The sequence below is a fragment of the Azospirillum baldaniorum genome (assembly GCF_003119195.2).
Classification (GTDB): Bacteria; Pseudomonadota; Alphaproteobacteria; order Azospirillales; family Azospirillaceae; genus Azospirillum; species Azospirillum baldaniorum.
Window position 1 is genome coordinate 2300166 of record NZ_CP022253.1, and the last position, 54974, is coordinate 2355139.

The 54974-nt window shown below is 69.7% G+C and carries 55 protein-coding genes, 1 tRNA gene and 2 pseudogenes (2 of these 58 cut by a window edge); 29 read left to right on the forward strand and 29 right to left on the reverse strand.

Features of this window, described 5'->3' with window-relative positions:
• From Sp245p_RS10915 to queG, 5 genes are all read left to right on the forward strand, one after another.
• Positions 1 to 73 carry the final stretch of an ABC1 kinase family protein gene (locus Sp245p_RS10915; RefSeq protein ID WP_109138499.1) on the forward strand. It extends 1274 nt beyond the left edge of the window, so the window shows 73 of its 1347 coding nt (coding positions 1275-1347); the start codon falls outside the window, past its left edge; the stop codon is at positions 71 to 73.
• 57 nt (positions 74 to 130) lie between these two features.
• Positions 131 to 1150, forward strand: a complete 1020-nt coding sequence (gene queA / locus Sp245p_RS10920; RefSeq protein WP_014239938.1) for a tRNA preQ1(34) S-adenosylmethionine ribosyltransferase-isomerase QueA — start codon at positions 131 to 133, stop codon at positions 1148 to 1150.
• Positions 1150 to 2352 (forward strand): tRNA guanosine(34) transglycosylase Tgt, encoded by a 1203-nt coding sequence (gene tgt / locus Sp245p_RS10925; RefSeq protein ID WP_109138500.1) that lies wholly within the window; start codon positions 1150 to 1152, stop codon positions 2350 to 2352. Before queA ends, tgt begins: the two co-directional genes overlap by 1 nt.
• Complete coding sequence (gene queF, locus Sp245p_RS10930) at positions 2345 to 2809, forward strand: preQ(1) synthase (protein ID WP_094306652.1); 465 nt, start codon at positions 2345 to 2347, stop codon at positions 2807 to 2809. The genes tgt and queF overlap by 8 nt, the downstream gene beginning before the upstream one ends.
• A gap of 162 nt (positions 2810 to 2971) precedes the next feature.
• A complete protein-coding gene (queG, locus tag Sp245p_RS10935; RefSeq protein WP_109138501.1) occupies positions 2972 to 4054 on the forward strand; it encodes a tRNA epoxyqueuosine(34) reductase QueG in 1083 nt (360 codons plus the stop codon).
• Here the strand turns inward: queG and Sp245p_RS10940 are convergent.
• The 11 genes from Sp245p_RS10940 to Sp245p_RS10990 form a co-directional block, all read right to left on the reverse strand.
• The gene (locus tag Sp245p_RS10940; protein ID WP_186466854.1) at positions 4017 to 4988 is read right to left on the reverse strand and encodes a lysylphosphatidylglycerol synthase transmembrane domain-containing protein; all 972 of its coding nucleotides are present in this window, start codon (positions 4986 to 4988) and stop codon (positions 4017 to 4019) included. The genes queG and Sp245p_RS10940 overlap by 38 nt on opposite strands.
• A 60-nt stretch (positions 4989 to 5048) precedes the next feature.
• Positions 5049 to 5993 carry a glycosyltransferase family 9 protein gene (locus Sp245p_RS10945; protein ID WP_014239934.1) on the reverse strand — a complete coding sequence of 315 codons (945 nt, stop codon included), beginning with the start codon at positions 5991 to 5993 and terminating at the stop codon, positions 5049 to 5051.
• Entirely contained in the window at positions 5990 to 7225 is a 1236-nt protein-coding gene (locus Sp245p_RS10950; protein WP_014239933.1) for an O-antigen ligase family protein, read from the reverse strand. The genes Sp245p_RS10945 and Sp245p_RS10950 overlap by 4 nt, the downstream gene beginning before the upstream one ends.
• Positions 7226 to 7354: 129 nt before the next feature.
• Complete coding sequence (locus tag Sp245p_RS10955) at positions 7355 to 9757, reverse strand: methyl-accepting chemotaxis protein (RefSeq protein WP_014239932.1); 2403 nt, start codon at positions 9755 to 9757, stop codon at positions 7355 to 7357.
• 121 nt (positions 9758 to 9878) lie between these two features.
• Positions 9879 to 11099 (reverse strand): GNAT family N-acetyltransferase, encoded by a 1221-nt coding sequence (locus tag Sp245p_RS10960; RefSeq protein ID WP_244439374.1) that lies wholly within the window; start codon positions 11097 to 11099, stop codon positions 9879 to 9881.
• Positions 11096 to 12751: an acyl-CoA synthetase gene (locus Sp245p_RS10965; RefSeq protein WP_014239930.1), complete on the reverse strand. Its 1656-nt coding sequence runs from the start codon at positions 12749 to 12751 to the stop codon at positions 11096 to 11098. The genes Sp245p_RS10960 and Sp245p_RS10965 overlap by 4 nt, the downstream gene beginning before the upstream one ends.
• A 151-nt stretch (positions 12752 to 12902) precedes the next feature.
• Positions 12903 to 13385 carry a YbaK/EbsC family protein gene (locus tag Sp245p_RS10970; protein ID WP_014239929.1) on the reverse strand — a complete coding sequence of 161 codons (483 nt, stop codon included), beginning with the start codon at positions 13383 to 13385 and terminating at the stop codon, positions 12903 to 12905.
• Between the two features lie 6 nt (positions 13386 to 13391).
• The gene (proC, locus tag Sp245p_RS10975; RefSeq protein WP_014239928.1) at positions 13392 to 14219 is read right to left on the reverse strand and encodes a pyrroline-5-carboxylate reductase; all 828 of its coding nucleotides are present in this window, start codon (positions 14217 to 14219) and stop codon (positions 13392 to 13394) included.
• A gap of 5 nt (positions 14220 to 14224) precedes the next feature.
• Positions 14225 to 14728, reverse strand: a complete 504-nt coding sequence (locus tag Sp245p_RS10980; RefSeq protein ID WP_014239927.1) for a type III secretion system chaperone family protein — start codon at positions 14726 to 14728, stop codon at positions 14225 to 14227.
• Between the two features lie 203 nt (positions 14729 to 14931).
• Positions 14932 to 15267, reverse strand: coding sequence for an accessory factor UbiK family protein (locus Sp245p_RS10985; protein ID WP_014239926.1), 336 nt, complete (start codon positions 15265 to 15267; stop codon positions 14932 to 14934).
• Positions 15268 to 15408: 141 nt separating this feature from the next.
• A complete protein-coding gene (locus tag Sp245p_RS10990; RefSeq protein WP_109138503.1) occupies positions 15409 to 18849 on the reverse strand; it encodes an AsmA family protein in 3441 nt (1146 codons plus the stop codon).
• A 219-nt stretch (positions 18850 to 19068) separates the two neighbouring features.
• Here Sp245p_RS10990 and Sp245p_RS10995 point away from each other — a divergent pair, with 219 nt between their 5' ends.
• Together Sp245p_RS10995 and Sp245p_RS11000 are read left to right on the forward strand one after the other, a co-directional pair.
• Entirely contained in the window at positions 19069 to 19275 is a 207-nt protein-coding gene (locus tag Sp245p_RS10995; protein ID WP_014239923.1) for a DUF4169 family protein, read from the forward strand.
• A gap of 144 nt (positions 19276 to 19419) precedes the next feature.
• Complete coding sequence (locus Sp245p_RS11000) at positions 19420 to 20259, forward strand: DUF2189 domain-containing protein (RefSeq protein WP_014239922.1); 840 nt, start codon at positions 19420 to 19422, stop codon at positions 20257 to 20259.
• 172 nt (positions 20260 to 20431) lie between these two features.
• Here Sp245p_RS11000 and Sp245p_RS11005 read toward each other — a convergent pair whose 3' ends face one another.
• Complete coding sequence (locus Sp245p_RS11005; protein WP_014239921.1) at positions 20432 to 20620, reverse strand: DUF1192 domain-containing protein; 189 nt, start codon at positions 20618 to 20620, stop codon at positions 20432 to 20434.
• A 185-nt stretch (positions 20621 to 20805) separates the two neighbouring features.
• On the opposite strand from Sp245p_RS11005, the gene Sp245p_RS11010 reads away from it, so the two are divergent.
• The 5 genes from Sp245p_RS11010 (at position 20806) to Sp245p_RS11030 (ending at position 25865) form a co-directional block, all read left to right on the forward strand.
• Positions 20806 to 21813, forward strand: a complete 1008-nt coding sequence (locus tag Sp245p_RS11010) for an NAD(P)H-quinone oxidoreductase (protein WP_014239920.1) — start codon at positions 20806 to 20808, stop codon at positions 21811 to 21813.
• 320 nt (positions 21814 to 22133) lie between these two features.
• On the forward strand, positions 22134 to 22751 hold the full coding sequence (locus Sp245p_RS11015) for a DUF1013 domain-containing protein (protein WP_014239918.1): 618 nt from the start codon (positions 22134 to 22136) through the stop codon (positions 22749 to 22751).
• A 156-nt stretch (positions 22752 to 22907) separates the two neighbouring features.
• Positions 22908 to 23501, forward strand: coding sequence for a UbiX family flavin prenyltransferase (locus Sp245p_RS11020; protein ID WP_041810970.1), 594 nt, complete (start codon positions 22908 to 22910; stop codon positions 23499 to 23501).
• 57 nt (positions 23502 to 23558) lie between these two features.
• A complete protein-coding gene (locus tag Sp245p_RS11025) occupies positions 23559 to 24251 on the forward strand; it encodes a carbonic anhydrase (RefSeq protein ID WP_014239916.1) in 693 nt (230 codons plus the stop codon).
• A gap of 243 nt (positions 24252 to 24494) precedes the next feature.
• Entirely contained in the window at positions 24495 to 25865 is a 1371-nt protein-coding gene (locus Sp245p_RS11030) for a flagellar hook protein FlgE (protein WP_014239915.1), read from the forward strand.
• Here the strand turns inward: Sp245p_RS11030 and Sp245p_RS11035 are convergent.
• The gene (locus Sp245p_RS11035; protein WP_014239914.1) at positions 25849 to 27645 is read right to left on the reverse strand and encodes a tetratricopeptide repeat protein; all 1797 of its coding nucleotides are present in this window, start codon (positions 27643 to 27645) and stop codon (positions 25849 to 25851) included. The two genes, Sp245p_RS11030 and Sp245p_RS11035, sit on opposite strands and share 17 nt — an antisense overlap.
• Before the next feature lie 216 nt (positions 27646 to 27861).
• Between Sp245p_RS11035 and Sp245p_RS11040 the strand changes: the two genes are divergently transcribed.
• Positions 27862 to 28254, forward strand: coding sequence for a hypothetical protein (locus tag Sp245p_RS11040; RefSeq protein WP_014239913.1), 393 nt, complete (start codon positions 27862 to 27864; stop codon positions 28252 to 28254).
• On the opposite strand, the gene Sp245p_RS11045 is transcribed toward Sp245p_RS11040, so the two are convergent.
• Genes Sp245p_RS11045 through Sp245p_RS11055 form a run of 3 tightly spaced genes read right to left on the reverse strand, consistent with a single transcriptional unit; the run spans position 28238 to position 30426 of the window.
• On the reverse strand, positions 28238 to 28825 hold the full coding sequence (locus Sp245p_RS11045; protein ID WP_014239912.1) for a GNAT family N-acetyltransferase: 588 nt from the start codon (positions 28823 to 28825) through the stop codon (positions 28238 to 28240). The genes Sp245p_RS11040 and Sp245p_RS11045 overlap by 17 nt on opposite strands.
• A 13-nt stretch (positions 28826 to 28838) precedes the next feature.
• A complete protein-coding gene (locus tag Sp245p_RS11050) occupies positions 28839 to 29297 on the reverse strand; it encodes a TIGR02444 family protein (RefSeq protein WP_014239911.1) in 459 nt (152 codons plus the stop codon).
• 43 nt (positions 29298 to 29340) lie between these two features.
• Positions 29341 to 30426, reverse strand: coding sequence for an ATP-dependent 6-phosphofructokinase (locus Sp245p_RS11055; protein WP_014239910.1), 1086 nt, complete (start codon positions 30424 to 30426; stop codon positions 29341 to 29343).
• A 217-nt stretch (positions 30427 to 30643) separates the two neighbouring features.
• Here Sp245p_RS11055 and Sp245p_RS11060 point away from each other — a divergent pair, with 217 nt between their 5' ends.
• From Sp245p_RS11060 to Sp245p_RS11075, 4 genes are all read left to right on the forward strand, one after another.
• Complete coding sequence (locus tag Sp245p_RS11060; protein WP_014239909.1) at positions 30644 to 30829, forward strand: YdcH family protein; 186 nt, start codon at positions 30644 to 30646, stop codon at positions 30827 to 30829.
• Between the two features lie 162 nt (positions 30830 to 30991).
• Complete coding sequence (gene purE, locus Sp245p_RS11065; RefSeq protein WP_052584335.1) at positions 30992 to 31459, forward strand: 5-(carboxyamino)imidazole ribonucleotide mutase; 468 nt, start codon at positions 30992 to 30994, stop codon at positions 31457 to 31459.
• Between the two features lie 3 nt (positions 31460 to 31462).
• On the forward strand, positions 31463 to 32545 hold the full coding sequence (locus Sp245p_RS11070; RefSeq protein WP_014239907.1) for a 5-(carboxyamino)imidazole ribonucleotide synthase: 1083 nt from the start codon (positions 31463 to 31465) through the stop codon (positions 32543 to 32545).
• A 274-nt stretch (positions 32546 to 32819) separates the two neighbouring features.
• Entirely contained in the window at positions 32820 to 34535 is a 1716-nt protein-coding gene (locus Sp245p_RS11075; protein WP_052584244.1) for an EAL domain-containing protein, read from the forward strand.
• Between the two features lie 44 nt (positions 34536 to 34579).
• Here Sp245p_RS11075 and Sp245p_RS34870 read toward each other — a convergent pair whose 3' ends face one another.
• From Sp245p_RS34870 to fumC, 4 genes are all read right to left on the reverse strand, one after another.
• Positions 34580 to 34756, reverse strand: a complete 177-nt coding sequence (locus tag Sp245p_RS34870; RefSeq protein ID WP_014239905.1) for a hypothetical protein — start codon at positions 34754 to 34756, stop codon at positions 34580 to 34582.
• Between the two features lie 143 nt (positions 34757 to 34899).
• A complete protein-coding gene (locus Sp245p_RS11080; RefSeq protein WP_014239904.1) occupies positions 34900 to 35613 on the reverse strand; it encodes a DUF599 domain-containing protein in 714 nt (237 codons plus the stop codon).
• A 104-nt stretch (positions 35614 to 35717) separates the two neighbouring features.
• A complete protein-coding gene (locus Sp245p_RS11085) occupies positions 35718 to 35921 on the reverse strand; it encodes a ribbon-helix-helix domain-containing protein (RefSeq protein ID WP_014239903.1) in 204 nt (67 codons plus the stop codon).
• Between the two features lie 19 nt (positions 35922 to 35940).
• A complete protein-coding gene (gene fumC, locus Sp245p_RS11090) occupies positions 35941 to 37341 on the reverse strand; it encodes a class II fumarate hydratase (RefSeq protein WP_014239902.1) in 1401 nt (466 codons plus the stop codon).
• 234 nt (positions 37342 to 37575) lie between these two features.
• Here fumC and Sp245p_RS11095 point away from each other — a divergent pair, with 234 nt between their 5' ends.
• On the forward strand, positions 37576 to 37830 hold the full coding sequence (locus Sp245p_RS11095) for a hypothetical protein (RefSeq protein ID WP_014239901.1): 255 nt from the start codon (positions 37576 to 37578) through the stop codon (positions 37828 to 37830).
• 369 nt (positions 37831 to 38199) lie between these two features.
• Complete coding sequence (locus tag Sp245p_RS11100) at positions 38200 to 38415, forward strand: hypothetical protein (RefSeq protein ID WP_014239900.1); 216 nt, start codon at positions 38200 to 38202, stop codon at positions 38413 to 38415.
• A 107-nt stretch (positions 38416 to 38522) separates the two neighbouring features.
• Here Sp245p_RS11100 and Sp245p_RS11105 read toward each other — a convergent pair whose 3' ends face one another.
• Positions 38523 to 39014, reverse strand: a complete 492-nt coding sequence (locus Sp245p_RS11105; RefSeq protein WP_014239899.1) for a GNAT family N-acetyltransferase — start codon at positions 39012 to 39014, stop codon at positions 38523 to 38525.
• 98 nt (positions 39015 to 39112) lie between these two features.
• On the opposite strand from Sp245p_RS11105, the gene Sp245p_RS11110 reads away from it, so the two are divergent.
• Positions 39113 to 40237, forward strand: coding sequence for a GNAT family N-acetyltransferase (locus Sp245p_RS11110; RefSeq protein WP_014239898.1), 1125 nt, complete (start codon positions 39113 to 39115; stop codon positions 40235 to 40237).
• An 11-nt stretch (positions 40238 to 40248) separates the two neighbouring features.
• On the opposite strand, the gene Sp245p_RS11115 is transcribed toward Sp245p_RS11110, so the two are convergent.
• Complete coding sequence (locus tag Sp245p_RS11115; protein WP_014239897.1) at positions 40249 to 41331, reverse strand: glycosyltransferase; 1083 nt, start codon at positions 41329 to 41331, stop codon at positions 40249 to 40251.
• Positions 41332 to 41732: 401 nt separating this feature from the next.
• Entirely contained in the window at positions 41733 to 42809 is a 1077-nt protein-coding gene (locus Sp245p_RS11120) for a CgeB family protein (protein ID WP_109138504.1), read from the reverse strand.
• 336 nt (positions 42810 to 43145) lie between these two features.
• Here Sp245p_RS11120 and Sp245p_RS11125 point away from each other — a divergent pair, with 336 nt between their 5' ends.
• The 4 genes and pseudogenes from Sp245p_RS11125 to Sp245p_RS36510 all read left to right on the forward strand — a co-directional run.
• Positions 43146 to 43913 (forward strand): phage tail protein, encoded by a 768-nt coding sequence (locus Sp245p_RS11125; protein WP_109138505.1) that lies wholly within the window; start codon positions 43146 to 43148, stop codon positions 43911 to 43913.
• Between the two features lie 47 nt (positions 43914 to 43960).
• A complete protein-coding gene (locus Sp245p_RS11130) occupies positions 43961 to 44728 on the forward strand; it encodes a phage tail protein (RefSeq protein ID WP_014239892.1) in 768 nt (255 codons plus the stop codon).
• A 336-nt stretch (positions 44729 to 45064) separates the two neighbouring features.
• Complete coding sequence (locus tag Sp245p_RS36245; RefSeq protein WP_014239891.1) at positions 45065 to 45199, forward strand: hypothetical protein; 135 nt, start codon at positions 45065 to 45067, stop codon at positions 45197 to 45199.
• A gap of 9 nt (positions 45200 to 45208) precedes the next feature.
• Positions 45209 to 45316 (forward strand): annotated as a pseudogene (locus tag Sp245p_RS36510) (tail fiber protein); the annotation flags it as partial.
• Between the two features lie 363 nt (positions 45317 to 45679).
• Here Sp245p_RS36510 and Sp245p_RS11140 read toward each other — a convergent pair.
• The 4 genes from Sp245p_RS11140 to Sp245p_RS11155 form a co-directional block, all read right to left on the reverse strand.
• Positions 45680 to 46999, reverse strand: coding sequence for a hydroxyacid-oxoacid transhydrogenase (locus Sp245p_RS11140; protein WP_014239890.1), 1320 nt, complete (start codon positions 46997 to 46999; stop codon positions 45680 to 45682).
• An 87-nt stretch (positions 47000 to 47086) separates the two neighbouring features.
• Positions 47087 to 49729 (reverse strand): DUF2339 domain-containing protein, encoded by a 2643-nt coding sequence (locus Sp245p_RS11145; protein WP_014239889.1) that lies wholly within the window; start codon positions 49727 to 49729, stop codon positions 47087 to 47089.
• 44 nt (positions 49730 to 49773) lie between these two features.
• A complete protein-coding gene (locus Sp245p_RS11150) occupies positions 49774 to 50544 on the reverse strand; it encodes a DUF72 domain-containing protein (protein WP_014239888.1) in 771 nt (256 codons plus the stop codon).
• Between the two features lie 34 nt (positions 50545 to 50578).
• On the reverse strand, positions 50579 to 50929 hold the full coding sequence (locus tag Sp245p_RS11155) for a hypothetical protein (protein WP_014239887.1): 351 nt from the start codon (positions 50927 to 50929) through the stop codon (positions 50579 to 50581).
• A 230-nt stretch (positions 50930 to 51159) separates the two neighbouring features.
• On the opposite strand from Sp245p_RS11155, the gene Sp245p_RS11160 reads away from it, so the two are divergent.
• Both Sp245p_RS11160 and Sp245p_RS11165 read left to right on the forward strand, forming a co-directional pair.
• On the forward strand, positions 51160 to 52470 hold the full coding sequence (locus tag Sp245p_RS11160; protein WP_014239884.1) for a lytic murein transglycosylase: 1311 nt from the start codon (positions 51160 to 51162) through the stop codon (positions 52468 to 52470).
• A 15-nt stretch (positions 52471 to 52485) separates the two neighbouring features.
• A pseudogene (locus Sp245p_RS11165) lies at positions 52486 to 52869 on the forward strand (YkvA family protein); the annotation flags it as partial.
• A gap of 19 nt (positions 52870 to 52888) precedes the next feature.
• Here the strand turns inward: Sp245p_RS11165 and Sp245p_RS11170 are convergent.
• Complete coding sequence (locus Sp245p_RS11170) at positions 52889 to 53308, reverse strand: secondary thiamine-phosphate synthase enzyme YjbQ (RefSeq protein WP_014239882.1); 420 nt, start codon at positions 53306 to 53308, stop codon at positions 52889 to 52891.
• A 92-nt stretch (positions 53309 to 53400) separates the two neighbouring features.
• Between Sp245p_RS11170 and Sp245p_RS11175 the strand changes: the two genes are divergently transcribed.
• The 3 genes from Sp245p_RS11175 to Sp245p_RS11185 all read left to right on the forward strand — a co-directional run bounded on the left by Sp245p_RS11175 (position 53401) and on the right by Sp245p_RS11185 (position 54824).
• A complete protein-coding gene (locus Sp245p_RS11175; RefSeq protein ID WP_014239881.1) occupies positions 53401 to 53844 on the forward strand; it encodes an SRPBCC family protein in 444 nt (147 codons plus the stop codon).
• A gap of 119 nt (positions 53845 to 53963) precedes the next feature.
• The gene (locus tag Sp245p_RS11180; RefSeq protein WP_014239880.1) at positions 53964 to 54590 is read left to right on the forward strand and encodes a nitrogen fixation protein NifQ; all 627 of its coding nucleotides are present in this window, start codon (positions 53964 to 53966) and stop codon (positions 54588 to 54590) included.
• Between the two features lie 148 nt (positions 54591 to 54738).
• Positions 54739 to 54824, forward strand: a tRNA-Tyr gene (locus Sp245p_RS11185).
• A 74-nt stretch (positions 54825 to 54898) separates the two neighbouring features.
• On the opposite strand, the gene Sp245p_RS11190 is transcribed toward Sp245p_RS11185, so the two are convergent.
• Positions 54899 to 54974: the end of a hypothetical protein gene (locus Sp245p_RS11190; RefSeq protein ID WP_014239879.1), read on the reverse strand. The gene runs 287 nt beyond the window's last position; only the last 76 of its 363 coding nucleotides appear in the window; the start codon falls outside the window, past its right edge; the stop codon is at positions 54899 to 54901.

Genomic DNA, 54974 nt, shown 5'->3' on the forward strand with positions numbered 1-54974 from the left:
CTTCGACGTGGACGTCCTGCACGCCCGCCAGACCGCCGCCCTGACCGCCCAGTCCCTCCCTTTGCCCGAATAGCCGCCGACTCGTAATGCTTCCCCCGTCCCACCGCTTTGGTCTATACGAGCGGCTCCCATGAAGACCGCCGATTTCGACTTCGACCTTCCGCCGGACCGCATCGCCGAGCATCCGGCCAAGCCGCGTGACGCCGCCCGTCTGCTCGACGTGGCGGAGCGTCTGCACGACCGCACCGTGCGCGACCTGCCCGCCCTGCTGGAGCCGGGCGACCTGATGGTCGTCAACGACACCCGCGTCATCCCCGCCCGCCTCGATGGCCGGCGCGGCGAGGTGCGGGTGGAGATCACGCTCCACAAACGCGAGGGCGAGCGGGAGTGGGCGACCTTCGCCCGCCCCGGCAAGCGGCTGAAGCCCGGCGACGTGATCGCCATCGCCGACGACTTCGCGGCCGAGGTCGTCGCCAAGGACGGGATGGAGGTGCGCCTGCGCTTCTCCAAGGGCGGGCCGGAGCTGATGGAGGCGCTGCACCGCCACGGCCGGATGCCCCTGCCCCCCTACATCCGGCGCGAGGCGGACGAGCAGGACGCGGCGGACTACCAGACCGTCTTCGCCGCACGCGAGGGCGCCGTCGCCGCCCCCACCGCCGGGCTGCACTTCACGCCGGAGCTTCTGGCGGCGCTCGACGCGCGCGGCATCCGCCGCGTGCCAGTGACGCTGCATGTCGGGGCCGGCACCTTCCTGCCGGTCAAGGTGGACGACATCGCCGAGCACCGCATGCACAGCGAGTGGGGCGAAATCTCCGCGGAAACCGCCGAGGCCATCAACGCCACGCGCGCCGCGGGCGGGCGGATCGTCTCTGTCGGCACCACGGCGCTGCGCATCCTGGAGACGGCGGGGCTCGACGACCGCAGCATCCGGGCCTTCAGCGGCGACACCGACATCTTCATCACCCCCGGCTACCGCTTCAAGATCGTGGACCTTTTGGTGACCAACTTCCACCTGCCCCGCTCCACCCTGTTCATGCTGGTCTGCGCCTTCGCGGGCATGGACACGATGAAGGCGGCCTACGCGCACGCCATCGGCCAGAACTATCGTTTCTTCAGCTACGGCGACGCGTCGCTGCTCCGGAGGGTGTGATGACCGGCATCGGGTTCGAGCTTCTGAAGACCGACGGGCGCGCCCGGCGCGGGCGGGTCTCCACCGCGCACGGCGTCATCAACACGCCGGCCTTCATGCCCGTCGGCACCGCCGCCACCGTCAAGGCGATGACCAGCGACGCGGTGAAGTCCACCGGCGCGGAAATCCTGCTGGGCAACACCTATCACCTGATGCTGCGCCCCACGGCGGAGCGCGTCGGGCAGTTGGGCGGCCTGCACCGCTTCATGAACTGGGACAAGCCGATCCTGACGGACAGCGGCGGCTTCCAGGTCATGTCCCTGTCGGACCTGCGCACCATGACCGAGGAGGGGGTGACCTTCAAATCCCACCTCGACGGCAGCAAGCATCACCTGACGCCGGAACGCTCGATCCAGATCCAGCACCTGCTGGACAGCAACATCACCATGTGCCTGGACGAGTGCACCCCCTTCCCGGCGACGGAGGCGCAGGCGGCTTCGTCCATGCGCCTGTCGATGCGCTGGGCCAAGCGCAGCAAGGACGCCTTCGTCGAGCGGCCCGGCTACGGCCTGTTCGGCATCGTGCAGGGCGGCGTCTACGCGGACCTGCGGGCCGAGAGCGTGGCGGCTCTGTCGGACATCGGCTTCGACGGCTACGCCATCGGCGGCCTGGCCGTCGGCGAGGGCCAGGAGACGATGTTCACCGTGCTCGATTTCACCGAGCCGCTGATGGTCAGGGACCGTCCGCGCTACCTGATGGGCGTCGGCCGCCCCAGCGACCTGATCGGCGCGGTGCGGCGCGGCGTCGACATGTTCGACTGCGTGATGCCCACCCGCTCGGGCCGCACCGGTCAGGCCTTCGTGCGGCGCGGCACCATCAACATCCGCAACGCCCGCCACGCCCACGACGAGCGCCCGCTCGACGAGGAGTGCGGCTGCCCGGCGTGCCGGAACCACAGCCGCGCCTATCTGCATCACCTGTTCAAGGCGGGCGAGATGCTGGGGCCGATGCTGTTGACCTGGCACAACCTGCATTACTATCAGGACCTGATGGCCGAGCTTCGGCAAGCCATCGAGGACGGCCGCTTCGACGAGGTCGCGGGCGCGCTGGAGGCCCGCCTGAACGAGGGCGACATTCCGGCCACCGAAGACCCGCTGGCCCACCTGAAGGTGAAGCCGGCCAAGCCGGCGAAAAGCGCGAAAAAGGAATCCGCCGATGTCTGAGACTATCTATTCTGGCCTGACGCAGCTCGGCGGCGCCACCGTCCAGCCGAAGACGCCGGAAGAGGCGGTGCTGGAGCGCGTGCCGAACCCGAACCCCGGTGAAAACTACGTCGTGCGCTTCACCGCGCCGGAGTTCACCTCGCTCTGCCCGATCACCGGCCAGCCGGACTTCGCCCATCTGGTCATCGACTATGTGCCGGGTGAGTGGCTGGTGGAGTCGAAGTCGCTCAAGCTGTTCCTGACCAGCTTCCGCAACCACGGCGCCTTCCACGAGGCCTGCACCGTCGGCATCGGCAAACGTCTGGTGGACGAGCTGAAGCCGGTGTGGCTGCGCATCGGCGGCTACTGGTACCCCCGCGGCGGCATTCCCATCGACGTGTTCTACGCCACCGGCGAGCCGCCGAAGGGCGTGTGGATTCCGTCGCAGGACGTCCAGACCTACCGCGGCCGCGGCTGATCCGGGATTCCATCTCTGAAAGTCCCCTCTCCCCTCCGGGGAGAGGGTTAGGGTGAGGGGGTTGCGCTTGTGCCGAACCTCACGCCATGCGCATCCCCCTCACCGGCCCTCCGGGCCACCCTCTCCCCGGAGGGGAGAGGGCTAACACTTCAAACCGTCACCATGCCCGACCCCATCACCTCCACCCGCGAAGCCATCCGCGACCGCGCCCTGTCGCTGGGCTTCGACGCGGTCGGCTTCGCGCGGGCGGAGTTGGGCGAGGAGGCCAAGGCGCGGCTGGCCGAATTCCTGAGCCAGGGCCGGCACGGCGACATGGGCTGGATGGAGGACAAGGCCGACCGCCGCGTCCATCCCCAGGCGCTGTGGCCGGAGGCCCGCACCGTCATCGCGCTCGGCACCAGCTACGCCCCGGCGGAGGACCCGCGCGCCCTGCTGGCGCATCCCGACCGCGGCATCGTGTCGGTCTATGCGAGGAACCGCGACTACCACGACCTCATCAAGGGGCGCCTGAAAACGCTGGGCCAATGGATCGCCCACCGTTTCAAGGCCGAGCTGAAGGTCTTCGTGGACACCGCCCCGGTGATGGAGAAGCCGCTGGCCGAGAAGGCCGGGCTGGGCTGGCAGGGCAAGCACACCAACCTCGTGTCGCGCACCCACGGCTCCTGGCTGTTCCTGGGCGAGGTCTACACGACGCTGGAGCTGCCGCCCGACCCGCCGGCGGTCGACCGCTGCGGCCAGTGCCGGCGCTGCCTGGACGCCTGCCCGACCGCCGCCTTCCCGGCCCCCAACCAGCTCGACGCGCGGCGCTGCATCTCCTACCTGACCATCGAGCACAAGGGACCGATCCCGGAGGAGCTGCGCCCACTGATGGGCAACCGCATCTACGGCTGCGACGATTGTCTGGCGGTCTGCCCGTGGAACAAGTTCGCCCGGCGCTCGCGCGAGGCGGCCTTCCTGCCGCGGGCGGAGCTGACCGCGCCGCGGCTGGCCGATCTGGCGCAGTTGGACGACGCGGGATTCCGGCAGGTGTTCAGCGGCTCGCCGATCAAGCGGATCGGCCGCGACCGCTTCGTGCGCAACGTGCTGGTGGCTCTGGGCAACAGCGGCGACGCCCGCCACGCCGCGCTAGCCGAACGGGCGGCCGAACGCCTTCTGGAAGACCCGAGCGAGGTGGTGCGCGACACCGCCGGCTGGGCGCTGGCCCGGCTCAGGGCCGCCCAACCCCCTTCGGACCCTTCAGGCTGAGCCAGAGCAGGCCGCCGGGAAGCGACGACAGGGTGACCGACAGCCCGATCATCAACGACAGGGCCAGCGCGTCGGTGGCGCCGAGCCCGTAGAGTGCGAAGCCGGCGACGAAGGCGCCTTCCCGCACACCCCAGCCGTTCAGCGAGATGGGCAGGGCCGCCGCGAAGATGGTCATCGGCACCACGGCCAGCGCGTCCAGGACCCGCACGGGAATGCCCAGCGCGTGGGCGTAGGCGATCACTGCGAAGACGGTGCAGGCATGGACCGCCGCGCTGTGCAGCAGCCCAGCCAGCGCCGCGCGGCTGAGCAAGGCGCCGCGCAATCGCGCGACTTGCGCCTGCATCGCCCGCACTGGCGGGCGCAGCAGAACACCCGGCAGCGGAAGACGGTCCGCCTGGAGCCCCACGACCATGCCAAGGGCGAGCAGCACCACCGCCACCGGTCCGGCCCAGGCGACCGAGGGCGGGGCCGTCGCCACGAGGTGCGGCAGTCCGAGGAACAGGAGCAGGACGCAGCCGACCAGGGCCAGCAGCCGGTCCAGCACCAGGGCCAGCACCACGGCGGTGGAGGACGCCCCGCCCCGGTAGGTCAGCCAGCCGCGCACCACGTCGCCGCCCAGCGCCCCCGGCAGCACCTGCCCGAAGAACAAGCCGGTGAACATCAGCCGCATCGCCAGCGCGTGCGAGACCCGTTCGCCCGCGGCGCGCAGGGCGTCGCGCCAGCGTTCCCCGGCGCAGACCACGGCGAGCAGCTTCGCCATGAAGCCGGCCGCCAGCCAGACGGGGTCCGCTCCGGTGACGCGCGCCAGCAGGGCCGGCCAGTCGGCGTTGACGCCCAGCACGCCGAGAACCGCCAGAGTCACCGCCAGCTTGGCGAGCAGCATCAAACGCCCGCCCGGCTTTCCGGCGGGCAGGGTGACCGCTTCGGCGGGCATTGCGCTGGCGTCCTGGCTGCTCAAATCCTTCATGACTCCTGCAAAACGATCGGCGGCACTCTACCGGCTCGGCGGAAGAGCGTCCATCGCCGCCAGCACACCCCCAACGTTCATGTCGGCGAAGGACGGCCGATGGTGCACGACCATGCGCGGCCCGTTGGCCTGGATCGGGACGGAGGCGTCGCAATAGAGACCCAGCGTCGGGCACCCGACGGCGGCGACCAGATGGGTGGGGCCGGTGTCGTTGCCCACCGTTGCCCAGGCCCGGCGGGCCAACCCGGCGATCTCCGGCACGCTGGTGCGGCTGGTCAGGTCCACCGCCTGCGGACAGACGGCGGTGATGGCCCGCGCGAGGTCCGCCTCGATGGCCGTGCCCAGCACGACCGGGGTGATGCCGCGCGCGGCCAGAGCGCGCGCCAGTTCGCCGTAGCGCTCCACCGGCCAGCGCTTGTCGGGCCGCCCGGGGGAGGAACCGGGAATCAACAGGGCGTAGGGTACGGCGATGCCGAACCCGCCGGTGTCGGCGTCGAGCCAGGACAAGTCCGGCACCGCGTCGGGCACGATGCCGAAAGGCGCCAACTGCCGGGTGTAGCGCTCGATCACCGGCACCTTGCGGCGCCCCGGATACTGGTCGCGGTGCGAGGCGCCCCACGCCGTCCCCGACCATTCCGGCCAGGGACCGGGGGCGAGCAGCCAGAAGTAGCGGTCGGTGCGCGGTTGCCCCTGAAGGTCGTAGACCCGGTCGAAGCGGCCGGAGCGCAGCAGCCGGCGGACCCGCCGATAGGCGCCGAGGGAGCGGCCGCGCGGGTCCTCCAGCACCTCGTCGAACAGGCCGCTGAGGCGGGCGAGCGGGGCCAGGGACGGCAGGGTCAGCAACGCCAGATGGCCGCCGTCATGATGCCGGCGGATGGCGGAAAAGGCGGTCTGGGCGAGGAAGAAATCGCCGAAGGCGCCCAGCTTGATGACCAGGACGCGGCGGGGTCCGTTGCCATGCGCCCCCGTCATTCGCCCCCCGCCGGGGTGCGCGCGGCCAGCCGGAGCATCAGGCCGGCGGCCAGCATCCCGCCCATCCACCACGCCTGCCAGATCCCGTAGGCCGTGCTCGCCATGGCGAGGCCGGACGCGAACAGGGCCAGCGCGAAGGGTTGCAGCCGCCGCTCCATCCGTTCCGTGCCGAACAGCAGGAGCAGCGACGCCGCCAGAGCCAGCGCAGCGCCGACGCCGCCAAGCTCCAGCCAGACCTGCAGGAAGGCATTGTGGGGATGAAGCGGCAGCAGGCTGTCGGTGAGCGTGCCGAAGCGCGACACCGCGCCCTCCGGGTCAAGCGCGCGGGAAGCGTCGATGCCTTGTCCGAAGACGGGCGTCTCCAGCGCCCGGCTGGCGGCCATGCCCCAGATCTCCACCCGGTGCTGCGCCGACCGGAACAGCCAGTCGGCTCCGTCCAGATTCAGCACGCGGTCGAACAGCAGCACCAGCGGCAGCACGAAGGCGAAGGCCACCCCCAGCACCGCCGCCAGCGCTCCGCGGACGAGCCGCGGCGACCAAACGGCCAGCGCGAAGGCCACCCCACCGACGGCGATGCCCAACATGGCCGACCGGCTGGTCAGCAGCAGGCAGGCCGCCGCGAAGACCGCGGGAAGCGCGACGGCCAGCCCCCGCCGTCCGGCCCGGTCGAGCGCCATCGCCGCCGGCCAGACCAGCAGGCAGAGCAGAACCGCCGTGCGCTTGGGCACGTTGGTCTCGGCGATCTCGACGCCCGCGGGCACATGGTTCCACCAGCGGTGCAGCGGGAAATCCAGCGCGGCCTCCACGGCGAACAGCAGGACGCCGGCGAACACGCCCACCAGGAACAGTCCGGTCAGCCGCCGCGCCTCCACCCCCGGCAGGGAGGACAACCACGCCCCGCCGGCCAGCGCGCCGAGGCCGATGTAGCCGATCTCCACCACCGTCAGGCCGGCGCGCGGCGATGGGCTCCACAGGATCGAAAGGGAGGCCAGGACCAGGAAGGCGAGAACCACCGCCGTGCCGGGCATCGCCCGCTGCAGCCGTCCCAGGGCGCCGCGGCGGGCCAAGCCGGCCAGCCCGACCAGCGCGATCAGGATGGCCCAGACCGGCAAACCGCGCGGCGCCATGGCGGCCAATGGGCCGAGCGCCGCCACCGCCACGCCGGCCAGACCCGCCAGAATCGCGTCGGGTATTCCCCGGGCGGAGTCGCGCTGTGACAAGGGGAAAGCCATGAGTTCTCGCGTCCGTGAGGCACGGCGCGGCTTAACAGATGCCCCGTGCGAAAGCAACGGGAACGGGCCGGGGGATTTTTCGGCCCCGGCCCGCGGTCCCACGATGAAGGGCAACCCCCGCCAGACGGCTCAGGCGGTCCGCACCTTGTTGAGGAAGCCCTGCACCTCGGAGCGCAGATGCTCGGCCTGGCGGGCCAGAGTGCGGCTGGCGCTCAGCACCGCGTCGGCGGCGCCGCCGGTCTTGGTGGCGGCGTTGGTCACCTCGGCGATGTGGTGCATCACCTCCTGCGTGCCTTCGGCGGCCTGATTGACGTTCTGGGCGATCTCGCGGGTGGCGAGCCCCTGCTGCTCCATGGCGCGGGCGATCTCGGTCACCGTGCTGCTGATGGTGCCGACCGCGTCGGAGATGGTGCGGATGGCGCCCACCGCCCCGCCCGTCGCCGCCTGCATCTGCGCCACCTGGCTGGAGATCTCCTCGGTCGCCTTGGCGGTCTGGCCGGCGAGGTTCTTGACCTCCGTCGCCACCACGGCAAAACCCTTTCCGGCCTCCCCGGCCCGCGCCGCCTCGATGGTCGCGTTCAGGGCCAGCAGATTGGTCTGCTCGGCGATCTCGCCGATCAGGTCCACCACCTGCCCGATGCGCTGCGCCGCCTCGGCCAGACCTTCGACGATGCCGTTCGTCTCCGTCGCCTTGGCCGCGGCCCCCACCGCCACCTGGGAGCTGCTGTTGAGCTGGCGGGAAATCTCGGCGATGGAGGAGGACAGCTCCTCCGCCGCCGCGGCGACGGTCTGCACGTTGCTCGACGCCTGCTCCGACGCCGCGGCGACCGCGCTCGACTTGGCGGTGGTCAGGGCAGCGTCCGACGACATCTCCTGCGCGTCGCGGCCCAGATTGCCGGCGGACTCGGTCAGCGACAGGACGACGCCCGACACCGCCTGTTCGAAGCCGTTGGCAAACTCGTTCATGGTGCGGCGGCGGTCGGCGTCGATCTGCCGGCGCATTTCCTCCCGCTCGCCCTCCATGCGCTGCATCTCCAGGGCGTTCTCCTTGAAGACGCTGAGAGCGTCGGCCATGGCGCGCAGCTCGTCCTTGCGGTCGCCGCCGGGGATGTCCACCGTCAGGTCGCCCTCGGCCAGCCGGCCCATCGCCTTGGTCATGGCGTGCATCGGGTGGGTGATGGCGCGGTCGATGATCCAGGCCATGACCATGCCGAGCGCCAGAGCCACGGCGGCGCCGATGATGATGATCAGCTCCGCCCCGTTGCGCCCGTTCTCGCGGTCGTCGCGCTGGATGGAGACGAGACGGGCCACCTGCTCGCTGACGTCGCCCGCGGCCTTGGCCATGGTCTTGGAGGCGGTGCGCTGGTTCTCGCTGGTGGTGACGAGGGCGGCGAACTCCCGATCGAAGGCCTGGGCGGCATCGGTGATGGCGGCGATCAGCGCGCGGCCTTCCGAATCGACGAGCACGGCCCCGGCCTGGGTGGCGAGCCCCAGCGTCTCCTTGACCGCGCCATGCACCCGGGCGCGGGCATCCTCCCCGTTCATCAGGATGAAATCGCGCTGCCCCAGCATCGCGGACTGCGCGCCCTGGATCAGGCGCATGGCGATGCCGCGCAGCTGGACGGCCTCGTTCACCTCGCTCTGGGCGAAGTTCGCGGCCTCCTGGAGCGCGCTGGAGACCATCGCCTGGTTCTCCTGCATCTCGTGGGCGAGATTCTGAATCTCAAGGGCATGGCGATCCAGCGCCTGGATGCGGCCGCTGGCCGGTTCGCCGGCGCCTTCGGCGCGGGCCTGATCGAACACCATGCGGTAGGCGCCGGCGATGGTGACGATCCGCTGGGCCAACTCCTCGTCATTGGTGCCGACGAGATCCTTCTCGATGGCCTCGGCGTTGGCCAGCAGCGCCGCGATGGCCTCCCCGGCGGCGGCCATCGTCGCCGGATTGCGGGTGTGCGCGAAGTCCGACTGCAGGCGGCGCGCCTCCAGCACCATCTCGATCAGCCGGTCGGCGCGGTCGGAGGTGTCGCGGCTCTGCCGCACGGCGTGCTCCGCGTCCTTCAGGCTGACCATGTTCTGGTCGTAGCGGTCGGACTGCTGCTTGCCGATCTTCTCCGCGATCTCCCGCAGGGCCTGGGCGCGCGTCTCCATGCTCTGGGTGCGGGCGCGGGCCTCCGCGTCCTGGGCGACGAAGTTGGCGAAGGCGCTGCGATAGCCGGCGATGCCCGCCAGGATCTCGTCGACCAGCCGGATGCTGCCGGCGTCCTCAAGCGCGGACCGCGTGCCCTGCGCTTCGTCGCGCAGCCGGTCCAGCATGCCGGGCACATTGTCGGCGGCCTTGGAGTCGCGCTCGGTGACGAAGCGGGCTTCCTCGATCCGCACGGTTTTCAACCGGGCGTCCAGTTCGGCGGTGTGGGCCGCCAGATCGACACGTCCGGCGTAGGTGCGCAAGCTGTTCCAGCCAACGAACGCCACCGCGACCGTCATCAGAAGGACCGCCGCAAAACCGAGCGCAATCCGCGTTCCAATCGTCATGAAATCGGGCTCCCCCGGATCGTACGGCCTTATGCTGTGGCCGTCGTCATGCCTTTGTCGCTAAGGGATACATCAGAAAGGGTTAATTTCTGGTTTGATAAACGCGACTGGTAACACCGCTTCAGAACCGGTCCGGCATCCACGGCGCCGGTCCCGAGAAAAACCGCGCTGCGAGCGCCATCGCGTCTTCGCCACCACGCAGAAGACCAACCTGGCGGAGAATTTGCGGGCCTTTGTGGCCACTGTAGAGGGCGGCAAGGGCTGCGATGGACAGCGAAAGCCCCGCTCCGGCCGCTTTTCCACCGCCGCCCGTCTTCTCCGGAAGCCGGTCCACGACGCCCTTCCCATCGGACAGGCGCAACCGGAAAGTGCCGGAATTCTCCGGAATCACCGCATCGGATACGTCCAGCGTCAACTCGCCGGCAACCCCAGGTGGATAGCCGCGAGCTTCCAAAGCGCGCCGAAGGTCGAGAATGCGCAACAGCCATTCGTCCCGCGCGTCGGCACGCGGACCGCTGTCAGGCGCCATCAGGACCAACGGGTCGTCGGGTCCGCCGCGCCAGGAGACGCGGTCGACCTGCGCCCTGTAGCCAGCCAGGAAACCCTGCGCCAGCCGCACCGCACGCGGGCTGAGCAGGCACAGATCCGCAACCAACAGCTTTCTATCCGACGGTGGCGCCACCGCCACGTATCCCTCCACCCCTCGCGGACCACCAAAAGTGTAAACATCGGACGGAGCACCATCCGGGCAAAGGGCGAAGCTCCACAGGCCTTCATTGCGCTCCACCAGACCGTTTGCGGTGATGAGCAGGCTGCGGCGTAGCGCCGCAAGCTCGCTGGCGTCGCTCGCGTCGGTTCGGCGAATCCACCCGTCCTCCGGCGGCGGTCCGGCGGACAGGGCGGCCGGCGGGGCGCTCCAGTCGAAGGATACCCCGCCCCGCCCGAAGCCCAGGCGGGTGTAGACCGGCAGGGTCGCCGGGTAGAGCACCGACAGCGCGGCCCCACCGGCCCGCGCCTCCTCCAGCAGACCGCGCATCAGCGCGGTGCCGTAGCCGCGCCCGCGCTCCGCCGGATCGACGGCCACCGCCGCCACGCCGCAGGACGGCACCGGGCGCCCGCCGAACCACTGCTCCATCGGCCAGACGGCGGCGCAGGCAACGAGTTGTCCGGCGCGGCCCGCCTCCGGTCCGGCGCGCAGGCCGCGCATCACGCCCGGCCCGAACAACTCCACCGACCGGTCGAAATACTCACGGGGAATGCCGAAACCCTGGCGGACCAGGGCCGTGGCGTCCGCCCGCTCCTCGGGCAGAAGGGGGCCGAAGCCCCCGGTCACAGCGGTCACACCTTCGCTCCGTTCAGCGCGCGGGCCTGATCGCGCAGCACGTATTTCTGGATCTTGCCGGTGGAGGTCTTCGGCAGGGCGGTGAAGACAACGGTGCGCGGGCACTTGAAGTGGGCCAGATGCTCCCGGCAATAGGCGATCACCTCGGCCTCGGTCAGCTGCTTGCCCTCCTTCACGGTGACGAAGGCGCAAGGCGTCTCGCCCCATTTCTCGTCCGGGCGGGCGACCACGGCGGCCTCGACGATGTCCGGATGCTTGTAGAGGACCGATTCGACCTCGATGGTCGAGATGTTCTCGCCGCCGGAGATGATGATGTCCTTGGAGCGGTCCTTCAGCTCGATGTAGCCGTCCGCATGCCAGACGCCGAGGTCGCCGGTGTGGAACCAGCCGCCGGAGAAGGCCTCCTGCGTGGCCCGCGGGTTTTTCAGATAGCCCTTCATGACGGTGTTGCCGCGCATGAAGATCTCACCCATCGTCACGCCGTCCTTGCGGGTCGGCTGGAGCGTGTTGGGGTCGGCGACCATCAGCCCTTCCAGCGTGGCGTAGTTCACGCCCTGCCGCGCCTTCAGCGCCGCGCGCTCCTCCAGCGGCAGGTCGTTCCAGTGTTCGTGCCAAGCGCAGATGGTGACCGGGCCGTACACCTCGGTCAGGCCGTAGACATGGGTGACGTCGAAGCCCATCCGCTCGATCTTCTCGATCACCGCGGCGGGCGGAGCGGCGCCCGCGGTCATCATCTTCACACCGCGCGGGATCTCACGCTTCTGGTCCTCCGGCGCGTTGACGATCAGGCCCATGATGATGGGGGCGCCGCACATGTGGGTGACGCCAAGGTCCGCCAGAGCGTCGTAGATGCCCTTGGCGGTGATGGTGCGGACGCAGACGTTGGTGCCGGCCATGGCGGTGACCGTCCAGGGGAAGCACCAGCCGTTGCAGTGGAACATCGGCAGAGTCCACAGATAGACGGGATGGTGCGGCATCGCCCAGGTCAGCACGTTGCCCATGGCGTTCAGGTAGGCGCCGCGGTGGTGGTAGACGACGCCCTTGGGGTTGCCGGTGGTGCCGCTGGTGTAGTTCAGCGCGATGGCCTGCCACTCGTCGGCCGGCATCGGCCACTCGTAGGCCGGGTCGCCGGTCTCCAGGAACTGCTCGTAGGTCTGCTCGCCGATCAGTTCGCCGCCCTTGGCCTGCGGGTCGTCGATGTCGATGACGATGGGGCGGCGCTTCGGCTCCAGCATGTGGACGGCCTTGGAGATGACGCCGGAGAACTCCCGGTCGGTCAGCAGCACCTTGGCCTCCCCATGCTCCAGGATGAAGGCCAGCGCCTCGGCGTCCAGGCGGATGTTCAGGGCGTTGAGGACCGCGCCGGTCATCGGCACGCCGAAATGCGCCTCGAAGGATTCCGGCGTGTTGGGGGCCATAACCGCGACCGTGTCGCCCAGCCCGATGCCGCGCTTCGCCAGCGCCGAGGCGAGCCGCACGCAGCGCTCGTAGGTTTCCGCCCAGGTGCGGCGGACCGGGCCGTGGATCACGGCGATGCGCTGCGGATAGACGGCGGCGGTGCGGCGCAGGAACGAGAGCGGCGACAGCGGCACCGTGTTGGCGGCGTTCTGGTCGAGGTCGGTCTCGTAGGGGTTGTGCCGGGCGTCAGTCACGGGGGGCCTCCCTGATGCGTCTCTGTTCAAGAACTCGTTGGGAAGAGTCTTGCCAGAGAATCCAGAGGCTTGGAAGAGGGGTGGCCCGGCGATGCGCGGTCATGCCGCGCTGCGGCATCCTGCCCGGTTGACCGGCTCGGTTGTCGGACGGTCAGCCCTTGCGGATGGCTTCGACCCGCCCGCCGGTGATGGCGACGAGTTCCGCCGGGGTCAGGCGGAAGACCGCGTTGGGGGTCCCGGCAGCGGCCCAGATGGCGTCGAGGCCCATCAGGTCGGCGTCGATCAGGACCAGCGGCGACACGGCGTGTCCGATGGGCGGAATCCCGCCGATGGCGAAGCCGGTGGCCTCGCGGGCGAAGTCCGGATCGGCCCGCTCGATCTTCTCGCCGATCAGCCGGCCGACCGCCTTCTCGTCCACCCGGTTGGCCCCGCTGGCCACCACCAGCACCGGCCGGCCGCTCTCTTTCGCACGGAAGATCAGGGACTTGGCGATCTGCGCCACGGCGCAGCCGACGGCGTTCGCGGCATCCTCCGACGTGCGGGTGCTGCCCTCATGCTCGACCACGCTGTGGCCGTGGCCGAAACCGTCCAGCAAGTCCTGGACCCGTTGGGCGGAGGGGCTGAGGGCCGCCATGACGCCTTACTTCGCCAGTTCGCGGGAACGGTTCGCGGCGGCAGCCACGGCGCGGTCGAACAGCGGCTGCATGCCGTCCCCGGCCATCAGCACGTCGAGCGCCGCCTGGGTGGTGCCATTGGGGCTGGTCACCGCCTTGCGCAGGTCTGCGGCGGCGGTCGGGGACTGGTGGAGCAGTTCGCCCGCCCCCGCAACGGTGGCCCGCGCCAGACGCATGGCAAGCTCGGCGGGCAAACCGGCGGCCTCGCCGGCCTTCGCCATGGCCTCGACCATCAGGAAGACGTAGGCGGGGCCGCTGCCCGAGACGGCGGTCACCGGATCGAGGAGCGACTCGTCCTCCACCCAGGCAACGTCGCCAACCGCGCGCAGCAGCGAATCGCACAGCGACTTCTGCGCCTCAGTCACCACCGGGTTGCCGACGGCGACGGTCATACCGCGGCCGATGGCGGCGGGCGTGTTGGGCATGGAGCGGACGATGGCCGCGCCCTCCCCCAGCGCCGCTTCGAAGGAGGCGATGGTTTTGCCGGCGGCGACGGAGAGGAACACCGTGCCGGGGCGGACCAGCGCCCGGTAGGCCGGAAGGACCGAGTCCATCACCTGCGGCTTCACCGCAAGAACCACCACGTCCGGCGCGAAGCCGGCGGGCAAGGCGTCCACGCCGCTGGCCAACACGACCGCGGGGTTGCCCCGCAGGGACTCCGGCAGGCCGGACGGTTCGATGACGGCGACGCTGGACGCAATGCCGGCCTTCAGCCAGCCGTCGAGCATCGCGCCACCCATCTTGCCGCAGCCGGCCAGCAGCAACGTGCAACCCTGCGCCTTCCCTTGCGCCATGACGGTCACGCCTCCCCGGCGGTGTCGAGGATGGCGGCGGACACCGCCTCAGACGCCGACTTGCCGCCCCAGATCACGAACTGGAAGGCGGGGTAGAAGCGCTCGCACTCCGAGAGGGCGATCTCGACGAGATCCTCAAGCTGCTCCACCGTCGCGCCGCGCGAGCCGCGCAGCAGCATGGTCTGGCGGAACATCGGGGTGTGCTCCTCGGCGCAGACGTCGAAATGGCCGAGCCACATGCGCGCGTTGACCTCCGCCAGCAGATCGTTGACCGAGGAGCGACGCGCCGCCGGAACCTTCATGTCGAACTGGCAGGAGAACTGCATCGCGCTGACGTCGGACTGCCAGACGAAATAGAGACGGTAATCGCACCAGCGCCCGCCGATCTCGACGATCAGCTCGTCCTCGCCGGCCCGCTCGAAGGGCCATTCGTTGGCGGTGACGATCTCCTCGACGATGTCCAGGGGATTGTGCGCGGAAGAGGGGGTGTCGACGGCAACAGCCGACATGTCGGCGTCCTCCTGTAAAGGCGCGGTGGACGGAACCGCCCCGGGACCAATCCGCCTTCGCGCAAGAAGGGGAAGCCCCGAGATGTTGTGGCTGGCAGACGGATGCATACCACTCAATGCACCGTGCCAAAAGGGTCTGGCCGGCGCAACTGGTTTTCGGCGGTGCATCCGTGAAGGTTCGCAGACGTTGGCGGAGGGCCGTATCAGACCGGCCCGGTGCCCCCTCCAGCAATGGGGCCGACCGCCGGAGCGGCGGTGCCCGACGCCGGCTTCGCGTCGCGCCCGGCCTGCAGACCGGCCACCGTGGCCTCCAGCGCGGCGAGCCGCTCGGCCATGGCCTCCTGCTCCTCGCGGGCCTTGGCGGCCATGGCGCGGACAGCCTCGTACTCCTCGCGGCTCACCACGTCCATCCGCGACAGAACGCGCTCGAACTGCTGGCGCATCTGCGCCTCAGCTTCCTCGCGCAGGGACGACAGCGCGCCGAGCGCGCCGCCCGCGACGCGGGCCAGATCGTCCAGAATCTTATTGTCCACCTGCATCGACTCAAAATCCGCTTCTTGTCTGCCGCATTATGGGACCCGCCCCACGGAACTTCAACGGGCTTGGACGCAAAGCGTCACGGGGTTTGGACGCAATGCGTCACGGGGCTTGGACGCGATGAGGCACGTGCGTCCTCACTTTCAACGCCGCAGCCCGTCGATCAGCCCCTTCAACAGCGCGTCCGGCTTCGGAGCGTTGCCGCCGCCGGGAATCGGCAGATCCTTCGGCACCACCCTGTTCAGCAGCCCTTCGGCGGCGCGGCGGGCGAAATACTCCTGCACGTCCTGCATCTCGAAGGAGCGGGTGGGCTTGTCGAGCGCGCCGGTCATGCGGACGGTCAGCGGGGGCAGCGACTGGTCGGACTGCACGGTCAGGCGGACGCGCATGTCGATGGTCTGCGCCGGCAGGTTGACCTGCCCCGCCGCCACCGCCTCGCCCAGGTCGGAGGTCAGCCGCGTGTCCTCGGTGCGGGCCACGCCCTTGTCGATGGCAAAGCTGCCGTCCAGCCGGGCGAAGCGGGTCTCCCCGCCCTGAAGACCACCCATCACCGCGCCCAGCAGCTCCTGCGGGCGTTCCAGCTTGGTCAGCCGGTCGCGCAGAACGCCAAGGTCGAAGCCGCGCAGCAGACCATCACGGGCGCTGATCCGGCCCTGGCCGGCCAGCGCCTTGAGCATGGCGTCGCCGCCGGCCCCGCTGGTCGTCAGGTTGGCCTCGGCGTCGAGCACGCCCCCGGCGATCTCCAGCGCGCCGCCGCCCAGCCCGCCGCCCACCGCCTCGGCCAGCTTGGCCTTGGACAGCGTGATGGTGGCCTCGGCGGTCGGCGTCTGGTTGCCCGGCGCGGCGAGCCGCCCCGTGGCGCCGAGCTGCCCGCCCATCAGGGTGCCGTCGAACCGCTCCACCGTCAGCACGCCGTTGGTCACGGTGGCGCGCAGGGTCGGATTCTCGATCCGCGTGCCGCCCTTGACGAGGGCGGAGGAAGTCAGCACGAAGCGCCCGTCGAAGCGGCGCAGCCCGCTGAAATCCCCCGTCGCGGCGGCGGGCGCGCCCGGCGACGCCTCGGCCGCCGGGGAGGACGCGGCGGCGGGGCGGGCCGCCGCGGCGGGAAGCGCCGCCAGCCGGTCCAGCTCAAGGTCGCCGGTCTGCAGCTCGGCTTCCACCCGCGGCTTGCTGCCGTTCAGATCGGCGCTCGCCTTGCCTTTGACGGTGACGCCGGCCACCGTCCCCTGGATGTTGCCCAGGGTGAAAGCCTTCCGAGTCCCCGCCAGCTCCGTGTAGAGGTCCATCGGACCGTAGGAGCCCGACGCCGCGCCGCCGGAGGACGGGTTATCGGCGAACAGACCGGCCAGCCGGGCCAGCTCCGGATGCTTGGCGCGCAGCTTCAGATCGACGGACGGGTTCTTCTCGACGTTCAGCACCGTGCCGCCCGCCTCCAGCGAGCCTTCGGCCGCCTCAGCCCCCAGTTCGACCGCCAGACGCTCGGCGTCGCCCGACAGGCGGGCCTGCGCCTTCACCGCGCCCAGCCGCTCCGGCGCGGGGGCGCCCTCCGGCCAGGGAACGGCGCGCGCCACCCCTTCCAGGCTGGCGGCCTCGGCGTTCAGCGTCAGATGGGCGCCGCGCAGCGGCTCCAGCCCGGCGATCTGCCCGTCCAGACGGAGCTTCACCCCGGCGGCGTCCTGCACCGTCGCCTCCTTGATCGACAGGGCGCCGCCCGCGGCGGTGGCGTCGAGCCGCAGCCCCTGGACCGGCGTGTTGCGCACGGTCAGCTGCCCGACCGACAATTCCAGATTGGCGTCCACGCCGGCCAGCAGCCGGACCGGGGTCGTCGACGAACTCCCGGACAAACCTCCCGTCGAGTTCCCGTTGCGTGCTTGGGCCGGGGCGGTGGCAGCCCCGTTGGCGGCGGCCTGGGCGCTGTCCGGCGCGGGCAGATAGGCGTCGAGATTCAACCGGTCGAGGTCGAGCCGCGCCCCGAAGGCGGGCCGCCCGCGGTCCACATAGGCGACGGCACCGGTCAGGCGGCTGGCGTCCACCCGCAGATCCAGCCCGCTCACGTCCAACCGCCCCGGCCGCCCCTGCAACTGCGCGGCGATCGACGCCCGGCGCAGGCGGTCCGCCGGCACGGCGCGGACGTCCACCCGCAGCCATTCCAGCAGGGCGCGCAGGTTGTCGGCGTTCGCCTCCATCCGAAGGTTGAGGTTCGGCTGGCCGTTGGCCGCCGCCAGCTCACCCGCCGCCACGATGTCGGACCCGCCGGGCAGGAGGGCACTGACGCGGTCGATGTTCAGCGTGCCGCCGCTCAGGCTGGCCTCCACCCGCCCCTGGCGCATCACGCCGCCGTTGTAGGTGATGCCGTCCACCGCGAGGTCGAGCTTGGCATCCAGCGCGTCCGGAAGGGCGAACCCGCCCGGCTGGCCTGCGCCACCCGATGGCGTGCCGCCGGACGGAGCGCCGCCGGACGGGGAAGTGGATGGCGCGCCCTTGGCCGCGTTTCCGTTGCGGGCGGCGGGCGGGGTGCCGCTCTCCGAGCCGCCGCCCGACCGTGCACGCTCCAACCAAGCGTCGAGGTCCAGGCGGTTCAGGGCCAGGGTCAGCTCCGCCCGCGCCGGCGTGCCGCTGTGCAGGGTCGCCGTGCCGGTGGCGCGCGTGTCGCCGAGCTGCGCTTCCAGATTGGTGAAGCTCGCCGCGGTCGGAGACGCCTCGACCGCCGTGCGGATGCCGAAGGACTGGGCGAGCAGCGCGTTCGCCTTCCTATCCTCGCCGGCCGCCGAGCCGCTGCGGACCAGCGCCAGGACGCGGGACAGGTCGCTGCCCTCGGCGCGCAGGTCGCCCTGGGCGCGCGACCCGCCGCTGCCCGGCGGGTTGGTCACGATCCCGGCGAAGCGCAGCGTGGCGTCGGTGTCGGCCATCGACAGCGTCGCCCGGACCTGGACGGCAGCGCCGTCGATCAGGCGGCTGACGAACATCTCCCCGCGCAGCGGCACGCCACGCGCCCGGAAGCTGCCCTGCCCCTGGAACGGCCCGGTGAAGCTGCCGGCGACGATGCGCGCGTCGACCTGGTCGATCACCTCCGACTGGCCGGTGCGGGCGTCGCGGTACTGGATGGTGCCGTTCTGCACCGTCACCTGATCGAAGCTGACCGCCGAGGCCAGCCCATCGCCGGACCCGCCCCGACCGCCGTCGGCCGGACGCCCGGCACCGGACAGGTCCCAGTTGAAGCGCCCGTCGGGCAGCGTTTCGAACAGGAAGGTGGGATCGATCAGGCGGATGCTCTGCACCTGGATGTGGCCGCTGAGCAGCGGTCCGAGCGCCACGCGGACGTCCAGCTCCTTCAGGCGGGCCATGTCCTGCTCCGACCCGCCGGGCGCGTTGGCCAAGCGGGCGTCGCGCACCGTCAGCGCCGGGGCCGGCAGCAGCGACAGGCCGATGTCGCCCCTCAGCTCCACCTCGCGCCCCGTGGCGGCGGACACCCGCTCCGCGATCTGGGATTTGTAGGCGTTCCAGTCGACCACACTCGGCACGATCAGCACCGCGGCCACCAGCAGCCCCAACAGAATCAGCGCCGCGATCAGGAGTTTCTTCACCGGTTGCCCCGCCTTCCCCACCGTTCGGCTGTTAAGTCGCCGTATTCCTGCCACAAGATGTCCGCCACAAGCCGCGGGAACCGCTGGCGCCCGCTCCGGTCTTCCGGGTGGCACGGGGTTCCGCTAAACTATCGTCCCAAAAGAAAACAAGCAATTTGGGCATTCCAACGGCCGAGTTGTCCAAAAGACGATATGCCCCGCCCTCAGGAGAAGCGCCCCATGGCCGATGTCGTGAACCTGAACCGCTTCCGGAAGATGCGCCAGAAGGAAGAGCGTGAAAAATCCGCTGAGGAGAACCGGGTCCGCTTCGGGCGCACCAAGGCCGAGAAGCAGCGCGATCGTCAGGACGCCGAGCGCCGCAAGGCGGATCTCGACGGCAAGAAGGTCGATGGCGAAAAGGTTGGCGGCGAAAAGGTTGGCGAGTGACGGCCAAGCCCGTGCTTTGGTATCGCTTTTGTGACAATTAGGTATTCAAACAATTCGTCCATAAGACAATCTGGAACGCGGCAGACCGCTTTGCTACACTTCCCCTCACGAGAGGCGCAATGGGCAAAGGGGAGGACCATCATCATGGTCGACATGTCGTCTCACCGCGGTGCGTCCCAATTCCATCGGCCGGTCCGGCGCAAGGCGCCCTCCGAATTCCACAAACCGGCACCCTATCTTCCACGAATCCGCAGCGTCGACGTCGACCGCCCCTGGGTGTGGCTGAGCGCCGGCTGGCGCGACATGTGCGCCAGCCCCATGATCAGCGCCGCCTACGGCCTGCTGGCGGTCCTGTCCAGCCTCGCGCTGGTGGCGGTGCTGTCGATGCAGGACATGCAGTATCTGGTCCTGCCGATGGCGGCGGGCTTCATGCTGCTGGGACCGGTGTTCGCCGTCGGCCTCTACGAAACCAGCCGTCTGCTGGAACGGGGGGAGACGCCGACTCTGATGAAGGTCGCCGGGGCCTACCGCCGCAACGGCGTGCAGATCGCCGGCATCGGGCTGGCCCTGATGCTGGCCATGCTGGCCTGGATCCGCATCGCCTTTCTGATCTTCGCGCTGTTCTTCGCGACCGAGCCGCCGGCTTTCGACCAGCTCGTCGACCGCATCTTCTTCTCGGCCCAGACGATCCCGTTCCTGCTGACCGGCACCATCGTCGGTGGCGTCATCGCCACGGCGGTCTTCGCCATCAGCGTGGTGTCGATCCCGATGCTGCTCGACCGCGAGACCGACAGCTTCACCGCCATGGCGACCAGCGTCGCGGTGCTTCGCGAGAATCTGCGGACCATGGCCGGCTGGGCCTTCCTGATCGTGCTGTTCACCGCGGCGGGGATGGTCACCGGCTTCCTCGGGCTGGCGCTGGCCCTGCCGCTGATCGGCCACGCCTCCTGGCACTGCTACCGCGATCTGGTCGGCGCGGACTGAGATTCAACGGGCCACCCTCTCCCGTCCCGGGAGAGGGTGGCCCGAAGGGCCGGGTGAGGGTAAGGCCAGGATCATATGACAGCCCGTTGCCGGCACCCTCACCCTTCCCGCGCGGTGCGCGGGCCCCTTCCCTCTCCCGGGGCGGGAGAGGGAAAGTCTTCATTCCCCCTTCTCAGGACGGCTTCTTGAAGAAGGCCTCCGCGGCGTTCTTCTGCGCCTCCTTGGCGGTGATGGCGGCGCGGGCGCGGGCGATCTCGGCCTCAAGCCCGGCGATGTAGTCCTTCAGCTCCGCCACGCCCAGCGTGGTCAGGTCCTTGAGCGCCGGCTTGGCCTTGCGCGGTTCCAGATCGTCGATGTCCATAGGGCTTCTCCTCCCGCTTTCACGCATCCCTGCCCCGCGCCGTCCGCTTCCCGCCCGTTGGAAAGGCTGGCGGGGCGTGCTTGTCAGCGCCGATGCGGAATTCTAACTTTGGACGCCTGCGGACACAAACGGCCCGGCCACCCGGAGCGGTGGACGCCGCGTCAACGAGGAATGGGGGAGACACCATGGGCATCGCCCTGCCGGACAGCATGACCTGCGTTGAGATTTCGCAACCCGGTGGCCCGGAGGTCCTGCGCACCGTGCAGCGTCCCGCCCCGGTGCCCGGCCCCGGCGAGGTGCTGGTGGCGGTGGAGGCGGCGGGCGTCAACCGCCCGGACATGCTGCAGCGCCAGGGCCGCTACGACCCACCGCCGGGCGCCTCCGACCTGCCCGGCCTGGAGATCGCCGGGCGCGTCGTCGCCATCGGCGAGGGCGTTACGGAGTGGGCCGCCGACGACGCGGTCTGCGCCCTGATCGCCGGCGGCGGCTATGCCCAGTACTGCGTGGTCCCGGCGCCGCAGCTCCTGCCCGTTCCGAAGGGCTACGGCATGGTCGAGGCCGCCGCCGTTCCGGAGACCTTCTTCACCGTCTGGACCAACGTGTTCGAGCGCGGCGCGCTGAAGCCCGGCGAGACTCTGCTGGTCCACGGCGGTTCCAGCGGCATCGGCACCACGGCCATCCAGCTTGCCAAGGCCTTCGGGGCCAAGGTCTTCACCACCGCCGGCAGCGCCGAGAAGTGTCGCGCCTGCGAGGAGCTGGGCGCCGACCGCGCCATCGACTACAAGACCGAGGATTTCGCCGCCGTCATCCAGAAGGAGACCGGCGGGCGCGGCGTCGACGTGGTGCTGGACATGGTCGGCGGCGACTACATCGCCCGCGACATCGGCATCATGGCCCCCGACGGGCGGCACGTCTCCATCGCCTTCCTTCAGGGGCCGAAGGTCTCCATCAACATGTTCCCGGTGATGACCAAGCGCCTGACCCTCACCGGCTCCACCCTGCGCGCCCGCTCGGTCGAGGAGAAGGGCCGCATCGCCGCCGCCCTGCGCGAGAAGGTCTGGCCGCTTCTGGAAGGCGGCACGGTCAAGCCGGTGATCCACAAGGTCTTCACGCTGGAGCAGGCGGCCGAGGCGCACGCCCTGATGGAATCCAGCGCGCACATCGGCAAGATCGTCATGACGGTTGGCGGCTGACCGCCGCCGCGACCGCTGCTGCACCCGCGAACCATTAAATTGCGAAGGGAATTCCCCGGTTTCACAGCCGGGAATTCCCTTTCAAGCAATTTTTTCGCTTCATTCTTGTTCCCGGACAGCCGGGTGGGCTTGCTAAAGCGCGCCAAGACGGTTAGCAGAGGGATCGGCGTCCGGGTTTTCCCGGCCGCCTGCCCGAGCACGCTTACATCGACCGGTTCCGGCCCTATATGGAGGGCGAAGCTCGGGACCATCCGGTAAAGTATGGCCGATCGCGCCACCCGCCAGCGGGTGCGGTCGGGTTGGAGTTGTCAGGAGGGACGATGGCACTGCCCTTGATGCCGAAAGCGACGGCCGTCTGGCTGGTCGAGAACACATCCTTGACCTTCGAGCAGATCGCCGCCTTCTGCGGCCTGCATTCCCTGGAGGTCCAGGCCATCGCCGATGGCGAGGTGGCGGTCGGCATGGTCGGGCTGGACCCGGTGGCCAACGGTCAGTTGACCAAGGGCGAGATCGAACGCTGCGAGCGCAACCAGGATCTGCGCCTGAAGCTGCTGGTCCCCGACCTGCCGCTGCCGGCGGCTCGGTCCAAGGGGCCGCGCTACACCCCGATCACCAAGCGCGGCGACAAGCCCGACGCCATCGCTTGGCTGCTGAAGCACCATCCGGAGCTGTCGGACGCCCAGCTTTGCCGCCTGATCGGCACGACCAAGCCGACCATCGCGGCGGTCCGCGACCGCACGCACTGGAACGCCCCGAACATCAAGCCGCGCAACCCGGTGCTGCTCGGCCTGTGCACCCAGCGCGAGCTGGAGGAGGCCCTGGCCCTGGCGGTTCGCCGCGGCGGCGTCCCTCTGTCGCAGGAGGAGCGCGAGGCCCAGGACGGCGAGGACGGCTACGGCGACGAGTCGCCCTATTCGGAGCAGGAAGAGGCGCGCTGACGCCGCCTTCCCGGCCCCTCTCCCCCGGCGGGAGGGGGGCTTTTTGCTTTTGTGCGCCGGGTGCGGCCCGTCCCTCCGCCCCCGGCGCCGGGCCCGTGAAGGGGTCCACAAGACCGCGCTCTGGACGCCACCCGGTCCGCGCGCTACTTCTTCGCCATGACTGCACCCTCCCGTCTTGTCGTCGGCATCAGCGGAGCCTCGGGCGTGATCCTCGGCATCCGGCTGCTGTCCGTGCTGCGCCGGATCGGCGTCGAATCGCACCTCGTCGTCAGCCGCTCCGCCGAAGTCACCCTGGCCCATGAGACGGACATGAAGGTGGCGGAGCTGCGCGCTCTCGCCGACGTGTCCTACGCCGCCGCCGACATCGGCGCGGCCATCGCCAGCGGCAGCTTCCGCGCCATGGGCATGATCGTCGCCCCCTGCTCCGTCCGCACGATGAGCGAGATCGCCACGGGCGTGACCTCCACCCTGCTGACCCGCGCCGCCGACGTCACGCTGAAGGAGCGCCGCCCGCTGGTGCTGATGGTGCGCGAGACGCCGCTGCATCTGGGGCACCTGCGCACGATGACCCAGCTGGCCGAGATGGGCGCGGTGATCGCCCCGCCGGTCCCCGCCTTCTACAGCCGCCCGCAGACCATCGACGATCTGGTGGACCACGCCGTCGGGCGGGCGCTGGACCTGTTCGGGCTGGACGCGGGCATCGTCCGCCGCTGGGGCGAGCCGGCGCCTGCGGAGGTTCTGGAAACATGACCCGGCCTGGGCTATACCGCATCCGCTAAATCCCGACCGAAGAGGGGTATCAGAACGATGCCACACACCCGCGACCAGGACGTTCCGATTCGTCAGCTTCTCGCCGGGATGAAAGGCTTCCGCGCCCGCTATTACGAGCGCCGGCCCGACAGCATGCGCCAGCTCGTCGAGGAGGGGCAGAAGCCCAAGATCCTGATGATCGGCTGCTCCGACAGCCGCGTCGATCCGGCGCTGCTCACCCAGGCGGAGCCGGGCGAGATGTTCGTCGTCCGCAACGTCGCCAACCTCGTCCCGCCCTACCAGCCGGACGGCAGCTACCACGGCACCTCGGCGGCCATCGAATACGCGGTGCGGGTGCTCCAGGTCAGCCACGTCATCGTGCTGGGCCACGCCCTGTGCGGCGGCATCCAGGGGCTGATCCGCCTGCGCAAGGGCGAACCGGACCAGAACGATTTCGTGTCGCCCTGGGTGTCCATCGCCAGCGCGGCGCTCGATCCCTACATCCCGCCCGCCCAGGGGGACACCGACGAGGAACGGCGCAAGGCCGAGTTCGAGCGCCTTCAGCAGAAGCCCGACGTGATCGAGCGCGCCGCCGTCCGCACCTCGGTGGACAACCTGATGACCTTCCCCTTCGTCCGCGAGCGGGTCGAGGCCGGGACGCTGGAGTTGCACGGCTGGTGGTTCGACCTGGACAGCGGCGACCTGTGGGCCATCAACTCCCAGACCAAGATGTTCGAGCCGGTCGATTGAGACCACCGAGGGCGCCGGCGGCTGGGCGAAAGCTGCCCAGCGCACGGTGATGAGCCGCTTCCGCCGGGAAATTTCTGCCCATCCCCAGTTTCCCTCAGCCTGAGCAAATCCCTCCCCAACCACGGGGCCCACCACGGGGGGAGGGATGTTTCAGCGGCTCACCGCTTTTTGGCATGATGGTTGCAATTCCTTGCGCGGCGCGTTCCGACGGACGTGCGTCGATGGGAATGAGGCGGCCGGACCATGGGCATCACCACGATCTTCAACAATGGCGTTCTCGGGCTGACGGCGCAAAACCGCGCCCTGGGCACCATTTCGAACAACATCGCGAACGCCTCCACGTCCGGCTTCAAGGCGTCGGAGACGCAGTTCTCCGACTTCGTGCTGAGCGACCGCACCGGCAACAAGGACCCCGGCAACGGTGTGCGCGCCTTCGAGCGGTTGGACCACAGCGGCGGCACCGTCACCCGGACCGACATCACCACCAACGCGGCCATCAACGGCAACGGCTTCTTCATCGTCCAGGATCTGGCTGCCCAGGCCGGCACGACCGCGACCACCGCCCAGACAAGCGACGATTCGGTCTTCCTGACGCGGTCGGGCGATTTTTCCCCCGACAAGGAAGGCCGTCTGGTGAACGGCGCCGGCAAGGCGCTGATGGGCTTCAAGCTCGACCCCGCCAGCGGCACCGGCTCCTTCGGCAGCCTCAGCAGCATGACTCCGGTTTCGCTGAGCGGGTTGCAGGATTACCGCGAAGCCTCGACCCAGGCGTCGCTGAACCTCAACCTGCCCTACGACCAAGCCCCGGTGGCCGGTGAGATCACCACGGCGAACACCACCGGCGTCGTTCTGAACATGGTGGACAAGAACGGCGCCGATGGGGCGATGGCCCTGCGCTTCCTGAAAACCGGACAGGCGGAGGACGGCACCTCGACGTGGCAGGTCTTCAACGCCGGGGTCGTCGGCGCCGACGGCAAGCCGGTTGGCAATGGCAACGTGAACGATCCGACCACCTGGAAATCGCTCGGCACGCTGAACTTCGCCCGCAACGGCACGCTGACCGGCGGCCCCACCGGCAGCCCAGTGACCCTGACCCTGAATCCCGGCGGAGACTTCTCCCAAACGACGCTGGATCTCGGGTCCTACGGGAAGATGACCAACTCCATCACCACCATCGCCGGCATGGATCTGGGGATCGTCCAGGGCAACAACGGCATCCGCGCCGGCACCTATCAGGGGGCGGAGCTGACCGCGGACGGCTTCGTCGCCGCGAACTTCCAAGGCGGGAAGCAGCGCTACATCTACCGCATCCCCGATGCGACGGTCATCAACCCGACCGATCTGGAAAGCGTGTCCGGCACCATGTTCCGGACCAGCGCCAATTCGGGCGCCATCCGCCTGAACTCTTTCGGCAACCTGACCAACGAGACCGGCACCAGCGCACCGAAGACCGTCGGGGCGTCGCTGAACACGGCCAGCGTCGAGGGCTCCAACGTCAAGATCGAGGAGCAGTTCACCACGCTGATCCAGGCGCAGCGCACCTACTCCGCCGCCTCCAAGCTGGTGTCCACCGCCGACGAGATGACCCAGACGACGATCACGCTGAAGTCCTAAGCGCCGCCTTCGCAAGGCTTGCGGCGCGCAGCGCGTCGGCGACGCGCCCGGCCACCTCCGTCCAGTCGCCAACGCGCGTCTGGCGGAACAGGCGGGCGGTGGGGTACCAGGGGCTGTCCTCCCGCCCCAGCAGCCAGCGCCAGTCGGGCGACAGCGGCAGCACCACCCAGACCGGCACCCCCAGCGCCCCGGCCAGATGCGCCGGCCCGGTGCAGGAGGAGATCACAAGGTCGAGGTTGGCCATGATCGCCGCGGTGTCGACGAAATCAGCGATGTCCGGACCGAGGTCGGTGAAGGTCGAGGGCATCGGCACCCGTTCCAGATCCTCCCGCCCCGGCCCCTTCTGCAGCCCGAAGAAGCGCACGCCCGGCACGTCCAGCACCGGCCGCAGCCCGGCCAGCCGGGGCGAGCGCAGCGCATCGCCGGGAAAGCGCGGGTTGCCCGCCCAGACCAGCCCGACCCGCAGCCCATCCGTCAGTTGCCCGTCCGCCAGCCGCTTGCTCCAGGCGGCGGCGCGTTGCGGGTCGGGGCACAGATACGGTACGGCGGCGGGCACATCGTCCAGCTTGGTGCCGAAGGCGCGCGGCAGGCTTATCAGCGGGCATTCCAGATCGAAATCCGGAAGCGGATCGCCGCGGGCGATCAGCCGCTCCACCCCCGGCAGGCCCGACAGGACGCTCACCAAGGGCCGTTGCACCTCCAGAATCACCCGCGCGCCGCGCGCCGCCACCAACGGGACGTAGCGGACGAACTGAAGGGTGTCGCCCAACCCCTGCTCGGCGTAGAGCAGGATGGTGCGTCCGGCGAGGTCGCCGCCGGTCCAGGTGGGCTGGGCGAAGCGGCGCCAAGGCGGTTCGGCCCGTGTGTCGTGGCGGCGCCAGTCGAACTCCGGCCAGCCGCCCTCGCAATCCCCGGCCAGCAGCCGGGCGAAGCCGCGGTTCCAGCGCATCCCGGCGTCCCCGGGGCGGGCTTGCAACACCCGGTCGAAGTCGGCAAGGGCCTCCACCGGTCGGGCCATGGCGAGCAGCGCACCGCCGCGCGCCGCCCACAGGGACGGGCCGGAAAAACCGCATTCCTCCGCCGTGGCGAAGGCCGCCAGCGCTTCGTCGAAGCGGCCCTGCCCAGCCAGCAGCGACCCGAGATTTCCCCACGCCGCGCCATAGCCGCGGGCGAGGTCCAGCGCCCCCCGGTAGGCGGCCTCCGCCTCATCCCAGCGCTTCTGCGCCGCACAGGCGGAGCCGAGCATCATCAGAGCCGCCGGCGATCCCGGCGCCAGCGCGGCGGCGCGGCGGGCCACGCGCTCCGCCTCCATCACCCTCCCTTCGGCCAAGGCCGTTTCGGCGAGGTTCACCAGGGCGTCCGCCGAGGCGGGGAGCAGCGCCAGCGCCCGCTGCGCCGAGCGGGCGGCCTCCGGCACCCGGTTCAGGTCACGCAGGGCACCGGCCCGGCTGGTGTGGGCATCGGCGAGAAACGGGTCCAGCCGCAGGGCGCGGGCGTAGCCGGCCTCCGCCCCCGCCGCGTCGCCCATGGTCTGACGCGCGCCGGCCAAGTTGGAGTGCCCGCCCGCCGAGTCGGGACGCAGCGCCAGCGCCCGGCGCAGCAGGAGCACCCCGTCCGCCGGGCGGCCCGCCTGCGCGTGGAGCACGCCCAGGAACTGCGCGGCGTCGGGCTGCTCCGGATCGGCCTCCAGAATCCGCCCGTAGAGCGTCGCCGCCTCGGCCAGACGGCCCGACTGGTGGTGATCGATGGCGGCCAGAAGGGCCTCGATGATCGTCGCCATGGGATGTGCCCAATGGTGGAAGGGGTACTGGAAGCCGAAGGAATGGACAGGCCCGCCGACGGATTGATCACAAGTCCTGCCGTTACCGCAACCCACCCACGAGAAGCCCCGCGTTGCATTTCACTTTTGCAAAATTTATTCTGCACACCATGCCCTGGAGCATACCGGGGTATTCAGCGCGAGGACCGCGTCCCGCTTATGAAAAGCATTCCGTCGATGACAAGCACCTTGAACGTCTGCGCCCTCGCCCTCACCTGCGCCCTCGTCCCGGCGATCCTGACCGCGGCGCCCGCCGCCGCCAACGAGAAGCCCGCCGGTGGCGGCTGCCCGTGGGCGCAGGACGTCAAGCTGGACCTCAACGGCAAGACCCTCACGTTGAACCAGGAGGCCTTCTCCGCGAAGGGGGAGCCGCTGGACCTCGAGGGCTATCAGATATTCCCGCTGCTCGACCAGTTGAAACTGCGCATCCTCGGCCCGCGCGGCCAGGAGTGGGAGGCCGGGCTGACCCGCCTGTCCGGCGGCAAGCGCTGCCAGGCCTTCTACGTCGGCAAGCCCTTCCAGGTCTCCGACGAGACCGGCGACCGCAACAGCCTCATCCTGGTCCGTTGACTCCCGCCTTCATCCTCGCCTGGAAGCGGTCGCGCCCGATCCGGTAGAGGATATGCCGCTTCAGGCGGTGACCGTCGGGAACGCGGGGGTGGTCGAAGTCGGCCGCCGCGTCGCGTTCCATCCCCAGCCGCTCCATGACCCTCTGCGACCGCCGGTTCTCCGGCACGGTGAAGGCGACGATCTCGTCGAGCCCGACCGCGCCGAACCCGTGGGCCAGCGCCAGCCCGGCGGCCTCGGTCGCCAGCCCCTGCCCCCAATGGGCGGGGTCGAGCCGCCAGCCCACCTCTACGGCGGGGGCGAAAGGCGCTTCCCACGTCACACGGGCCAGGCCGACGAAGCCGATGAAGGGGCTTTGGCCGGGCCGTTCCACCGCCCAGAAGCCGAAGCCGTGCCGGTCGAAATGCTCGCCGATGCGCCGAATCACCGCGTCGCTGGCCTCCCGGTCGGGAAGCGGCAGCAGATGCTCCATCACCGCGGGATTCTGTGACAGCGCGTGAAAGGCGTCGCCATCCCCGTCCCGCCAAGGACGCAGGATCAGCCGGGGCGAGGTGAGGATGGCGGGAGTCGTCATCGCACCGGTTCCGTCAGGGCTCGGGCGGCGTGTCGAGCGCCGCCAGCAGAGCCATCAGCGCCGGATCCCCCTCCGGCACCAGCCGGTAAAGATTGGCCGCGGCCAGCGCGACGCCGCCGCCCTGCGTGGGGGTGAGCCCGGACAGGGCGAAGAGACGGTCCTGCTGAACGCGCTCCGCCTCCAGCTCCGCCGCCTTCAGGCGTTTGTAGAGGGCGTCGTCCTCCCCCTTCGCCCGGCGGCGGACGGCGCGCAGCGGCCGGACCACCTCGTCCCGCCAGGGGGCGACCGCGGAATCGATCCGCGCCAACTCCTCCGCCGGCAGGTCGGCGTTGCAGGCCATGCCCGCCCAGGCGGTGAACAGCAGAAGGTTCACGTCCTGGCCGAGCCGGTCCTGAAGGTCGAGGCAGGCGGCGGGCACGCCGGGCCGTCCGTAGACGGCGAGCGAGAAGTCCCAGAGCGGGTTTTCCGACATCGCCGCGCCTGCCTCCCCATATGGCCTCCCCACAGGCCTCCGCTCAGTCGCCCAGGCTGATGCCCAGGCCGCGGGCGGTCTTGACCATGGCGCCGTCCAGTTCCACGCAAGCGTACTTGGCGATGGCCTCGGTGATCGGCACGTCGATGACGCCGCGGTCCGACCAGGCGACCATGCGGTCGAACTTGCCCTCGGCGATCAGGTCCACGGCGTGCACGCCGAAGGCCGAGGCGACCAGACGGTCGCGCGGGCTGGGCATGCTGCCGCGCTGGACGTGGCCCAGAACGGTGACGCGGGTCTCCGCCCCCGTCGCCTCGGCGATCTTCTCGCCGATGTAGTCGCCGATGCCGCCGTAGCGCTTCTGGCCGCCCTGGAACAGCTTCTGCACGCCGGTGCCGTCCACGGTCTTCACCGCCTCCGACACCACGACCAGCGCGAAGTTGCGGCCGGTCGAGCGCACCTGCTTGATCTTCTGGGCGATCTTCTCGATGGAATAGGCGATCTCGGGGATCAGCACCACGTCGGCGCCGCCGGCGATGCCCGCGGCCAGCGCGATGTGGCCGGCGTCGCGGCCCATCACCTCCAGCACCATGACGCGGGCGTGGCTGGCCGCGGTCGGCTGGAGCCGGTCGAGCGCCTCGACCGCCACGCCGACGGCGGTGTCGTAGCCGACCGACACCTCGGTCAGGCCGAGATCGTTGTCGATGGTCTTGGGGATGCCGACCATCTGGAAGCCGCCCTTGTCGGCCAGCTTCTTCAGGATGGCGAAGCTGCCGTCGCCGCCGATGCCGATCAGCGCGTCCAGCCCCAGCTCACGGTAGCCGCCGATGATCTCGTCCGACCGGTCCTTCTGGGTGCCGTCGGCCATCGGGTAGGCGAAGGGGTCGCCGCGGTTGGTCGTGCCGAGGATGGTGCCGCCCATGCGCATCATGTTGCCGTCGACCTGCGGCAGGTCGAGCACCTGATACTGCACCGGACGCTGCAGCAACCCCTGGGTGCCTTCCTTGATGCCCAGGACCTGCCAGCCGTAGGTCAGGACGGCCCGGTGGACCACCGCGCGGATGACCGCGTTCAGCCCGGCGCAGTCGCCGCCGCTGGTGAGAATGCCGATGCGCTTGCCTGCTGTCATGGATGACTGTCCCGTGTCGTCTGGAACCGCTGCGAAAGGTAGTCATACCAGAACGTTGCTCCACCGCAATGGTTCTGGTCCTCCGAGTATATTACATTCCGGCGACCGGATTATAACCCTGCGAAGAATGCGTGGTTTCGCACTGCCGTTGCGCCGGAAATCTGGTATAGTCCCCGCCGCTCAGCCAGCGGGCCCCGCGCGTATGAACGAACAAGAGATGCTGAAGGAAAAACTGGCCACGCTTCGCAGCGAGCATCGCGACCTCGACGACGTGATCGCCCGACTGCACGAACGTGCGCCGTTCGACCAGCTTCAGATGCAACGTCTGAAGAAGCGCAAACTCGCGCTCAAGGACCAGATCATGGTTCTGGAAAGCCGTATGCTGCCCGACATCATCGCCTGACGCGGCTTTTCGGCGGAGAACATGGCCCGGCGCATCGCGTCGCGCTGGACTCCGTGTGCGCGCTTTCTATAATGCGCCGCTTTCCGGACCTAGAGGAAAGCGCGCGCCGTGTCCGCATCCATCGCCGCCACCACCGACCGCAAGCCGCTGGTCGGCATCATCATGGGCAGCCAGTCGGACTGGACCACCATGAAGCACGCCGCCGAGACGCTGACCGCGCTCGGCGTCCCGCACGAGGTCCGGATCGTCTCCGCCCACCGCACCCCGCAGCGTCTGGTCGAGTACGCGACCACCGCCCGCGAGCGCGGCCTGAAGGTGGTCATCGCCGGTGCCGGCGGCGCGGCCCACCTGCCGGGCATGGCCGCCTCCATGACCCCCCTGCCCGTCTTTGGCGTCCCGGTGGAAAGCCACGCGCTGAAGGGCATGGACAGCCTGCTGTCGATCGTCCAGATGCCCGGCGGCGTTCCAGTGGGCACGCTGGCCATCGGCAAGGCCGGCGCCATCAACGCAGCATTGCTCGCCGGTTCGGTCATCGCCCTGATGGACCCGGCGGTCGCGGAAGCGCTGGACACTTGGCGCGCCCGCCAGACCGCTGCCGTCGCCGAAGCCCCCGTCGACGAGCCCGCCTGAACCATGGCCCACCGCATCCTTCCGCCCGGCTCGACCATCGGCATGCTCGGCGACGGGCAGCTCGGCCGCATGACCGCGCTCGCCGCCGCCCGTCTGGGCTACAAGACGCACGTCTACGCGCCGGGATCGGAGAGCAGCCCCGGCGCCCAGGTCGCGGCGGCCGTCACCTCCGCCGGCTGGGACGACCTCGACGCGCTGGAGGCCTTCGCACGCTCCGTCGATGTGGTGACGCTGGAGTGGGAGAACGTCCCGGTCGGCGTGGTCGAGCATCTCGGCCGCTTCACCCCCGTCCATCCCGGCGGCAAAGTGCTGTCGGTCGCCCAGGACCGGGTGGAGGAGAAGTCCTTCGTCAACGCGCTGGGCATCGGCACCGCCCCCTGGCGCGCCGCCCGAAGCGCCGACGAGGTGGCGAAGGCCGTGGCCGAGATCGGCCCGCGCTGCATCCTGAAATCCACCCGCCTCGGCTATGACGGCAAGGGGCAGGCGCGGATCGAACCGGGCAGCGACCCGGCGGAGGCCTGGGCGGCCATCGGTTCCGACGCTGGCATCGTGGAGGGCTTCGTCTCCTTCACCTGCGAGGTGTCGGTGATCGTCGCCCGCGGGCTGGATGGCAGCATGGCCGCCTACCCCGCCGTGGAGAACCGGCACAAGGACGGTATCCTCGACACCACCATCGCCCCGGCCCGCGTTCCGGCGGAGACGGCGGCGGAGGCCGAGCGGGTCGCCCGCCGCATCGCCGAGGCGCTGGACCTCGTCGGCGTGCTGGCGGTGGAGATGTTCGTGACTCCGGACGGCGGCGTGCTGGTCAACGAGATGGCGCCGCGCCCGCACAACTCCGGCCACTGGACCATGGACGCCTGCCATTCCTGCCAGTTCGAGCAGCTCGTCCGCGCCGTCTGCGGCCTGCCGCTCGGCTCGGTGGAACGGGTGGCCGACGCCGAGATGGAGAATCTGATCGGCGCCGACGCGGACCGCTGGCCGGCGCTGATGGCCGAGCCCGGCGCCCGCCTGCACCTCTACGGCAAGGCCGAGTCCCGTCCGGGCCGCAAGATGGGCCATGTGACCCGGCTCCATCCCCGCTCCTGACCCTTCCGGTCGATTCTCCGCTTTCGATCATCGCTGCGGGCCGTTTCCTGTTCAGAAACGGCCCGTCGTCGTTTTTTTCTCGCGGCGGGTGCGATAATCCGGCGCGGCTCAAAACCATATTTCTCTTTAAATCATTGAAAATTCTAGGTTCCGAATTTTTCTTCGGAATGGCGGGGCAAATCTTGCCGCTTTTTTCAGAGCGGGAACACGGCTAGTCTCCATTCAATGAATGACGCAATTCGATAAACTTTTTCTCAATTTCGGGCTATTGCCGATGCAGCTTGCGCATGACTCGATCAGACGCCCGGTGCCGCAGACCAGCACGCAGGTCCGACGCCCGTCGCACCGCGAGCGCGACCGCTTCGTCGGCTTCGCCTTCGCCGCCGCGGATCTGCTGATCGAGACCGACGCGCGGGGCACCATCCTGTTCAGCGCGGGGGCGCGCTGCCGCCTGACCGAAGGCGACGTGGCGGGCTTGGTCGGCAGCAACCTGCTCGACGTCGTGGCGCCCAACGACCGCAAGTACGTCACCGTCCTGTTCAAGCGCATCCAGGACAAGGGCCGCATCAAGCCGGCGCGCGTGGTCTTCCAGGGCTGCGACGGCAACCGCTTTCCGGCGCTGCTCGGCGGCTGCCGGCTCGACTCCTGCCCCGGCTCGCTGTTCCTGACCGTGCTGCTGGCCTCCGGCCCGCGCAACACGAACGAGGCGTTGGCCGCCGCCGGCCAGCTTCTCGACGGCAACGCCTTCAGCCACATCCTGGAGGACCGCATCCTCAAGGCGCGGGAGAAGGGGCTGGACAACGCCCTGACCCTGCTGCTGATCGACGGCCTGCAATCGATGGTCGACGCCCTGCCCGAAGGGGCGGCGAGCGAGGTGATGCAGGGGATCGAGGCCTATCTGCGGGCGATCTCCGCCAACGGCGACAGCGCCGGGCAACTGGCCACCGACCGCTACGGCATCGTCCACGCCTCCGACATCGACGGGCAGGAGGTGCAGGACCACATCACCCAGATCATCCAGAGCGTCGGCGGCGAGCTGCCCGGCGGCATCCGCACCTGGTCGCTGGACGTGTCGGACGAGCGGCTGGACCCCGCCGACGCGGCGCGCGCGCTGGTCTACACGGTGCAGGCCTTCGCGTCGGCCCAGGGCGGCGAGTTCACCATCTCCAGCCTGGAGGACGGCGCCAAGCGCATGCTCTCCGACGCGGTGGACCGCATCGGCCGGCTGCGCGCGACCATCGAGAAGCGCGACTTCTTCGTCGTCTACCAGCCCATCGTCGACATCGGAACGCGGACCGTCCATCATCTCGAGGCGCTGACGCGGGTGGAGGGCATGCCGTCCCCGGCGGACTTCATCACCTTCGCCGAAGATGTCGGGCTGATCTACGATTTCGACCTTCTGCTGACGCAGTCGGTGCTGGACACCATGCACGCCCACCGCAAGGAACCGACCCTGCCGGACGTGGCGATCAACCTGTCCGCCAAGACGCTGATGAGTCCGATCTTCCTGCGCCAGTTCCTGGCGGTGACCGAGCCCTACGGCGAGCTGGCCCGCAAGCTGCTGGTCGAAGTGACGGAGACCGTCGTCGTCACCGACATCGCCAAGCTGAACGAGGTTCTGCAGAAGCTGCGCGCCGCCGGGTTCCGCATCTGCCTGGACGACGTCGGGGCCGGTTCGACCTCCTTCCAGTCGCTCTACGGCATCCAGGCCGACTTCGCCAAGATCGACGGGCATTTCGTTCGCGGCGCCGTGAACAACGGCCGCGACATGGCGATGCTGCGCTCCATCGTCGACGTGTGCGGCCAGCTCGGCCTCGGGCTGATCGGGGAGCAGGTGGAGGGGCCGGAGCACGCGCAGCTTCTGACGGAGCTGGGGGTACCGCTGGCGCAGGGCTATCTCTACAGCCGCCCATCCCGCGACTTCGCCTATTTCGCCAAGGATTGGGCGAAGATGGCCGGCACGGGCGGCAAGGTCCTCAGGAAGGGCTGACGCGCGGCGGGAAGCGGCCGGCCCTGTCCGGCGTCGGGCCGGCGTCAGGCCAGCTCGTGCGCGGCGTCGATGAAGTGGCGCGCCTGATCGAGCAGCTCGCGGTTGCGGTCCATGAATTCCTTGGCGGCGCCGCAGGCCCCCGGACGCAGCCGCACTTCCGAGAGAAGCCGCTCCGCCTCGTCCAGCGAATTCAAGACCGATACCGCCGTGTCGATGTCCATGGCCAACCCCCTCAAGCGTGGCGTGCTGCACCGCACGCGTTCATCAGGCGGCTATGACAAAAGCATTAATTTGCGCTGCAGCGTATTGGCCATAACGTCGCAGATTTAGAACATTTTAACATATTTATCGCCAAAAACGTGCATCATGGCCGTTTGCGTTTCTCCAGCGCATCCGCCTGTACGCGGATGACCTTCTCCGTCGCGGAGAAGCCCTGCCGGCGGGTCAGGACGACGATCACCGCCGCGGTGGACACCATGAAGAACCAGGGGCCGAGCATCCAGGCCAGCGCCGCCATGGCGAAGTAATAGGCGCGCATGCCGCCGTTCAGCGCCTTGACGGCCAGCGTCATGGCGGCGGCGATGCTGTCCGCCATCGCCGTCTTCTCCTCCGCCGGGACCGGTGGCAACGGGGCGGAGCCGATCAGGGCGCAGCAGTAATTGTACTGGCGCAACGCCCAAGTGAATTTGAAGAAGCCGAAGGTGAAGATCGCCACGAGCAGCAGCATCTTCAGCTCGAAGAACTCACGCGTGGTCTGCACCGTGAAGGACAGCGTGCCGACCAGCTTGTGGGCGTTCTCCACCGCGCCGAAGGCGCCGACCAGACCGGCCAGCACCAGCATGTTCGTGCTGGCGAAGAAGGTGCAGCTCTGCATCGTGTGGCCGACGAGCTGTGAATCCATGATGCGGTTGTCGCGCTCCAGCATCCGCTCCATCCAGTGGCGGCGCACCTTCTTCAGATGCTGGTTGACGACCATGCGCCCGCCCAGCATGTGGTCCTGGATCAGCGTGAAGCCCGCCCAGCAGGCGAGGAACCACAGGAAGGCAACGGTGTCGAGGACGGTGATGTCGGGCGTCACGGGCGGACACTCTGGCACGGGGGGAAGGGGTCGGTCCGGCGCAAGGGTGTAGCCGTCCTCCCGCCGGCTGTCCAGGGGCGCCCCGGCGAGGGTTTCGGGTGCCCCTACCCCCGCCCCTGCACCGCGTTCAGCACATGGACCCGGATCGCGCTCGACAGGTTGCCGCTGCGGGTCGAATCGATCTCCTCGATCAGCGCGTTGACCGACATGCCCCGCGCCTGCGCAAGGCCCTTCAGCGCCTCCCAGAATTCCTCTTCCAGGGAGACGCTGGTCGGGTGCCCGGCGATGAGGACGGAGCGCTTCTTCATGGACGGCGCGTGGCCCCGGTCACCGGGGCTTCACCATGGTTTCCGGCTTGACCCACTGATCGAACTGCTCCTCGGTCAGCAGACCCAGCGCCACGCCGGCCTGTTTCAGCGTCGTTCCCTCCTTGTGGGCCTTCTTGGCGATCTTCGCCGCGTTGTCGTAGCCGATGTGCGGGTTCAGCGCGGTGACCAGCATCAGGCTCTCGTTCAGCAGCTGGCCGATCCGCTCGCGGTTCGCCTCGATGCCGACCACCGCGTTGTCGGTGAAGCTGTTGCAGGCGTCGGCCAGCAGCCGGATCGACTGGAGGACGTTGTAGGCGATCACCGGCTTGAAGACGTTCAGCTCGAAATGCCCGGTGGCGCCGGCGATGCTGACGGTGGTCTGGTTGCCCATCACCTGGGCGCAGACCATGGTCATCGCCTCCGACTGGGTGGGGTTGACCTTGCCGGGCATGATGGAGGAACCGGGCTCGTTCTCCGGCAGAGCGATCTCCCCGATGCCGCAGCGCGGGCCGGAGCCGAGGAGACGGATGTCGTTGGCGATCTTCATCAGCGACACCGCCAGCGTGTTCAGGCTGCCGTGGGCGTCCACCAGCGCGTCGTGGGTCGCCAGCGCCTCGAACTTGTTCTCGGCCGTGACGAAGGGCAGCCCGGTGATCGACGCCACCTCCGCGGCGAAGGCTTCGGCGAAGCCGGTCTTGGCGTTCAGCCCGGTGCCCACCGCCGTGCCGCCCTGGGCCAGCCGGTAGAGTTGCGGCAGCGACGCCTTCACCCGCTCGATCCCATAGGCGATCTGGGCGGCATAGCCGGAGAACTCCTGCCCCAGGGTCAGCGGCGTGGCGTCCTGGAGATGGGTGCGCCCGATCTTCACGATGTCGGCGAACTCCGCCGCCTTCGCCGCCAGCGCCGCGTGCAGATGCTCCAGCGCCGGCAGGAGTTCGTGGTGGATCTGCTCGGCCGCGGCGATGTGCATGGCGGTGGGGAAGCTGTCGTTGGACGACTGCCCCATGTTGACGTGGTCGTTGGGGTGGACCGGCTTCTTCGACCCCATCTCGCCACCCAGCGCCTCGATGGCGCGGTTGGAGATGACCTCGTTCGCGTTCATGTTGGTCTGGGTGCCGGAGCCGGTTTGCCAGACCACCAACGGGAAATGATCGGCCAGCGTGCCGTCGATCACCTCCTCCGCCGCCTCGACGATGGCGCGGCCCAGCCGGGGGTCGAGCACCTCCAACGCCATGTTGGCGAGCGCCGACGCCTTCTTCTGGATGCCGAGCGCGCGCACCAGCGCCGGCGGCATGCGCTCCCCGCCGATGCGGAAGTTGCGCAGCGAGCGCTGCGTCTGGGCGCCCCAGTAACGGTCGGCGGCAACCTCGATCGGTCCGAAGCTGTCGGTCTCGGTGCGCATCCCGGTCTTGCCGGTCATGGTCAGGTCCTCGTCGGTTCGAACATCGTTCCGGTCAGCGAATTTTTTCCCGAATCGCCCGCCGGGCAAGGGGAATCAACGCGGAATCCCCTTTGGGCAAGGGTCCGGCCGAATTTGTTCTTGTTGCGTTCCGTTTCCTGCGTTACCGTTTCTGCGTCACCGGCCCCATCACCCCCATCCTGCCCCCCATCCCGCCCCCATCCCGCTGCCCCTCTCCAGCCCTGGGAGATTCGAATGAGCGACTTCGCCATGGACCATGTCCGCGCCTTCATCGCCAAGACCCGCGTCGCCGAGATGACGGCGAAGGGCTGGCGTGTGGTCGGCCCCGGCGAGGAAGGCTCCCTGCTGATGGAAGGGCCGCAGCTTGGCGGCGCGCCGCTGCGCCTGTCGGCCTTGGTCAACGACCTGTTCGACGATCTGGTCGCCCAGGCCTTGGAGCGCGCCGACCGCATGGACCGCGCCGCGGGCCGGCTGCCGCGCGCCGCGTAAGGAGCTACGCCCGGCGCACCGGGCCCTGCAAAGGATGTACTCCGCCCGGCGGGACGGCCTGTTAACGCCCCGCCGTGGCGGCTTAAGGCTTGCGGACGCCGCCGTTAAGGCTCCGCCTCCCTCCCGCCTATGCCGGTCCGGTCGCTACGACCTTCGACGGAAGTCCTTGAAAAGTCTCACAGCCTCAGAAAATCGCCCGCCTGTTTAAAGAAAAGTGGTAATCCTTACGGGTAAAAGCTCCCTATATTTGTCGGTCGCGGGATTACCCCTCAAGACACCAGCCCCGCAGAGCCCCCGTTAGTAAGTCGTTAACCGGGACATGGCCAAATAGAGACATCACGAACACACAAGACAAAACGGAGTTTTAAAATGCTGATCGCCACCACCACCGAACAGATTACCTCGTCCTCTCGCGTTCACATCGCCCTGGTCGATGAGTTCATCCAGCTGGCGCTGAACCGGATCGACGGCCAGAACGACCCCTTCGTCCGCGAAAGCCTCGCCGACCTGCTGTCCACCCTGCGCGAGGAGCGGTCCGGCTACCTGGACCTGCTGAACGCCGCGATGCCGGCCAAGGCCGCCTGAGGGTCCCGCAGGACCAAGGCATAAGTACCGCGTGGTGGCGATGAGGTCGGGGCCATGAACACGCCCCGACCGTCAGCCCACCGGAACAGAACAGCGCTTTCGTTCCCTCACACCTCATCCGCCTGCGCGGCCAGTGCCGCGATCGCATCGCCGGTGAGACGGTAGGGAAGCCACTCCTCCATTTGTTTGAAGCCGATGCGCAGATAGAAATCGCGCGCCGGGTTCCAGTGCAGCACATTCAGGTCGACACGGCGGCAGCCCCGCTCGTCCGCCAGTTTCGCCACCGTCGCCAGCAGCTTGCGGCCCACGCCATAGCGCCGCGCGTCCGGGGTGACGTAGAGATCCTCCACGAACAGGCCGGCCCGCCCTTCCCAGGTGGAATAGTTGCGGAAGCACAGCGCGAAGCCGACGGGCTCCCCGTCCAGTTCGGCGATCAGCGCCTCGAACACCGGACGCTCGCCCCAGCCGTCGCGCCGGAAGTCCGCCTCGCTCGCCTTCACGGCGTGGGGTTCGTTTTCGAACTCGGCGAGTTCCCGGACGAAGCGGAGGATGGTCGGGCAATCGGCCTCGACGGCCGGACGGACGGTCACGGTGGGCATGGCAACTCCAGGTCTCACGATGGCGCGACGATAGCCGCGCCGGCCATACGGCAACAACCGCTTTGCCATCGCCCCTGGGCGGGCCTAGGCTGCGCGCCATGCGGGACATCCAGACCATCGGCCAGACCATCGGCGGCTTTTCCATCCGCGAAGCCCGGCCCGGCGAGCGCCACGCCCTGCTGGCCCTGGTCGCGCGGATCGACGCGGAAAGCGATTTCCTGCTGCGCGAGCCCGGCGAGCGGCCCTTCTGGGCGCGCGACCTCGCCGCCTTCCAGGCGTCCGGCAACTCCACCATCTTCGTCGCCGAGGCCGCCGGCAATCATCCCGCGGACCTTGTCGGCTATCTCAGCGCCCATGGCGGGCGGTTCCGCCGCAACCGCGGCGCGGTGACCCTGGCGGTCGGGGTGCGGCGCGACTGGAACGGGCGCGGCGTCGCCACCGCGCTGTTCGCCGCGGCGGAGAGCTGGGCGCGGCGGACCGGCGCGCACCGGCTGGAACTCACCGTGGCCGAGAGCAACAGCCGCGCCCTGTCCCTTTACGAACGGCTCGGCTTCCTCGACGAGGGGCTGATGCGCGACGTCCTGCGCGTCAACGGCGCGTGGCGCAGCGAGCGGCTGATGGGCAAGATCATCGGGGCGGACGGCGTTCCGGAATGGCCCGCTCCGGCCTCCGACCCGACCGTCGAGGCGCCGCCCCAGGCGCGGATCGGACGGCTGGAGATCCGCCCCGCCCTGCCGGCGGACGCCGCCGCCTACCTCGCCTACGACCACGCGGTGCGGAGCGAAACCCACTTCCTGATGCGCAGCGCCGCCGAATCCCTGCCGGACGTCGCGGCGGCCCGGCGTTTCCTCGCCGAACAGAGGATCGGCGACCGGACGGCCACTCTGCTGGCGATCGCGGACGGGGCCATCGCCGGGTCGCTGTCGCTGTGGACCGGCGCCTACGCCCGCACCGCGCACGAGGCCGCTCTGGGGCTGGCGGTGCGCCGGGACTTCTGGGCGATGGGCGTCGGCGGACGCCTGATCGCCGCGGCCGACCTCTGGGTGCGCGCACGGCGGCTGCACCGGCTGTCGCTCTGGGTGTTCGGCCACAACGGCCGCGCCCGGCGCTTCTACGCCAGGCACGGCTTCCAGGAGGAGGCGGTGGCCCGCCGCCACAGCCTGATCGACGGGCGGCTGGCCGACCAGCTGTCGATGGCCAAGCTCTATGGAGCCAAGCCGTAAAGGAAGGGGCGCTACGCCACCCCCGCCGCTGCCGCCGTCCCTCCCGCGACCAGTTCCTCGAACCGCGCCAGATAGCGTTCCGTCATGCCGTCCAGCGAGTAGCGGGCGCGGGCGACGGCGCGGCAGGCGTCGGGGTCCAGTCCCTCGCAGTCCTCGATGGCGCGGGCCATCTCCTCGGCGTCCTTGACCAGGAAGCCGGTGACCCCCGGTTCAACGAGGTCGGCCAGGGCTCCGGTCGGGAAGGCCACCACCGGGGTGCCGCAGGCCAGCGCCTCCAGCGCCGCGACGGGGGTCGGCTCCGACATCAGGCTGGGCGCCAGCAGGCAGCGCGCCGCCCCCAGCATCCAGCGCTTGCGCCCGAAGCCGATCCGCCCGAGGAAGCGGCGCTTGGGGTCCAGCCGGGGCCGGATCTCCTCCTGGAGGTAGCGCTGCTCCTCCGCGCCGCGGGACAGGCCGCCGCAGAGAAGAAGCTGCATGTCGATCTGCCGCGCCGCGTCGAGCGCGATGTGGAAGCCCATCTCCGGCTCGATGTCGCCCAGGCACACGGCGAAGCGGCGCTTCGGCACGCGGATGTGCAGGCGGTCCACCGCCACCCCGATCTCCAGCGGCGGCAACAGGGTCAGCTCCGGCGAGGCCCCCCGCACCTGAGCGGCGGACACCGGCTGGAGGTGCAGTTTCGCCCGCCGCGACGTCAGTGCCTCCCGCCGGTAGCGATCCAGCGGCTCGTAGAGCGTCGCCAGGACCGGCACGTCCTGCGGCGGCAGCAGGGCGTCGAAGTCCCGGACATGGATGTGGACGAGGTCGGGTGCGTGGTCCTCCACCGCCCCGGCGACCACGGTGGCGACGCGCCTCAGAACGGCGGCCTGCGCCCGCTCGTCCGGCGCCTGCCCATGCGCCCCGCCATGGACGCGCGCCAGCGGGATCAGCGTCCCGGCCACCGCCGAATCCTCCGGCGCGATGACGACCGAACGGTGCCCGGCGCGCACCAGGGCGGCGTCGATGGCGCCGGACACCTGCTCCGCCGTGCCTTCGTTCTCCGGATCGGCGCCGATCGGGGCAAAGGGCGACGCCACGGTGAGAATGGTCAATGCCATCGCGGCGCCTCCAGGAAAGGAAGGCCTGAAAGGGCGCCGACGCTCGGGTGACGTTCTCCTGCCGGGCTGTTCCTACGCTTCACCGCTTCGTTCATCCCATGTCCCTGTGGTGTTATTCATTGGAACTTATTGTCTGACGCACGCCCTTCTTTCTCTCCGACATCTTGGCGGCCCGGAGAACAGCCGGAATCGGGACAGTCCTGCCGCGATAGCCCCCTCTTTGTTTTCTACGAAAAAGGGCTTCCGGTAACCGGGGTATTGGAAGTGGATCGACTCGCGGAAGGGATAGCCGTCCTGCACCGGATTGCCGACCTCGGAACCGGGAACCCGACCGGACGGCCAGAGCGCCCAGGGCGGCTTACTTCCAACAGAGGCGAGCCGGGCAACCGGGGAACATCGGATCAATCATCGCCGCCCCCCTTGATGTCGAGGATGGAGCGCAACTCCCGCACGCGACGTTCCGCCGTGTGTTCCTCCAGAACGCGCGACCGCGCGCGCTGGGCCAGCGTGGCCAGATGGCCGCGCGGCAGCATCAGCGCCGTGGTCACGTCGTCCGTCTCCCGCGCGACCAGAATGTCGCGCCCCGGCTCGAAGAACGCGCCGATCCCCTCCCATTCGTCGGAGATCACCGGAACGCCGCAGGCCGCCGCCTCGAAGAGCCGGACGGACGGGCACCAGCCCATCGCCTTCAGGGGTTGGCGCGTCACGTTCAGCGTCAGGGTGGAGGAGCAGAAGAAGGCCGCATGCTCCGCCGGGGGCAGATGCCGGACGCGCTGGATGTTGGCACCCCAGGAGGCGTCGTCCGGGTAGCCGCCGCCGGCCAGGATGAACCGCCGGCGCCCCAGCCGCCGGGCCGGCTCGAAGAACAGCGCCTCCAGCGCCGCACGCCGGTCCTCGACCCAGGCGCCGAGGTGGCAGAGGTCGCCGAGATAAGGCCGCACCGGTTCAGCGGGACGATGCAGGTCCGGGTCGACCCAGGCGTAGAGCGGTGCGACGAACCGCGCGCCCAATTGCGTCTTCAGCGCCTCCAGCGCCTGCCCGCCGGTGCTGCTCAGCACGGTGTCGAATCCGCCCAGCCCCTCCGGCGGCAGATAGGCCGGCCGCTCCCCCGTTTCGGAGCGGGACAGGGTGATGTGCGTGTCGAGGTCGTAATAGACCGTGCGCTGCGCCTTCGACCCCAGCACGAGGTGGGAAGCCGCCGCACCGTCCGCACAACCGGAGGTCACCATCGCAACGTCCGCCTCGTCGGCGTGACGCCGCGCCGCCGCCGCCACATCCTCCCAGCGGTCGTAGAGCAGAAGCTCCCCGCCGGGGAGGTCCCACAGGTCGCGGTGCTCCGCCCGTTCGGGCGTGTCGCGCTCCAGGAAGACGACGCGGTTGCCCCGCCGCGCCAGCGCCTTGATCAGTCCCCGCCACAGGGTGGCGTGCCCGTTGCCCCAGGAGGAGCTGATGGATTGTCCGAAGATGATGATTTTCATGATGTTGGCGCCATGCCTCCGCCCCCGAGCCTCCATCCCGATGGCCCTTCCGAAACAACGTGCTCCGTCCGATCGTGTTCCGGCCGCCGGAACCGCGCGGAGGGGGTGCCCCAAGGGTCCGCCGTCGCGGCCGGCAGGCCGGCTCCCCCACCGTCGCTGCACGCTTTGCGTGTCGATTGCAGAAAGGACCCAACTATGAATGAATTTGTATAAAAATGTCGTTTAACCACCCATGAGGGATATGGAATAATAAGTTCGTGAAAAAAGAAAATCATTCACTTGTGTGACAACCAGACGTCAAAGTTCAAAAAACAATCCCAACGCGAAGGACACATCATGCGCAAGGCTCTTTTCACCGCCGCGCTTGCGATGGCAAGCGGGATGGCTCTGTTCAGCACCCCCGCGGCCGCCTGCAACGACGAGGCGTACATCGGTACCGTCTGCACCTTCGCGTTCGACTGGTGTCCCCGCAATTACATTCCAGCCGATGGCCGGACGCTGGCCGTCCGTGAATATCAGGCGCTGTTCTCGCTGGTGGGCTACCGCTACGGCGGCAACAACGCGGACATCTTCGGCATCCCCGACCTGCGCGGCCGCGCCGCCATCGGGTCCGGCACCGGCCCCGGACTGGCGAACATCGCCATCGGCGCCAAGGTCGGTCAGCAGGAGCTTCTGCTGTCGGCGGCGCAGGTCCCGCTGCAGCCGCACACCCACACCGCCACCTTCACCGGCACGGGCGGCGGTTCGGGCGGCTCGACCACCGTTCCCTTCACCGGCACCGTCAGCGTTCCCGTCACCAACGGCGGCACCCCGGTGTCGGCCCCGGCCTCGGGCACCGTCTATCTCGGCGACGCCTCGATCAACGACGGCGGCCTCGGCGTCTCGCTGACGGGGCCGTACAACACCACCGGCCCGGGCACGGGCGCCAAGGTCGCCGGCACGGCCAGCGGCAGCATCACGGTTCCCAACACCGGCATCACCGGCGGCACCGTGGCGGTCGCGCCTGCGTCGGCCGGCGCCACCCAGAAGGTCTCCACCCAGTCCCCGGCGATCGGCCAGACCGTCTGCATCGTGGCGAACGGCCTGTACCCGAACCGTCCGTAACGGATCGCGGCCACGAACGCCCCCCTTCCCAACGCCGAGGACACACCATGCGCAAGACTCTCCTTTCCGCCGCCTTTGCGATGACCAGCGGCCTTGCCCTGTTCAGCACCCCCGCCGCCGCCTGCAACGTGGAGCCCTACATCGGCACCATCTGCACCTACTCGTTCGACTGGTGTCCGCAGGGCTATGTGGTGGCCGACGGCCGGACCCTCGCGGTCCGCGAGAACCAGGGGCTGTTCGCCCTGATCGGCTATCGCTACGGCGGCAACAACGCGGATCTCTTCGGCATCCCCGACTTGCGCGGCCGCGCCGCCATCGGGTCCGGCACCGGCCCCGGGCTGGCGAACATCGCCATCGGCGCCAAGGTCGGCCAGCAGGAGCTTCTGCTGTCGGCGGCGCAGGTCCCGCTGCAGCCGCACACCCACACCGCCACCTTCACCGGCACGGGCGGCGGTTCGGGCGGCTCGACCACCGTTCCCTTCACCGGCACCGTCAGCGTTCCCGTCACCAACGGCGGCACCCCGGTGTCGGCCCCGGCCTCAGGCACCGTCTATCTCGGCGACGCCTCGATCAACGACGGCGGCCTCGGCGTCTCGCTGACGGGGCCGTACAACACCACCGGCCCAGGCACGGGCGCCAAGGTCGCCGGCACGGCCAGCGGCAGCATCACGGTTCCCAACACCGGCATCACCGGCGGCACCGTGGCGGTCGCGCCTGCGTCGGCCGGCGCCACCCAGAAGGTCTCCACCCAGTCCCCGGCGATCGGTCAGACCGTCTGCATCGCCACCGTCGGCCTGTACCCGAACCGTCCGTAACGGACCGCGGGCCCGCCCCCTCCGAATGCGCGGAGGGGGCGGGCTCAGCCGCTTGCTCCAGCGCTCCACGACGGGTTTTACCGCCGCCTTGGCGTTCATCGCGCGGCGCCAATCCACGGGCGCCCTCTTCCAGCATCGCAGGGCGGACCACGACGCCCCTTTTGCTGGTGCCAAAGTCTCCGCCTGTCCGTCGATTCGTGAAAAAATTTAATGGGAAATAGTCCTCAGTCAAAATTCCCGCTTATGAGAAATTATCTCAACAATCAAAACAACGCCGATCACTTTAAAAAAACCCTTCGATATCCCCCAATACAATCCCGAAACCAAGGACACACCATGTTCAGGATGTCCCTCTGGATCGCCGCCGCGATGGCCGGCGGCATGGCTTTCTTCAGCCTGCCGGCGACCGCCTGCGCGCCCTACCAGTATGTCGCCGCGATGTGCACCGTCCCGTACGACTGGTGCCCATAGGGCTACGCCATGGCCGATGGCCGGTCTTTGCAGATCAGAGATTACCAGCCGCTGTACGCGCTGCTCGGCAACCGCTTCGGCGGCGACGGCAAGACCACGTTCGCCCTCCCTGACCTGCGCGGGCGCGCCGTCATCGGCGCCGGGTCCGCCCCCGGACTGGTGGGAGCCTATCTGGGCCAGGCCTTCGGCCAACAGAGCGTCACGCTGACCCAGGATCAGGTGCCGCTGAAGTCGCACAACCACAGCGCCAGCTTTGCCGGCACGGGCGCCCAGGGCGGCATCGGAACCATTGTTCCCTTCACCGGCACCGTCAGCGTTCCTGTCACCAACGGCGGCAACCCGGTGTCGGCCCCCACCTCGGGCACCGTCTATCTCAGCACCACCTCAATCGACGACGGCGGCGCCGGCGCCACCATCAAAGGGCCTTACAACACCAACGCACCCTCGACGAGCACGGGCGCCAAGGTCACCGGCAGGGGGTCACCAATAGATCATGGCGTCGGCGTAGAGCCCGCGCAGGTCCTCCTCCGTCACCGGACGGGGCGCGATGGTCAGCAGCCGTTGCTGGGCCATCGCGCCCCGCACCAGATCCGGAATGTCCGCCGCGCCGTAGCCGAGCGCCGACAGGCCGTTGGGCAGATGGGTGGCGCGCATCATGGCGATCAGCCGGGCGGCCAGAACGGCGCCGCCGTCCGCGGGGGACACGTCGCGCACCTCCGCCCCCAGCGCCTCGGCAGCGCGGAGATGGCGCTCGGGCTCGGCGGAACCGGTGAAGCGGAAGGCCGCCGGCGCGTTCAGCACCACCGAGATGCCATGAGGCACCATCGGGTTCGCCTTCTCGTAGCCGCGCGCCGTGAAGCGGTGGTTCATCCCGGCGACGGAATAGGACATGGCGTGCGGGATGTGCACGCCCGCGTTCCCGAAGGCCAGCCCGGCCAGCGTCGCCGCGAACATCAGGGCGTCGCGCGCCTCCTCGTCCGCCGGGTCGTTGACGGCGCGCTCCAGATACTGCCCGCCGAGCCGGATCGCCTGCAGGCTGCCGATGTCCGACCAGGGGTTGGCGCCTTGGTAGGGCGGGCGCGGGTTGGCCGCGTCGGGCTTCGGGCGGGAGCGGTAGGACCGCGCGGTGTGGCTCTCGATGGCGTGGGTCAGCACGTCGAAGCCGGTGGAGGCGATGACGCCCGGCGGCAGGCTGTCGATGGTCGCCGGGTCGACCAGCGCCAGATTCGGGCGCAGGTAGCGGGAGGAGATCCCGGTCTTCACCCGCATCTCCACATGGTCGAAGATGGCGACGCCCGTCGTCTCGCTGCCGGTGCCGCAGGTCGTCGGGCAGGCGATGTGCGGTTTGACCGGGCCGGGCACCGGGCGCCCCTCGCCCAGCGGCTTGTTGACGTAGGCGAGGAAGTCCGCCGGGTGGGTGGCGTAGAGGTTGGCCGCCTTGGCCGTGTCGATCACCGACCCGCCGCCGACCGAGACGTAGCCGTCGAACCGGCCGTCGCGGGCGAAGTCCGCCGCCTCCAGGAAGGACGCGCTGGTCGGCTCCACCGCGCAGCGGTCGTAGACGGCGACGTCCAATCCCGCTTCCTTCAGCGACTCAAGCGCCGCCGCGAAGGGCGTGATACCGGCCACATGGGGGTCGGTGAACAGGGCCACCCGGCGCATGCCCATGGCCTTGGCGTCGTTCCCCGTCTCCGCCAGCATGCCGCGGCCGAACTTCATCGACGCGGCCTCCACCGTGAAGCCGCTGTCACCGTTCGGCAGGATGGGATGGGCGATGGAGTTGGTCAGGCGGTCGGTCATGGGCGTGGTCCTCCCGATCGTTATTTTCTGCGTTCGTTGCCACCATCGGAGCGCGAGAGGGGGGCGGCTGTCAACCCGACCGTTCGCTCAGGCGATTGTTTGCCCGCCCTGCGGCGCGGTGCCCTGGAGGCGCCGGTAGAGATAGCCGACGCCGATCAGGCTCAGCCCCAGCCCGAGGAAGGAGGCGACGCGGTACAGCCCGCCCAGCTCGGCCATGTCGCTGAGGAAGACCTTGGCGACCACCGCCAGGATCAGCGCCATCGCGGCGTGGCGCAGCCAGCCCAGCCGGTACCGCAGGGCGGCCACCAGCATCAGCACCGCCGCCACCAGGAAACCGACGGAGTAGCCGTACCATTCGGCGTCCGGCAGGTCCGGGCCGGAGAGGACCGGTCCCTGGAAGGCGTGGCGGATCTCCAACGCCAGATTGGTGCCGAGCAGAACCAGCGGCAGCAGCGCGACCCACGGGCGCAGGCGGGCCGGCAGCGGCTCCACCCACAGGAACAGCAGCCCGAGCAGGGCCGGAAGCCCATAGGCGAGCAGCAGCGTGTTCGCCACCGGCCACGCGCCCACCGCCTCGTCGCTCCACAGCGGGTTCAGGGCAACGAGGTGCAGCGCCACCGCCTGAAGCGCCGCCAGCCCGGCCAGGATGCGCCGCCCCCACACCGCCACCGGCCGCGTCCGCCAGCGCCGCCCCGTCGCCAGCAGCAGGGCCAGCGCCAGCCAGACCAGCGTGTGCAACGCCACCTCGCGCAGCGTGTCGGGCGGCTCGTCCAGCGTGCCGCGGGTCAGCGCCTGAATGCCAAGCGACAGCAGCAGCGTGACGAAGGCCAGCCCGCCGGCCTCCAGCAACGCGACCACGCCGTCATCGCCCCTGCCATCCGGCGCGGAGCGCAGCCAATGGATGGCCAGGAAGAAGCCCGCCGCCGGCAGGCCATAGCCGTAGACGATCCAGCCAAGACCGTCCTCCCCATACTCTAGCACGGACGGATTCAGCGCCAGCCGGACCAGGACGGCGCCCGCCACCAGCAGGATCACCGCGCGCAGCGAGCGCAGCCCCATCCGCCGCTCCAGCCACGCCAGCACCGGCACCTGCGCGGCCAGCGCCACGGTCAGCCACGCCTCGCGCAGCATCATGACCGCGCCGAGGCTGAGCGCCCCGGCGGCCCCGGCAGCGAAGGCGGCCAGCCCGAGACCGACGCCCGGCTGGTGGCGGTGGCGGGCCAGCGGGCCGGTTCCGGCGACCAGCAGCGCGGCCAGCGCCAGGCTTGCCACCGGCCACAGCGTGTCGGACTGCGGCGGGTCCAGCCGCCAATAGGCGAGCGCCAGAAGCACCACCGGCATCCAGGCCGCCAGCGACGACCACAGCGCCGCCCGCGACGACCGCCACAGAGCGATGAAGCCGCACACCCCGTAGAGCAGGGCGAAGCCGCCCACCGCCCACAGAAACCGTCCGGACTGGAACGGCAGCCCCGCACCCGGCGATGGAACGATGGGATGCCCGTCGGCGGTGACGGCGGGCGGCGGCAGCGGCCAGCGCGGCACCGTCCAGCCGGCGAAGGCGAGCAGAACCGCCAGCGCGCCGATCCAGGCGACGCCGGCGATCCGCTCGATCCGCCGCCCCGCCGCGACACAGAGCAGCCCGAACAGGGCGAGCATCACCAGCGATCCGTCGCGGTGGCCGTCCACGGTGACGAGCATCGCCATCAGCAGCCCGAGCACCGCCACCGCCGCGACGGCCAGACGGTCGGCGCGCGGGCGCCCCGTCCAGCGCAGCATGTCGAACAGGGTAGTGCGCGGCAACGGCTCCGCCGGCCCGGCCAGCAGGGCGGGCATCAGGAACAGCCCGGCGGTCAGCAGCAGGTAGATCCCCACCGGCAGGGCGTCGCCGGGGTTCCAGCCGCCGACGTACCAGACCGGCACCCAGCCCGCCGCCCCGACCAGCGTGCCCAGCCCCAGCCAGCGCCAGCCGCGCCACAGCACCACCGTCATGCCGGCGCCCGACAGGGCCAGCAGATAGGCGAACAGCCCCCAGGCCGATCCCCCGATGGACGAGACCAGCAGCGGCGTCGCGAAGCCGCCGAGCAGCCCCAGCGCCGCGATGTAGGGTCCCTGGAGCAGAGACAGCGCCATCCCCAGCGCCGCCAGCCCGCCGAGCAGCGCGAAGGCCACCGGCGGGGCGAACAGGTCGTAGAGCACATAGCCGCCATAGACGCTGGCGAAGCCGGTGAACAGCCCCGCCGCGGTCAGGGCCGGCGGCACCGGATCGCGGCCACCCGGTTCCGCCCCTCCGCCGCGCTGCCGCAGCCATTCCCCGCCGATCATCAGCGCCGCGGCGGACAGCAGGCCCAGCGCGACGCGCACACCAGGGCCGAGCCAGCCCTGCTCGATCGACATCTTGATGAAGAAGGCCGCCGCCAGAGCGACCGTGGCCCCGCCGAGCCAGATCAGCCAGCGCCCGGCCAGAGCGTCCTCCAGCCGGCTCCACACGGACAGCGGGGGTGGAGAGGGTTCCGGGGGCGGCTGGATCGGCGGCGGCTCCGGCGGAGCCTCCGCCATGACGGCGGTGTCCGCGGCGGGAGCCTCGACCGGCGCGGCCTCGACCGTCACCGGCCCCTGCACCCGCTCCAGCGCCTGCCGCAGCCGGGCGATCTCGCGCTCCTGCGCCGTCAGCCGGCGGTTGAACCGGTGGGCGACGATGGCCCCGATCAGCACCAGAAGAATGACGTCCATGCCCGACCGTCCCGGCTGCGCTTGCGTTCGCGCAACGATAGCGGTCAGGCGCCGGGCTTGTCTCTCTGACCTGTGGAGGCACCCAAACGGCTCATCAGCGTCAGCGCGTCGTCGACCGCGTGGAAGTCGGCGGTGTTGTCGAAGACGCACCAGACCGGCCGCTCCCGCGCCTCGTCGCGGAAGCGCCGGGCCAGCCGGTCCAGCACGTCCAGCGGGTAGGCGCTGCGGTACATCACCGGCGAGCCGTGCAGGCGCCAGTAGCGGAAGCCGTCCCAGCCCGCCGGCTCCGCCGCCGCGGGCACCGGGGCCGGGTCGGCGGCGGCGCGGGCCACGGCGTGGTCGACCAGCAGCCGGTCCGGTTCCGCCGCGAACCAGCTCGGGTGGCGCGGCTCGCAGACGACGAGGCCGGCGAAGCCCTCGCGCAGGGCCGCGAAGAAGGGGCCGGCCACCGCCGCCTCGAAGCGGAGCGTCGGCGGCAATTGCACCAGCAGCGGCCCCAGCCGGTCGCCGAGATGCCCGACCTCGTGCAGGTACTCCGCCAGCGGGACGGCGCAGTCCTTCAGCCGCTGCTCGTGCGTGATGGCGCGCGGCAGCTTGACCGCGAAGCGGAAATCCGGCGGCGCCGAGGCCGCCCAGCGCTCCCAGGTCTCCGGCTTGTGCGGGCGGTAGAAGCGGCTGTTGACCTCCACCATCGGGAAGACGCGGGCGTAGCGCTCCAGATGCGTGCCCTCCGCCGGAAAGGCCGGGGCGGAGGGTTTCGGGATGCTCCAGCCGGCGCAGCCGATGCGGATGGCGTTGATGGTCCCTTCGGCCAAGCCTCTGCTCTCCATGGGCGCGTGGGTTGCCGCCTTAGAACAGCGTCGGCTGCCGCTCGTCCCGCAGCGGAGCGCCACTAGCGTGATCGGCGTCGGCGATCAGGCGGGCCATCTCGCGGCGCGCCTTCTCCGCCTCGTAGCCGCCGCGGTAGCGCCCGATGAAGCCCTTCCGGCAGGCCCGGCTGAAGCGCTGCGACGCGGTTTCCCAGTCGTCGCCGGCGCGCAGCCAGCTCACATAGGTGGTGCCGGTCCGCGGGTCGGTGCGCAGGTAGCGGCCATGCCCCTTCGGACCCCGCACCCACTGGCCGGGATTGAGGCGCAGAGCCCCCCGCGCCAGCAGCAGGGACACCTGCGGGGTGAGTTCGATGGTCGGAAAATACGGCATGGCGAACCCTCTCGGCGGCGCGCCGGGGGGCGGGCCGCGAACGTCTCTTTTCTGGTTTCGGAATGCCCTGGATATGGGGATTTCCGCCCGTTTGTTCAAGTTTTGTTCACGGCCAAGCCCAGGCTGCCTGAACAGTTATTCGGGCCGTGTCCCCTGAACTTGTCCGTTGAGTGAACGGGCCGTCCGTCCTAGGCTCCGGCACAGCTTTTCCCTGTTGGTCACGAGAGCGCATGCGCCCCCTGCTGTCCCTTCCCGTCCGCCTCCTGCTCGCCACCACGATCCTGGCCGGTTGCCAGACGACGGGCGCGCCGCCCGTGTCGGCCACCACCACGTCCGGAACCGCGAAGGCGTCCGCCGCCGCCCCGGCCAGCGTGGCCCCGGCCCAGCCCGCCGTCAGCTTCGCCGACTGGCTGAAGGCCCTGCGCGCCGAGGCGCTCGGCCAGGGCATCCGCGCCCAGACCTTCGACCGCGCCTTCGCCAACGTGAAGCTGTCGGACCGGGTGGTCGAGCTGGATTCCTCCCAGCCGGAGTTCAACCGCCAGCCCTGGCAGTATCTGGACAGCGCGGTCAACGACCGCCGCGTCCAGGCCGGACGCCAGCGCATCCAGGACAACGGCGCGCTGCTGCGCCGCATCAGCCAGCGCTCCGGCGTCCCGGCGGAGATCCTGGTGGCCTTCTGGGGCGTGGAGACCGATTTCGGCAATTTCACCGGCGGCTTCTCCGTCGTCGACGCGCTGACCACTCTGGCCTATGAGGGCCGCCGCGCCAACTATTTCCGGACGGAGCTGCTGGCCGCCCTGCGCATCCTCGACAGCGGCGACATCCCGCCGGAGAAGATGAGCGGCTCCTGGGCCGGCGCCATGGGCCAGACCCAGTTCATGCCGACCATCTTCCTGAAGCACGCCACCGACGAGGACGGCGACGGGCGGCGCGACATCTGGGGCAGCCTGCCCGACGTCTTCGCCTCCACCGCCAAGTTCGTGCAGGCCAACGGCTGGCGCACCGGGGAGCGCTGGGGCGAGGAGGTCACCCTGCCCGCCGGTTTCCCCTACGAGCAGGCCGAATACAACATCGCCAAGCCGGTGTCCGAATGGCGCCGCCTCGGCGTGCGGCCGGTCACCGGCGGCGAGCTGAGCGGCGGCGAGGAGGAGCGGGCCGCCGTCCTGATGCTCGCCGGGGCGCAGGGTCCGGCCTTCCTGGTCCGGGAAAATTTCCGGGCGATCATGAAGTACAACCCCTCGACCAGCTACGCGCTGGCGGTGGCGCTGCTGTCCGATCGTCTCGCCGGCCGCTCCGGCGTGCAGGGAAGCTGGCCGCGCCACGAACCGGCGCTGAGCCGCGACGAGCGGATCGAGCTTCAGGAGCGGCTGGCCTCGCTGGGCATGGAGCCGGGGACGGCGGACGGCATCGTCGGCGCCAACACCCGCAACGCCGTGCGCCGCTTCCAGCAGTCGATCGGCGCCGTGCCGGACGGCTTCGCCACCAAGACCCTGCTGGAACGGCTGCGCCAATCCGCCGCTCCCGTCCCGGCGGCGGGCTGACAGGCCGCGATGCTGGCGGCGGCGAAGGGCTGGGCGCGGCGGATCAAGCGTGACGTGATCGCGCTCTATCTGGCGGCGCGCGACCCGCGGACGCCGTGGTACGCCCGTGTGGCCGCCGCCGCGGTGGCGGCCTACGCGCTCAGCCCCATCGACCTGATCCCCGACTTCGTGCCGGTCCTGGGCTATCTGGACGACCTGCTGATCGTGCCGCTCGGCATCCTGCTGGTCATCCGTCTGATCCCGGCGGCGGTGCTGGAGGAACACCGCGCCACCGCCGCCCGGCTGGCCGCCCGGCCGGTCAGCTACGCCGCCGCCGCGCTGATGGTCGGGGTCTGGCTGGTCGCCGCCGTCGCCCTGTTCTGGTGGCTCGAACCCTACATCGCGGGTTGGCTGGGGTAGACGCACGGAGACTTGGCCCTCAGTCGCCCAGCAGATGCAGCGCCAGGGTCCGCTCGTGGGGCCGGCGGCGGTGCTCGAACAGGTAGATCCCCTGCCAGGTGCCCAGCGCCATCCGCCCCTCCAGCACGGGGATGGAGAGTTGCACCGTGGTCAGCGCGCTGCGGATGTGGGCCGGCATGTCGTCAGGCCCTTCCAGGATGTGGTCGTAAAGCGTCGGGTCTTCCGGCACCAGCCGCTTGAAGAAGCGCTCCAGGTCGCCGCGCACGCTCGGGTCGGCGTTCTCCTGAATCACCAGCGAGGCCGAGGTGTGCCGGCAGAAGACGGTCAGCAGACCGGTCTCCATGCCCTGGACGGCGACCCAGCGGGCCACCGGCTCGGTCACCTCGACCAGACCCTGGCCGCGGGTTTGGGTGGTCAGCGTTGTGACGGCCTGCCGCATGTTTGTCGCCCTCCGTGCTCGATTGCGCGTCTTGGAAGCGGGTCATCCATACACCAAATCGCTTGGCATTCCCGACCAACAACAGGTGATCCATGGAACTGAACGGCCAGTACCGGATTCCGGCGGCGCGCGAGCGGGTCTTCACCGCGCTCTGCGATCCCGCCGTGCTGCAACGCTGCATCCCGGTGCTGGAGGAGATGGACCGGCTGTCGCCCACCGAATACACCGCGCGCGTGCGCGCCACGGTCGGGCCGCTGAACGCGCGCTTCGCCGGCAACGTCCGGGTGGCGCCGGAGGACGCGCCGCGCTTCTACATCCTCTACGCCGAGGGCAAAGGCGGCCTCGCCGGAGCGGTCAAGGGCGAGGCCCGCATCACGCTGGAGGAGGTGGACGGCCACACCCACCTGTCCTTCACCCTCGCGGCGGCGCTGGGCGGGGCCGTCGGGCGGCTGGCGGTCAAGCTGGTCAAGGCCAAGGCCGACCGCGTCATCGACGGCTTTTTCGAGCGCTTCACGGCCGAGGTCCTGAACGGCTGAGGCGGATGCCGGGCAGGCTTCGACAACGCATCTGCAAAAAACCACTTCGCAGTTGCGGGAATTTGATCCACCATCATGGTCATGACCGAACAACCCCCCGATGCGGGAGTTCGCCGACCATGATTGCCGACATCGCCGACCCCGCGGTCTTCTCGCTCCACCCGCCCGCCGACGCCCTGGATGGCGTCCCGGATGGCCCGGCCCTCGACCGGCTGCTGTTCAGCCGCATCGTCGGGCTGGCCGCGCAGCATCCCGGCGGTGTCACCGCCTCCCTGGGGCTGGCGCGCGAGGCGCTGGCCGAGCTGATCCGGCGGCACGCGGTGGGCTTCGTCCATCTTCTCCCTACCCTTCCCGACTATAGCGGTGTGGACGCCATCGAGGAGGAGGACCTGCGGGCCTTCCTGCTCAACCACCGCGCCGCCGGGATGGTCGAGGAGGAGTGGTTGGCCGCCATCGTCGCCCGCCGCACGCTGGGGCCGAACCATCTCTGGCAGGACATGGGCTTTGCCAACCGGCGGGAGCTGAACGCCATGTTCCGCCGCCATTTCCCGTCGCTGGTCGCGCTGAACAGCGGCGACATGAAGTGGAAGAAGTTCTTCTACCGCCAGCTCTGCGAGCGCGAGGGGCTGATGCTCTGCAAATCCCCCAACTGCGAGGTGTGCGACGACTTCAGCGCCTGCTTCAGCGCGGAGGACGGTGACCCACTGAGCGCCCTGGCCCGCGTGGCCCGCGGCGAGGGGGCCTGAAGACGCTGCCCGGACAAAGATGCGCCGGAAGTGAAGAAAGCCGCTTGACCGGAGCGCCGCTACCCGTTAGATAACGCCACCCGCCGGACAGAAGGCCAAGCAAGGCCCGATGAACGGCAGGTCTCCGATGGTCGCGTCAAGCATCAGCGGAAGGGTGGCCGAGTGGTTAAAGGCAGCAGACTGTAAATCTGCCCGCGTAAGCGTACGCTGGTTCAAATCCAGCCCCTTCCACCATCTGACGCGGCCGGTTCATGACAGGGTCATGACCGGCCGTTTCCTTTTCCAGACAGCGTTGAACTTTTGCCCCATCAGCGCGGCTGGGCTCCCAGATCCTCGAAGGTCAGGCCTTTCTCGGTGCGGGTGAAGCGGCCCTTGCCGTTCACC

Bases quoted from the DNA above. Each gene is read 5' to 3' on its own strand.
- Sp245p_RS11140 (WP_014239890.1), bottom strand. From the start codon at position 46,999: ATGACCGACCGCCTGACCAACTCCATCGCCCATCCCATCCTGCCGAAC.
- Sp245p_RS36245 (WP_014239891.1), top strand. From the start codon at position 45,065: ATGTTCAGGATGTCCCTCTGGATCGCCGCCGCGATGGCCGGCGGCATG.
- Sp245p_RS11035 (WP_014239914.1), bottom strand. From the start codon at position 27,645: ATGGCGACGATCATCGAGGCCCTTCTGGCCGCCATCGATCACCACCAG.
- Sp245p_RS10980 (WP_014239927.1), bottom strand. From the start codon at position 14,728: ATGTCGGCTGTTGCCGTCGACACCCCCTCTTCCGCGCACAATCCCCTG.
- Sp245p_RS11170 (WP_014239882.1), bottom strand. From the start codon at position 53,308: ATGCGGCAGGCCGTCACAACGCTGACCACCCAAACCCGCGGCCAGGGT.
- Sp245p_RS11095 (WP_014239901.1), top strand. From the start codon at position 37,576: ATGAGCGACTTCGCCATGGACCATGTCCGCGCCTTCATCGCCAAGACC.
- Sp245p_RS11025 (WP_014239916.1), top strand. From the start codon at position 23,559: ATGCCACACACCCGCGACCAGGACGTTCCGATTCGTCAGCTTCTCGCC.
- tgt (WP_109138500.1), top strand. From the start codon at position 1,150: ATGACCGGCATCGGGTTCGAGCTTCTGAAGACCGACGGGCGCGCCCGG.
- Sp245p_RS11000 (WP_014239922.1), top strand. From the start codon at position 19,420: ATGGTCGACATGTCGTCTCACCGCGGTGCGTCCCAATTCCATCGGCCG.
- fumC (WP_014239902.1), bottom strand. From the start codon at position 37,341: ATGACCGGCAAGACCGGGATGCGCACCGAGACCGACAGCTTCGGACCG.
- Sp245p_RS10985 (WP_014239926.1), bottom strand. From the start codon at position 15,267: ATGCAGGTGGACAATAAGATTCTGGACGATCTGGCCCGCGTCGCGGGC.
- Sp245p_RS34870 (WP_014239905.1), bottom strand. From the start codon at position 34,756: ATGGACATCGACACGGCGGTATCGGTCTTGAATTCGCTGGACGAGGCG.
- Sp245p_RS10970 (WP_014239929.1), bottom strand. From the start codon at position 13,385: ATGGCGGCCCTCAGCCCCTCCGCCCAACGGGTCCAGGACTTGCTGGAC.
- Sp245p_RS11180 (WP_014239880.1), top strand. From the start codon at position 53,964: ATGATTGCCGACATCGCCGACCCCGCGGTCTTCTCGCTCCACCCGCCC.
- Sp245p_RS10950 (WP_014239933.1), bottom strand. From the start codon at position 7,225: ATGGCTTTCCCCTTGTCACAGCGCGACTCCGCCCGGGGAATACCCGAC.
- Sp245p_RS11155 (WP_014239887.1), bottom strand. From the start codon at position 50,929: ATGCCGTATTTTCCGACCATCGAACTCACCCCGCAGGTGTCCCTGCTG.
- Sp245p_RS11030 (WP_014239915.1), top strand. From the start codon at position 24,495: ATGGGCATCACCACGATCTTCAACAATGGCGTTCTCGGGCTGACGGCG.
- queG (WP_109138501.1), top strand. From the start codon at position 2,972: ATGCCCGACCCCATCACCTCCACCCGCGAAGCCATCCGCGACCGCGCC.
- Sp245p_RS11120 (WP_109138504.1), bottom strand. From the start codon at position 42,809: ATGAAAATCATCATCTTCGGACAATCCATCAGCTCCTCCTGGGGCAAC.
- Sp245p_RS11050 (WP_014239911.1), bottom strand. From the start codon at position 29,297: ATGTCGGAAAACCCGCTCTGGGACTTCTCGCTCGCCGTCTACGGACGG.
- queF (WP_094306652.1), top strand. From the start codon at position 2,345: ATGTCTGAGACTATCTATTCTGGCCTGACGCAGCTCGGCGGCGCCACC.
- Sp245p_RS11010 (WP_014239920.1), top strand. From the start codon at position 20,806: ATGGGCATCGCCCTGCCGGACAGCATGACCTGCGTTGAGATTTCGCAA.
- Sp245p_RS10945 (WP_014239934.1), bottom strand. From the start codon at position 5,993: ATGACGGGGGCGCATGGCAACGGACCCCGCCGCGTCCTGGTCATCAAG.
- Sp245p_RS11075 (WP_052584244.1), top strand. From the start codon at position 32,820: ATGCAGCTTGCGCATGACTCGATCAGACGCCCGGTGCCGCAGACCAGC.
- Sp245p_RS11055 (WP_014239910.1), bottom strand. From the start codon at position 30,426: ATGACAGCAGGCAAGCGCATCGGCATTCTCACCAGCGGCGGCGACTGC.
- Sp245p_RS11105 (WP_014239899.1), bottom strand. From the start codon at position 39,014: ATGCCCACCGTGACCGTCCGTCCGGCCGTCGAGGCCGATTGCCCGACC.
- Sp245p_RS11060 (WP_014239909.1), top strand. From the start codon at position 30,644: ATGCTGAAGGAAAAACTGGCCACGCTTCGCAGCGAGCATCGCGACCTC.
- Sp245p_RS11145 (WP_014239889.1), bottom strand. From the start codon at position 49,729: ATGGACGTCATTCTTCTGGTGCTGATCGGGGCCATCGTCGCCCACCGG.
- Sp245p_RS11045 (WP_014239912.1), bottom strand. From the start codon at position 28,825: ATGACGACTCCCGCCATCCTCACCTCGCCCCGGCTGATCCTGCGTCCT.
- Sp245p_RS11160 (WP_014239884.1), top strand. From the start codon at position 51,160: ATGCGCCCCCTGCTGTCCCTTCCCGTCCGCCTCCTGCTCGCCACCACG.
- Sp245p_RS11130 (WP_014239892.1), top strand. From the start codon at position 43,961: ATGCGCAAGACTCTCCTTTCCGCCGCCTTTGCGATGACCAGCGGCCTT.
- Sp245p_RS11100 (WP_014239900.1), top strand. From the start codon at position 38,200: ATGCTGATCGCCACCACCACCGAACAGATTACCTCGTCCTCTCGCGTT.
- Sp245p_RS11020 (WP_041810970.1), top strand. From the start codon at position 22,908: ATGACTGCACCCTCCCGTCTTGTCGTCGGCATCAGCGGAGCCTCGGGC.
- Sp245p_RS10955 (WP_014239932.1), bottom strand. From the start codon at position 9,757: ATGACGATTGGAACGCGGATTGCGCTCGGTTTTGCGGCGGTCCTTCTG.
- Sp245p_RS10940 (WP_186466854.1), bottom strand. From the start codon at position 4,988: ATGCCCGCCGAAGCGGTCACCCTGCCCGCCGGAAAGCCGGGCGGGCGT.
- Sp245p_RS11015 (WP_014239918.1), top strand. From the start codon at position 22,134: ATGGCACTGCCCTTGATGCCGAAAGCGACGGCCGTCTGGCTGGTCGAG.
- Sp245p_RS11110 (WP_014239898.1), top strand. From the start codon at position 39,113: ATGCGGGACATCCAGACCATCGGCCAGACCATCGGCGGCTTTTCCATC.
- queA (WP_014239938.1), top strand. From the start codon at position 131: ATGAAGACCGCCGATTTCGACTTCGACCTTCCGCCGGACCGCATCGCC.
- Sp245p_RS11085 (WP_014239903.1), bottom strand. From the start codon at position 35,921: ATGAAGAAGCGCTCCGTCCTCATCGCCGGGCACCCGACCAGCGTCTCC.
- Sp245p_RS11115 (WP_014239897.1), bottom strand. From the start codon at position 41,331: ATGGCATTGACCATTCTCACCGTGGCGTCGCCCTTTGCCCCGATCGGC.
- Sp245p_RS11125 (WP_109138505.1), top strand. From the start codon at position 43,146: ATGCGCAAGGCTCTTTTCACCGCCGCGCTTGCGATGGCAAGCGGGATG.
- proC (WP_014239928.1), bottom strand. From the start codon at position 14,219: ATGGCGCAAGGGAAGGCGCAGGGTTGCACGTTGCTGCTGGCCGGCTGC.
- purE (WP_052584335.1), top strand. From the start codon at position 30,992: ATGGGCAGCCAGTCGGACTGGACCACCATGAAGCACGCCGCCGAGACG.
- Sp245p_RS11175 (WP_014239881.1), top strand. From the start codon at position 53,401: ATGGAACTGAACGGCCAGTACCGGATTCCGGCGGCGCGCGAGCGGGTC.
- Sp245p_RS11040 (WP_014239913.1), top strand. From the start codon at position 27,862: ATGACAAGCACCTTGAACGTCTGCGCCCTCGCCCTCACCTGCGCCCTC.
- Sp245p_RS10995 (WP_014239923.1), top strand. From the start codon at position 19,069: ATGGCCGATGTCGTGAACCTGAACCGCTTCCGGAAGATGCGCCAGAAG.
- Sp245p_RS11005 (WP_014239921.1), bottom strand. From the start codon at position 20,620: ATGGACATCGACGATCTGGAACCGCGCAAGGCCAAGCCGGCGCTCAAG.
- Sp245p_RS11070 (WP_014239907.1), top strand. From the start codon at position 31,463: ATGGCCCACCGCATCCTTCCGCCCGGCTCGACCATCGGCATGCTCGGC.